Here is a 54,693-nt window from a genome sequence, read left to right on the forward strand (position 1 = left end):
CGGGGCCTCGCCGTTGCGGCCGTGCAGCGCCTGCAGCAGGTCGGCCTGCTCGGTCTTGGTGGGCAGGCCGGTGGAGGGCCCGCCGCGCTGCACGTCGACGACGAGCAGCGGCAGCTCGAGGGCGACCGCGAGGCCGATCGTCTCGGACTTCAGCGAGATGCCCGGGCCCGACGTGGTGGTGACGCCCAGCGCGCCGCCGAACGCGGCGCCCAGCGCCGCGCCGACGCCCGCGATCTCGTCCTCGGCCTGGAACGTGGTGACGCCGAAGGCCTTGTGCTTCGACAGCTCGTGCAGGATGTCCGACGCCGGGGTGATCGGGTACGAGCCCAGGAAGACCGGCAGCCCCGACAGCTGCCCCGCCGCGACGATCCCGTAGGCGAGCGCGGTGTTGCCGGTGATCTGGCGGTAGGTGCCGACCTCCAGCTTCGCCGGCGCCACCTGGTAGGTCACCGCGAAGGCCTCGGTGGTCTCGCCGTAGGCGTGGCCCGCGCGGAAGGCGAGGATGTTGGCCTCGGCGAGCTCGGGGCGGCGGGCGAACTTCTCGCGCAGGAACCGCTCGGTGCCCTCGTGCGGCCGGTTGTACATCCAGGACAGCAGGCCGAGGGCGAACATGTTCTTCGCCCGCTCCGCGTCCTTCTTGGACAGACCGGTGCCCTCCAGCGCGCCGCGGGTGAGCGTGGCCATCGCCACCGGGTACACCGTGTACTGGTCGAGCGACCCGTCCTCGAGCGGGTTGGACTCGTAGCCGACCTTGGTGAGGTTGCGCTTGGTGAACTCGTCGGTGTTGGCGATGAGGATGCCGCCCGGGGGCAGGTCGCCGATGTTGGCCTTCAGCGCGGCCGGGTTCATCGCGACGAGCACGTCCGGCCGGTCGCCCGGCGTCAGGATGTCGTAGTTCGCGAAGTGCAGCTGGAACGACGACACGCCCGGCAGGGTGCCGGCGGGCGCCCGGATCTCGGCGGGGAAGTTCGGCAGGGTGGACAGATCGTTGCCGAACGCCGCGGTCTCGGAGGTGAAGCGGTCGCCCGTGAGCTGCATGCCGTCACCGGAGTCGCCGGCGAAGCGGATGACGACGCGATCGCGCTCCACCACCTCACGTCCGCCGCCGGACGCTGCTGGAAGGTGGTCGACGGCGGTGTCAGAAGTCATTCGAGGTCGGTCCTCGGGTCGACGGGGCGTGATGAGTCTTGTCTTCCCACGTTAGCTCGACCTGACTCGGGGTGTCGTCGGCCCCCGGTCGATGTCACACCGGGTCGTTCGCCCCGTTCCGGGCATCTGTTACCGGCCCGACCTGCTGATCGACGCCTGGAGCTTCGCGAGCCGGTCGCGGAACTCCGGCGAGCGCACCGACTCGGCCTGCGCGCGCACCTCGACCTCGACCGCCTCGGCCTGGGTGGCCATGGCGGAGGTGAGCCGCAGCGTGGACTTCGTGGTGCGCACCAGGTCGCGCGGGGCGGCGGCGGCGCGGGCGGCCAGCTCGACCGCGGCGCCCACCACGTCGTCGGCAACGCGGTGCACCAGCCCGATCCGCTCGGCCTCCGCGGCGTCGACGACCTCGCCGAAGAGCGTGAGCGCCGCGGCGCCCTGCGGGCCGAGCACCCGCTGCACCATCCACGTGTACCCGCCGCCGGGGTGCAGCCCCAGCTGCAGGAAGCGGGACTCGAACCGCGCCCGGGGACCGGCGAGCCGCAGGTCGCAGGCCAGTGCGAGGTTCAGGCCCGCGCCCACGGCCGCGCCGTTGACGGCCGCGATCGTGGGCAGCGGGCACTCGGCGACGGCGATGAAGCCCGCGTAGACGGTGTGCAGCGTCTCGGGGTCGGCGGTGGCGAGCTCGCTCAGGTCGCCGCCCGCGCAGAACGCCGGGTCCTCGCCGGTCACCACGATCGCGCCGACCGCGTCGTCGGCCGTCGCGGCGCGGACGGCGTCGGCGAGCTTGCGGGACAGCTCGATGTTGAGGGCGTTGCGCCGCTCGGGGTTGGACAGCGTGAGGACGGCGACGCCGTCGGTGGTCTTCGTGCGGACGTCGGTGGCCATTCCCGCATCCTGCCTCGGACGGCCCGGCCGCGCGCGGAGGCGTCGGTCACGGCCGCCGCGGAACACGTCCCGGTGGTTGCTCGTTGAATGAGCCGGGGGAGGAAGGGACCCGGAAGTGCACAAGTCGATGAACGGGCTGAAGACAGCCGTCCTGCTGGGCGGTCTCTCGGCGCTCGTGCTCCTCGTCGGCTCCCTCCTCGGGGGCCGCTCGGGGCTGATGATCGCCCTGCTCGTCGCGCTGGGCATCAACGGCTACGCGTACTTCAACTCCGACAAGCTCGCGCTGCGCGCCATGCACGCCCGGCCGATCACCGAGCCGGAGCACCCCGTGATGTACCGGATCGTGCGGGAGCTGTCGCAGGCCGCGCGCCAGCCGATGCCGCGGCTCTACGTGAGCCCCACGGCGGCGCCCAACGCCTTCGCCACCGGGCGCAGCCCGCGGCACGCCGCGGTGTGCGCCACCACCGGCCTGCTGCAGCTGCTCGACGAGCGCGAGCTGCGCGCCGTGCTCGGCCACGAGCTCTCGCACGTCTACAACCGCGACATCCTCATCTCGTCGGTGGCGGGTGCGCTCGCCTCGATGGTCAGCTTCCTGGCCAACATGGCGATGTTCGCCGGGCTGTTCGGCGGCAACGACGAGGACCGGCCCAACCCGATCGCCCTGCTGCTGATCTCGCTGCTGGGCCCGATCGCGGCCGCCATCGTGCAGATGGCGGTGAGCCGGTCGCGGGAGTTCCAGGCCGACGCGAGCGGCGCCGAGCTCACCGGCGACCCCCTCGCGCTGGCGTCGGCGCTGCGCAAGCTCGAGCGCGGCACCCAGCTCGCGCCGCTGCCGCCCGAACCGCAGCTGGTCTCGCAGTCCCACCTGATGATCGCGAGCCCGTTCCGCGCGGGTGAGCAGATGACCCGGCTGTTCTCCACCCACCCGCCGCTGCGCGAGCGGATCCGGCGGCTGGAGGAGATGCACCTGCAGCGGCGCTGACCGTCGGGCCCGCGGGGCATCCTGGTCGGGTGCCCGATCCGAACGTCGCCACCACCAGCGAGCACGGCATCCTCGGGGTGCGTGCCGGGGCCGAGCCGCACCCCGGGGACGTCGGCCACTGCCTCGACCGCTTCCCGCCCGCCGCCGACCTGGCCGGCCTCGTCGAGCGCCACTGGCTGGTGTCCTGGGAGCTGCCGCCGGGGCGCGAGGGGTCGGTCACGCTCCTGCCGCACCCCTGCGTCAACCTCGTGCTCGACCGGGGAAGGCTCGCGGTGGCCGGCGTCGGGGAGGAGCGCTTCACCTACGTCTACCGCGGCACCGGCCGCGTCTCCGGCGTCAAGTTCCGCCCCGGCGGGTTCCTGCCGTTCCTGCGCAGGCCGCTGGTCGAGATCACCGGCAAGACGTTCCCGGCCGAGCAGCTGTGGGGGCCCGCCGCCACCGCGCTCGCCGAACGCATGGCGGCCGCCCGCGGCGTCGACGAGCTCGTCGCCCTCGTCGAGGGCTTCCTGCGGGAGCGGTGGCCGCCGCCGGACCCCCAGGTGGAACTCGTCCAGCGGATCGTCGCGACGCTGCTGCACGACCGCACGATCACCCGCGTCGACGACGTCACCGAGATGTTCAACCTGAGCCCGCGCACGCTGCAGCGGCTGTTCCAGCGCTACGTCGGGGTGAGCCCGAAGTGGGTGCTGCGCCGCTACCGCCTGCACGAGGCCGCCGCCGCGCTCGCGCGGGAGCGGCACCGGCCGTGGGCGGAGGTGGCCGCCGAGCTCGGCTACTTCGACCAGAGCCACTTCATCCGCGACTTCGCCGCGGCGATCGGGATGACGCCGGTCGCCTACGCGCAGGCGTGCCGGCGCCTGCAGGCCCCGGTGAGCACCTGACACCGTGCCCGGCGCCGTCGGGTGCGCCATGCCGGCGGCGTGGAGCTTCGGGTGCGACCTGGAGCCCGGGAGTTCAGGAAAGCCACATTCACGAAGCTGCGCTTCGTGAAGGTGGCTTTCCTGCAACGGCGCCCGCGCCGCGCGCTTCCGTCGGGGGCGGGTCAGCGGTAGTTGGTGAACTGGAGCGCGATCCCGAAGTCCTTGCTCTTGAGCAGTCGGATCACGGCCTGCAGGTCGTCCTTCTTCTTGCCCGACACCCGCAGCTGGTCGCCCTGGATCTGGGCCTGCACGCCCTTGAGCTTCTCGTCCCGGATGGCCTTGCTGATCTCCTTGGCCTTCTCCGTCGAGATCCCCTGAAGGATCTTGGCCCCGATCTTGTAGGTCTTCCCGGACGCCGTCGGCTGGCCCACGTCCAGCGCCTTGAGCGAGACGCCCCGCTTGACCAGCTTCTCCTTGAACACCTCGACCGCGGCCTTGGCGCGCTCCTCGGTCTCGGACTCGATGGTCACGGCCTCCTCACCCGCCCACGCGATCGAGGTCCCCGTGCCGCGGAAGTCGAACCGCTGCGAGAGCTCCTTGGCGGCCTGGTTGAGGGCGTTGTCGACCTCCTGCCGGTCGACCTTGCTCACCACGTCGAACGACGGGTCTGCCACCGGGTTCCTCCTCCCGACCGGGCCCCTGCAGAACCCGGTTGGTCGCTGTCGTATCCTCGTGTCCGCGCCACGGCGCGCCCGGGCGGGTTGCCCGAGTGGCCAAAGGGAGCGGACTGTAAATCCGTCGGCTCAGCCTACGAAGGTTCGAATCCTTCACCCGCCACACCCGGGCGAGCGGCCCCGGGCCAGCGGAAACGCCGGCCCGGGGCCGCTCTTGTCTCGTCGGCTGTGTCCGAGCGTGTCCGGCCCGTCACGGGTGTCCACGGACTGTTCACGGACCGATCTTCATCCGCCGGCGCGGAGCGCGGCTCCACCCGACGGCGCACGGCGTCGTCCTGCCCGGCGATGCCCTGACGCCCTCGCTCGGGCGGAGCGCGGCGTCGTACCCGACCGCGAAGAACGCCTCCAGGTGCGGCGGAAGCCCGCGGACGGCTGCGAGCGCGTCAGCTCGGCGAAGTCGTGTAGTTGCGGCGAGCGTGTTCGTCGGAGCTGAATCCGGTCAGGGGGCACCGGGTCGCCGGCTCATGCCCAGGTGGTGCCCGACGTGGTAGCCGAGACGGCCGGAGACGCGGAGGAACTGGTCGTGGACGTCGGCGTGCTCGGCTGGCCGAGGGGCGGGTCAGGGCGTCTCCGGTGGGACGGTAGGAGACCCGCAGGATCTGCCCGGCGCTGTTCGCACCGAAGCGGTCACGACGGTCGGGCGGTGGACGCGATCGTCGTGTGACGTCGATGCACGTGGAGGGTGACCCCATGACCGATCCCCGCACCCTCCCGAACGACCGCTTCGGATACGGCGTCTACTCGCTGGTCGCCCACGCCTCCCCGGAACAGGTGCGGTTGGTCGCCGAGGTGCGGGAGGCGGTCGGTCAGGCACGCGCGGTCATCCCGGCGCACGTCACGATCCGGGGCACCTTCTACGGGATCGACGGCCTCGACCGGATGCGCGGGCTGCTGAGACGGACGGCGGCCTCGCTGGAACCGGCCCGGGTCGAGTTCGGCCCCGGCGGCTGGGAGCTCCTCAGCGAGGGCGGAGGCCGCCACGCGTGTGCGCTGCCGTGCGTGACGTCACCGGAGCTGCGGTCGCTCCACGAGGCCTTCGACGCGGTCATCCGGCCCAACTCCCACGACGCCTACGGAGGCGCCTACCGGGCCCACCTGACGCTGTGCCAGGACTGCACCCGCGATCAGGCCCGGCAGGCCCTGGAGCTGATCGCCCGCCAGGACTTCGGCGCCGGGTTCGCCTTCGACTCCGTGGAGCTCGTGGGACGGGTCGGGCCGGCCTTCGGGGGTGGGTGGACGGTGATCGAGTCGTTCCCCCTCGCCCCTAGCTGAGCCAGCGGTCCCGGTGCTGCGCGACGAACTCCTCGTCCAACCAGGCGGGGAAGCGCTCGCGCACCTCCCGGATGCGCTCCCGCTGGCCCGGTGAGAGGCGCTCGGCCGCGGAGAGGCAGCGGGCGGAGCGCAAAAGGCCCTGCTGGCGCAGCACCTCGTTGACGCCGGCCACGCAGCCGGCGAAGGCGTGGTCGACGTCGAAGACGGCGGCGTTGACCTCGACGAGGTCCGCGGCGCCTGCGAGCAGCGCGGCCGGCACGGCGCCTGCGTCGCGGGCGGCGCGCACCCGGGCGACGAGCTCCACCGCTGCCGCGGTGCCGACCGCCCACTGGCCGAGCAGCCCGCCCTCGGTGCGGATCTCGCGGGTCTGCCCGCCGACGGTGCGGCGCACGGGCGTGACCAGGTCGTGCACGATCGCGTCGTCGTTGCCGGTGAGCACCGCGACGTCGGCCCACCGGTCGTGCTCCAGCAGCGCCTGCACGACGTCGTTGTGGCGGTACCGGTCGAACGGGGCCGACTTGACGGCCACGACCGTCTCGATGTCGAACAGGTCCTGCCAGAAGGCGCGGTCGAGCCGGCGGCCGCCCACGCTCTCCTGCAGGTAGAAGCCGATCGTCGGGAGGACCTCGCCCACCGCGCGGGCGCGTTCCAGGAGCACCTTCTCGGTCGGCTCCCGCACCCCCCACGGGCACAGCAGCGCGGCCTCGTAGCCGAGCGCGGCCGCGGCCTCGGCCTCGCGGACCGCGTCGGCGACGTCCCCGCACACGCCCGCGACGAGCAGCCGGCCGCGGGCGGCTTCGGCGGCGAGCCCCAGCACCTCGGTGAAGAGCCCCTGGTCGGCGTGCAGCTCGAACTGCGTGGTGTGCACGCCGACGGCGACGCCGTGCGCGCCCGCCTCGACGTAGTACCGGGTGAGCGCCCGCTGCGCGACGAGGTCGACGGCGCCGTCCTCGGTGAGCGCGAGCGGGTGGGCCGGGATGACGACCCCGCCCCGGAACCGGTCGGACGCCGGCATCAGAACCGCCCTTCCCGCTGCTGGAACTTCGTCGGCTTGCCCAGCTGGCGCCCGCCCGCGCCGACCCAGTCGGCCACCCAGTCGACGAGCCGTCGCAGCGGCACCGTCGGGTAGCCGAAGCGCTCGTGGCACTCGCCCGCGTCGCTCAGCAGCGCGTCCGGCGCCTCGGTGCCGGAGAAGGTGGGTTCGACGCCCATCCGCTCGGCGAGCAGCGTCGCCAGCCGCCGCACCGGGACGGTCTCCGGGCCGGTCGCGTTGAGCACGTGCGGCGGCACGCCGGCCAGGGTCACGCTGCGCAGCGCCCACGCGTTCACGTCGCCCTGCCACACGACGTTGACCGCGGGCATGGTGAGGTCCACCGGCTCGCCCGCCGCGAGCTTGACCGCGATGTCGGCGATCACGCCGTAGCGCAGCTCGCAGGCGTAGTTCAGCCGGAAGACCGTGGTGGGGGTGCCCCACTCGTGCGCGGCGTGCGTGAAGATCCGCTCGCGGGCGAGGCAGGACTGCGCGTACTCCCCGACCGGGTCGGCCGGGTCGTCCTCCACCGCCCCGCCCGCGGCGAGCGGGCGCAGCGGGTAGACGTTGCCGGTGGAGTAGACCACCGTCGGCACCCCGCGGTAGCGCGCCGCGACGAGCGTGGGGATGGCCGCGTTGGACCACCACGTCCTGTGCTCCTGGCCGCTGGTGCCGAACTTCATCGCCGCGAGGAAGTACACCGCCGCCGCGTCGGGCAGGTCGGCGTAGGAGGCCGGGTCGGCGAGGTCCACCGCGAGCGTGCGCACGCCGTCGGCCTCCAGGCCCTTCCGCACATCGGCGTCGGAGAACCGGGACACGGCGAGGACCTGCGCGTCCGAGCCCGCGTCGTCGAGCGCCCTGCGGGCCATCCGGGCCATCGACGGGCCGATCTTGCCGCCCGCGCCGAGCAGGACGATGTCGCCCCCGACGCCGGCCAGCGCCTCGGCCACGCCGGGGACGGGACGGGAGAGGCGTTCCTCGAGCGCGGCCTCGTCGACGGGCCGCTTCTCCGGTTCGGTCACAGCAGGTTCCCCAGGTAGGTCAGGGCGAGCGCGAGCAGGAAGGCGATGCCGGCGCAGGCCAGCGCCGTCTGGGCGACGCCGAGCCGCAGCCGGCCGCGGTCGGCGTGGCGGGCGAGCGCCACCAGCACGATCCCGATGAGCGGCACCGCGAAGATCGTCACGGCCTGCGCGGTGACGATGAGCTGGACCGGGATCCCGCCGAAAACGATCGCGACGACGCCGCCGATGACCATCACGGCCGTGATGCAGGCCTTGACGCGGGCCGAGGACAGCCCGCCGGACTCGATGCCGAGCGCACCGGCGATCATGTGGCCGCCGATCGTGCTGTTGCCGACCAGCGACGAGAACGCGGCGGCCCACAGGCCGACCGCGAACAGCGCCGACGCCCAGCCCCCGACGGTGGGTTCGAGGATCGACGCGATGGTCGCCGGGGACGTCACCGCGACACCCTCGGGGTGCAGGACGGCCGCGGCCGCCAGCATGATCATGAGCGAGAGGGCGCCGAGCACGACGGTGCCGGTGACGGCGTCGCGGCGCGCCTCCCGGTAGTCCTCGGCGCTCCAGCCCTTCTCGCGCACGAGCTGGATCTGGTAGAGCGCCCCGACCACCGAGAACGTGGTCGCGGCCAGGCCGACCACGATCGCGACCGATCCCGTGGGCAGGCTCGGCACCAGCCCGGCGAGCACCGCCCCGACGTCCGGCCGGCTCGCCACCGCCGTCACGACGAAGACGACCAGCATCACGCCGACGATCGCGACCATCAGGGTCTCGAGCTTGCGGTAGAACGACGGCAGCCACAGGAACCCGATCGCGAGCAGCGTGAACAGCGCGGCGAACAGCGCGACGTCGCCGCCGAAGAGCACGTTCGCCGCCGCGCCGGTCCCCACCGAGTTGCCCGCCTGGAACGACGCCGTCACGAGGAACGACCCGATCCCGACCAGTACACCGACCGCACGGGTGTAGCGCCGGGACACCGTGGCGACCGGCCCGCGGTCGGTGGTGAGGCCGATGCGCACCGACAGGTCCACGAAGCAGAGCATCAGGACCGTGGCGATCACCGGTACCCAGACGAACTGGTAGGCGTGCTGCGCGCCGATCGAGCTCGCGGTCGTGATGCTGCCGGGCCCGAACACGAGCGCCGCCGTGACGAACGCGGGGCCGAGCCGACCCCGGGAACGCGCGGTCGTCTTTCCGCCAGCTGTCATGAGAAAACCTTTTCTACGAGGTGCGGAGACCGTAGAGCCTCGTGCGGGGCGGCGTCAACTACGGCCGGGCCAGCCCGGCCCCCAGTCGTTCGACCAGGTGCACCGGCGCGAGCAGGTCCTCGTCCGGCTGGGCGGACGACGGCTCGGCGCACGCCGCGAGGAAGGCCTCGGCGGCGGGGAGCAGGTAGTCGCGCCCCAGGTCGATCACCTCGGTCCGGGCGCCGTCCGCGGTGACGGCGCCGAGGTGGAACGGGACGGGCGCGCCGGCGCCCGGGGGTACGAACGTGCACGTCACCGGCGTGCCCGCCAGGACGGTGGTGGCCACGACCGCCCGCGGGGTGCGCTGCACCGCCATCGGGGCGCGCTCGTAGCCGGCCGGGCCGAGCACCTCGACCGCCGCCTCGAGGAGGTGGATCCCGTAGAACGCGATGCCGGAATAGGGGCTCGCCGGGTCCGCGGGCCCGACCAGGTGCAGGTGCCGCAGCTCGCCCCGGGCCGCCAGCCCGGCCGCGCGCCGCACGGCCGCGGGGAAGCGCAGCGCCGAGCGCGACCAGACGAGGGCGCCCGCCCTGCGGGCGGTGTCGATCAGCGCCCGCGCGTCCGCGACGGTGGTGGCGAACGGCTTGTCCACCCACACCGGCAGCCCCGCGGCGAGCAGCGGCCCGGCCAGCGCGCGGTGCGTCGCGCCGTCGCGGGTCAGCACCAGCGCGGCGTCGACGGCCCCGACCAGCGCGTCCGGCGAGCCCACCACCAGTGCCGGGTCGATCCCGGCCGTGCGCGCGTCGACGTCGACCGGGGCCACCGCGACCACCCGGGCCCCCGGCGGCCGCCCCTCTCCGTTGACCAACCGCAGCAGCTCGGCGGTGTGGCTGCTCTCCGCCCCGACGATCCCGATCCGCAGCACGTCCCGCGCACCTCCCACGTCCCTATCCTTCTCGACGTGGCGGTCAACCTGCGCGACGTCGCACGCCGGGCCGGTGTGTCGGTGCCCACGGCGTCGCGCGTCCTGTCCGGGAGCGACTACGCGGTTCGACCGGAGCTGCGCGCCCGGGTGGAGCAGGCCGCCCGCGAGCTGCACTACGTACCGAACGCGCACGCCCGCGCCCTGCTGGGCGGCAACCTCGCCACCGTCGGCGTGCTCGCGGGCGACGTCGGCGACCCCTACTTCTCCCAGATCATCGACGGGGTCCAGGAGCTGGCCTCCCGGCACCGGTTGCTGGTGACCATCTGCAACACCGGCCGGGACGTCGACCGGGAGCTCGAGTACCTCACGCTCCTGCACACCCACCGCACCGGCGTGATCATCATCGCCGGGAGCGAGCTGGTGGACGAGCGCTACCGGACCGGCCTGCGGGAGCGGGTGCGGGCGTACCTCACGACGGGTGGTCGGGTCGTGGCCATCGGGCACCCCGACCTCGACGTCGACGGGGTGCTCGTCGACAACGCCCGCGGCGCCCGCGAGCTCGGCGAGCACCTGGCCGCGCTCGGGCACCGCGAGGTGGGGGTGCTGGCCGGCATCGCGAACCTGACCTCGACGATCGACCGGATCGACGGCCTGCGCACCGCGCTCGAGGCGCGCGGCGGCACCGTGCACGTGCGCCACGTCCCCGCCACCCGGGACGGCGGCCGCGACGGCGCGGCGCAGCTGCTCGCCGAACACCCGGGGATCACCGCGCTCGTCGGCACCGCGGACCAGATGGCGGTCGGGGCCATGGCGCACCTGCGCGCGAACGACGTCGACGTCCCGGGCCGGGTGTCGGTGGCGGGGTTCAACGACATCCTGATCGCGCAGGACGTCACCCCTCCGCTCACCACGGTGCGGCTGCCGCTGGAGGACATGGGCGCCACCGCGCTGCGGCTGGCGATGGACACAGCCGGGTCGGACGTCCCGCGCACCCGCCGGCTCACCCCGCAGCTCGTGGTCAGGTGCTCGACCGGGCCGGCGGCGACGAGCGACGCCACCCGGCGCACGTCGTAGTCGCGCGAGGCGGACCCTAAATCCGCCTTGTCGCTCCCCGAATTCCCGCTACCACGATTGCTGTCTCCTCGGAGCGTGCTTACGTTCGAACCACCGGCGTCGTGATGGGTGTCACACGCCGGGAACTCGATTTCCGATCGAGATCACGGGGGTGGAATCGTGCACGCAGGGAACCGGGGGCAGATTCGGATCAAGGTGAAGCTGGACGGGTGGGGGATGCGCTCGTTCCCGACGCACAAACCCGGCCCCTTCTATTCGGTGCGCGAAGCGCGGCCGGACGACCACGACGACCGCTGCGTCCGGGGCACAGCTGACGAGCTGAGCGCGTGGCGGGATGCCGAACTCGCCTTCAGGGAAGCCGTGGACGCGGCGGCGCGCGCGTACTCCGACGCGGTGTCCAGGTGGCGGTGGCTGCCGGGTCAAAATTGGCGGGTCCGGCGGGCGTGCCAGGCATTTCAGCAGGCGCTGGACGCCGCGGAAGCGGCGTACCGGCCCGTCCGCGACGAGATCCGCGGGCGGGAGGCGGCGCGCGAGGAGGAGAAGCGACGCGCCCGGGAGGAGCTGGCCGAACTGCGGAAGGCCTGTGCGGAGCGGGCGATCTGGGGTTGGTCCACGGTCGATTCGCGTACCGTGCGCGTTTTCGAATCGAAGGAACAAGGGCTGACCGCTGCGGAACTGGCCGAGGCGCTTCGCGGCATGTACGAATCCGGGATCAGGGACGTTCAATGGGATCGAGCGGCCACGGCGGCGGTCGCCCGCGCCTGCACGCGACCGGGAACACAACCGAACGGCCGGGAGTTCGAGGAATGGTGGCGATCGGTCGCCGGGTGGGGTGACCCGTGGACGATTCCGGCGCCGCCCCGTGCCTGCACCGGCCGACTCACCGGTGTCACCGGCCACCTCAGCAGCTTCGGGGGCGGGTACGACGGCGGTGGCGGTTATTCCGGAGGCGCCTGCTTCGGGGTCACCCTCTGAGTCGCTCGATGCGGTCCGCCGACCGTCGCCGCGAGCGCCGCGACGAGAACGGCGGCCGGGTTGCCGGGCTCCCACCCGGGCAGGGGGTCGATGGTGTCCACGTGGACGAAGCCGCGTGCCGTCCAGAACCGGTACGTGGCGTCGTACGGCGCGTACCCGGCGGCCGGGGCGAGCGTCTTGACCTCGACGAGCAGCGTGCCGGCCCGGCGCAGGTCGTCGAGGACGTGCTCGACCAGCGCGGTGCCGATGCCGCGGCCTCGCCGGGATGCCTCGGTCGCGGCCGAGAGGATCTCGGCCGCGCGGCGCCCGCGGCGCTCGACGAGGGCGAACGCGACGACCCGGCCACCCTCGGTGACGACCCACGGGCGGTGCGCGGTGGCGTCGGCGCGGATCTTCTCGACGGCGGCCGGCGTGAAGAAGTCGAGGAGACCGGTGGCGATGTCGGCGCAGGCCGCTGCGTCGCCGGCGGTTCCCGCCCGCACCCGCCTCGCCGAGGACCCGGTCACGACGACGATCGTCGGCCATGTGAGCGCCTCGACGCCGGCCGGGTCCTCACGCGGCCGGGGTGATGCGCAGCGTCACGTCGTCGCCGTCCAGCTCGACGAGCCGCACCCGCACGTCCCCGACCACGGTGTCCCGCCCGGCCGGCACCGCGTCCACCTCGCCACCCGAGGCCACGACGACGGCGCCGGCGCTGATCACCTCGACGTCCACGGCGCGCTCGAACGACCCGAGGTCCACCTCGACGGTCTGCTTCCCGGAGAGCTCGACGGTGCACCCGCCCGAGTCGCAGGCGGTCCGCGACGTGGTGCAGCCCACGAGCGCGGCGATGGCGACCAGCGCGACGACGCCGCTGCGGACGGCCGGGCGGGGAAGGGGTCGCATCGGAACCTCCGGTGACGTGTGACGGTCGATGCCTTTCCCGACCCGGCCGGCCACCGGCGGGTTGGGGTCCGCGGCCCCGACCCGGGTACGCCGACGTCACGCCTGGGGGACGGCGACCGGCTCGGGCAGCTCCGCCCAGAAGTCGGTCAGCGCCCGGGCGACCGGCGCAGGCGTCTCCTCCGGCCACCAGTGGCCCACGCCTTCCAGGTGCGCGATCCTCGCGCCCGCCTGGCGCGCCGCCCACTCGTGCTGCGCCACCGTCCCGCTGGCCCGCCCGACGTCGTCGAGGGCGATGAGCGCGAGCCCCGGACGCTGCGCGGCGCGGGGGAGGTGTCGTCCCGCCTCGGCCATCGCCGGCTGGCGCGCCGACCGCAACAGTGCGAGAACGGCCTGCCCCATCCCGGGGTCCATGCCCGCCGCGACCCGCTCGGCCATGCGCCCGGTCATGCCGAGGGACGACGCCACGGCGATCCGCTGCTGCAGGTCGCCGCCCCAGATCTGGTGCACCGACGCTTCCCCCGCGCCCTCCTGCTGCCACACCTGCGCCCGCGGGTGCCAGACGTAGTCGGGCGCGAACACGCCGAGGGCGTCGGAGGCCCAGCTGCGGATCAGGTCGGGACGGCTCATGGCCAGCGCTGCGACGTGGATCCCGCCCCAGTCGTGGCCGACCAGGTCGACCGGGGCGCGGAACAGCTCGAGCTGGGACGCGAGCCATTCGCGGTAGGTCGTGGCCGACGGGGCGAAGCCGCGGGGAGCGGGGACGCCGAACCCGGGCGGGGACAGGGTGACCGCATCCGGCCGGCCGAGCTCCCCGATGAGCGGGCCCCAGATGACCGCGGACTCGGGGTTGCCGTGGACGAGGACGAGGGGAGTGCGCGACACGGGGGCACCTCTCAAAAACTTGTTAGCTGACACGCAAGTTACCGTAGCCGATCGGTCCGACAGGTGGGCGCGCGTTGTGGATATGCTTCGCCGACCCGATGTGTGAGCAGCCCTGATGCCCGACCAGCCGCCCGCTCGCCGCACGCAGCGAGAGCGCCGCGAGGAGGCCGAACGCAAGGTCCTCGCCGCCGCGACGGCGTTGATCGCCCAGCACGGGTCGCGCGCGCTCACCCTGGCCGAGGTCGGCCAGGCCGCCGGCTACAGCCGCGGGATCGTGTCCCACCACTTCGGCAGCCGCGAGAACCTGCTCCGCGCGGTGGTGCGCGATGCCCGGACCTTCCCGCTGCCCGACCCGGACAACAGCGCCGCGGACTGGCTCGCGGGGCTGGTCCGCGCCTACCTCGAGAACGTCGCGGGCCGGCGCCCGTCCGCCCGCGCGTTCCTGCAGATGTGGGGCGAGGCGATCGCCGCCGACCCCGTCCTGATGCCGCTCTACGCGGAGGAGGACGCCGGCTTCCGGCGGCTCGTCGCCGACAAGGTCCGGGAGGGGCACGGCGACGGCTCGGTGCGCGCGGACGCCGACCCGGAGGCGATGGCCGTGTTCCTGGTCGGCCTCCTCCGCGGGATCGCGCTGCAGCTGATCTCGACCCCGCCCCCGGAGCCGGTCGAGGCGATCATCGAGGAAGCCGAGCGGTCCACCCGGCGCGCGCTCGAACCGTGACGGCCCCCGGCCGCGGGCTCAAGCCTCGGTGGGCGCCGGGCGCGAGGTGAGCGTGAGCGTGGTGCCCGAGTCGTCGCCGTCGATGGAGACGTCGTCCGCGCAGGCGCGGATGATGTTGAGCCCGTGGCCCCGGAAGTGGGCCGGCGCGACCGGTGCGCGCCAGCGCCCCCGGTCGCGCACCGTGAAGACCACCCGCCGCTCGCCGCCGGCCCCGGCCACCACCCTGCCCTCGACCTGGACCGTCGCCGAGTCGGTGGAGGACGGCGTGGTGCGGGTGTTCACCCCGTAGCCGTGCTCGACGCTGTTGCTCACCGCCTCGCTGAGCGCCAGCACCAGGTCCTCGAGCTGCTCGGCCGGCCAGCGCAGGTCGTGCAGCCAGCGCTCGACCCGCTCGCGCGCGATCGACGGCGCGACGAGCTCGGCCGGCAGGTCGAAGCGGAGGTCGGCGGCGGCGGGCGGGCCTGGGCGCGGACGGGGGATGCCACCAGGCCGCCCGTCCTGGTCGGATGGTGGCATCACGTCGCTGAAGTCCTTCGTCCGGGCCCGGGAAGCGTGCCACCTACTACCCGTTGGGCGGGCGTGTCACTCGTCGCCCCGGTGGCGAAGCTCCCGGAGTTGCTGCTTGACCTTCTCGACGTCCCAGCGGGCGTGCCCGCCGGGTGACTCCAGCTCGGGCACGAGGACGCCGAGCGACCGGTAGCGCTGGATGGTCCGCTGCGACAAGCCCAGGGCGCGCGCGAGCTCACTCGTGGTGACCAGGCGCGGTTGGGTCATGCCGACACCATATGCGCTGGTAGGCGCTGTTTGATGACGTCTGGCGCTCGTGGCGGTGATTACGGATTGTCGGCGATATCTGGCGTTGTTTGGCGGAGTTGGCGGAGTTGGAGTACTTTGACGCTATGGCGGGAGACGAGGGCGGCGCCTACTTCGAGGCGCGGCTGCCTGACGGGTCGTCCGTGGTGGGCACCGCGCGGGACGAGGCCCACGCGCGACGGGTGATCGAGTCGATGCAGGACGGCCGGGGCTACCCGTGCGACCACTGCGCAGGCGTCGTGGCCTACGACGGCGAGGCGCACCGGTGGGTGCACCGCTACGGCGGCGGCGACGTCCGCTGCTACCCGCCGAAGCCGCGGCCGACCGCGTGGCCCGCACCCCCGGCCACCCGCGACCGCCCGTACCGGCGAGGGCTGTGGGGGGCGAGCGGGTCAGCCGACGAACAGCACGCTGGCGAGCACGACGTGCACCGCGGTGCCGCCCGCGATGCTGAGCACGACGTTGCGCCGCCAGAGGTGCAGCGCCGCGGTGGCGGCGAGCGCGATCGCGACGCCGACCCCCCGGGCCGGCACGGTGAGGGGCGTGTGCCGCAGCGTGTAGCTCACCAGGATGACCATCACGCCGACCGGCATGCCCGCGGCGAGGTGGGGCAGCAGGGAGCCGGTGCGCAGCGGCGCGAGCAGGGCGAAGGGCAGCGCGCGCAGCGCCCACGTCACGGCGGCGGCCACCGCGACGACGGAGGTCAGGTAGGCCGCGTCAGGCACGGCGCACCACCGCGTACCTCGCGAGCAGGAACAGGGTGAACAGCGCCATCGCCGCCACCAGCATCTGGTCGCCGAAGACGACGTGGCCGACCAGCGCGCACCCGACCGCCGCCACGACGGCCGGGACGTCGCGGCGGGCGCGGAAGGCGTCGATCCCGAGCACGACGAACAGGGCCGTGACGGCGAAGTCGAGCCCCCGCACCTCCGGCGGGATCAGGGTGCCGCCGAGCGCGCCGACCGTCACGCTGCCCGCCCAGAACAGGTGCACGAAGCCCTGCAGCCACAGGATCCGCGCCCTGCTCCAGGTCTGCGCCTCCGGGCGGGCGGTGACGGCGTAGGCCTCGTCGGTCAGCGCGAACGTGCTGTAGGCCTTCGCGACGGCGCCCGGCACGCGGTGCAGCGGGAACGACAGCGCGTAGAACACGTGCCGGAAGTTGACCAGGAACGCCGCGACCGCGACCTGGCCGAGCGGGGCGAGCGTCGTGACGAGCCCGAGGAGCAGGAACTCCAGCGATCCCGCGAAGATCACCGTCGCGAAGATCGTGGCCCACCACCAGTCGAGGCCGGAGCGGGTGACCAGCACCCCGAACGCCAGCCCCATCGCGGCGGCGGCGATCCCGACCGACAAGGCGTCCTTGAAGGCGTGCCGGACATCCACGCTGGAACGATATGACGATTGCTCGGCACGATGATGTCAATTTGTGGCGCTATGCTGCGCAAATGCGCAATCAGTACCGCCTCGATGCCATAGATCGTGAAATATTGTTCCACCTTCAGCGGGACGGCCGGTTGAGCAACGTCGAGCTGGCCCGCCGGGTGGGGCTGACGCCGCCGCCGTGCCTGCGCCGGGTCAAGCGGCTGGAGGAGGCGGGGGTCATCACCGGCTACCGCGCCACGGTCGACCCGGCGGCCACCGGCCAGGGCTTCGAGGTCATCGTCTCCGTGGAGATCACGGTCACCGACCTCGGCACGCTGCAGGACTTCGAGGCGGCGGTGGCCGGGTTCGACGAGGTCGTCGAGTTCCGTCGGATGTTCGGCCGGCCCGACTACTTCCTGCGCGTCCTCGTGGCCGACCAGGCCGCCTACGAGGAGCACCACATGAAGCTGTTGGGGTTGCCCGCGGTGTCGCGGGTGGTGTCGCACCAGACGATGAAGCGGATCAAGACCCGCGACTGAGGGAGGATCGCGGCGTGGACGATCTCGCGACCCTCGACGGCGGCGTCACGCTCCGGCGCGCCGGGCCCGACGACCTCCCCCAGATCGTCGCCCTGCTCGCCGCCGACCAGCTGGGCGTGCACCGCGAGGCGGCCGACGACCTCGCGCCCTACCGCGCGGCGTTCGACGCGATCGCGGCCGACCCCGCGCACCTGCTCGTCGTCGGCGTCACCGCCGGCCGGGTGGTCGCCACGATGCAGCTGACCTTCCTCCCCGGGCTCGCCCGGCGCGGCGCGTGGCGGGCGCAGATCGAGGCCGTGCGGGTGCACGCGGACGTCCGCAGCCGCGGCCTGGGCGGGCAGATGATCGGCTGGGCGGTCGAGGAGGCGCGGCGCCGCGGCTGCTCGCTCGTGCAGCTCACCACCGACAAGCGGCGCACCGACGCCCACCGCTACGAGCGGCTCGGGTTCGTCGCCTCGCACGAGGGGATGAAGCTCGCGCTCGAGCCCGCCGGGAGGTGATCTCCCTGTCCGCGGGCCCGCGGCTGTGCCACCCTCGGCACATGGCAGCGGTGCAGACGGAGCGGGCCGCCCCGGGCTCTCCCGTGGCCACGCTGCTGCCCGGACGCGCGTACGGGGTGCAGGCCCCGCTGCTCTACTACACGAGCATGCTGCTGCGCAGCCGCGGCTGGGCCGTGCGGACGGTCGAGTGGGAGAAGGTGGCCGGGCTCGACCTCACCGACCACGCGGCGGTCAGCGCGTTCGCGGCGGAGGTCGTCGCCACCGCCGACCCGGCGCGGGACGTCGTGGTCGGCAAGTCGCTCGGCTCGCTGGCGCTGCCCGCCGCCGCCGAGCGCGGGGTGGCGGGCATCTGGCTCACCCCGCTGCTGGGCGTGGAGGACGTGCGCCGCGCCGCGGCCCGCGCGCCCGCGTCCACGCTGCTGATCGGGGGCACCTCCGACCCGTTCTGGGACGGCGCGGCGGCGGTCGCCACCGGAGCGGAGGTCTTCGAGGTGTCGGGCGCCGACCACTCCCTCGAACGCCCCGGAGACCTCCAGGCCACCCTCGACATCCTCGCCCGCGTCCTGTCCCGGATCGACGCCCGGTTGTCCGAGCTGGCCGATCGCCGGTGATCACCGCGGCCGTCGGTCACCCGACCGGGCCGGGCCCGGGCGCCGAGCGCCGCCCGGTAGGGTCACCGCCGATGATCACGTGCTCGCCCCGCTCGCATCCGGTCGGCGAACTGACGGGGAGCAAGGTGCGGCTGCGAGAGGTCGATCCCGCAGACCACCACCGGTTGATCAGGTTCGACCGCGAGGCGACCCGCCTGCCGCGAGGCGGCCGCTACCAGCACTGGGCGGCGCACCGCGCGAGCGTCGCCGAGGTCGGCGACGAGGCCCAGTTCGCGATCGAGACGCTGCGCAGCGGGCTGCTGGTCGGCTCGATGTGGACCGTGCCGACCGACCCGCAGGCGCGGCGGTTCAGCTACGGCATCGGGATCGGGCCCCAGCACCGCCGGTGCGGCTACGCCAGCGACGCGATCACCACGCTGCTCGCGCACATGTTCACCGAGCGCCGCTACGCGACGTGCGAGGTCGGCATCCACGGCCGCAACGTCGCCTCCCGCGTCCTGCACGCCCGGCTCGGCTTCCACGAGGAGGACCGCCAGGGCGACATCGTGCGCATGTGCCTCGGTGCGGACCGGTTCGCCGAGCTGCACCGGAACCGGTCTCACCCCGACCGGGGCCGCCACTGGCGCCCCCGCGGCCAGCACCGCCACCCCCGCCGCCTGCGCTGACCCCGCCCCCCTTCCGACGAGCGGCGCTCAGATGGTGAGGGAGACCGCGCGGCCCGCCTGGCGGCCGGAGAACAGGCAGCCGCCCAGGAAGGTGCCCTCCAGCGAGGCGTAGCCGTGCACGCCCCCGCCGCCGAAGCCGGCGACCTCGCCCGCCGCGTACAGGCCGGGGAACGGCGTCGTGTCCGGCCGCAGGACCCGCCCCGACAGGTCGGTCTGCAGGCCGCCGAGCGTCTTGCGTGTGAGCACGTGCAGCTTCACCGCGATCAGCGGCCCGTTCGCCGGGTCGAGGATCTTGTGCGGGGCCGCGGTGCGCACGAGCCGGTCCCCGCGGTAGCGCCGGGCCCCGTGGAGGGCGGTGACCTGGAGGTCCTTGGTGAACGGGTTGTCGATCTCGCGGTCGCGCGCGCGGATCTGCCGCTCCAGCTCGGCGAGGTCGATCAGCGGCTCGTCGGTCAGCGCGTTCATCCCGGCGACGAGCTCGGGGAGGGTGTCGGCGACGACGAAGTCCGCGCCGTGCCGCTTGAACGCCTCCACCGGCTCGGGCGCGCCCGGCCGGACGCGCTGCAGCACCTTGCGGAGGTCCCTGCCGGTGAGGTCCGGGTTCTGCTCGGAACCGGAGAGCGCGAACTCCTTCTCGATGATCTTCTGCGTGAGCACGAACCAGGAGTGGTCGTAGCCGCTCGCGGTGATCGCCTTCAGCGTGGCGAGCGTGTCGAACCCCGGGAAGCACGGCGCCGGGAACCGGCGGCCCCGCGCGTCGAACCACAGCGACGAGGGCCCCGCCAGGATCCGGATGCCGTGGCGCGCCCAGATCGGGTTCCAGTTGCGGATGCCCTCGGTGTAGTGCCACATGCGGTCGCGGTTGACCACGCGCGCCCCCGCGGCCTCGGCGATGCCCAGCATCCGCCCGTCGACGTGCTCGGGAACGCCCGAGATCATCGACTTCGGCGCGGGCCCCAGCCGGGCCGGCCAGTTGGCGCGCACGAGGTCGTGGTCGCCGCCGATCCCGCCGGACGTGACGATCACGGCCTGGGCGTGCAGCTCGAACTCGCCCACCTCGGTGCGCGAGCTCGCCGTGCCGCGCGCCGCCGAGCTCGGTTCGAGCACCGCGCCCCGCACGCCGTCCACCACGCCGTCGGTGACCGTGAGCCCGTCGACGCGGTGCCGGAACCGCAGCTCGACGAGCCCGCGCGCCTCGGCGTCGCGCACCTGGCGCACGAACGGCTCCAGCAGCCCCGGCCCGGTGCCCCACACGATGTGGAAGCGCGGCACCGAGTTGCCGTGGCCGTCGGCGAGCCCGCCGCCCCGCTCCGCCCAGCCGACCACGGGGAACCAACGCACGCCGAGCCCGTGCAGCCACGCCCGCTTCTCGGAGTGGGCGAAGTCGACGTAGGCGGTGGCCCACTGGCGGGCCCAGAAGTCCTCGCCCTTCGGGTCGTCGACGCCGCGGTCGAAGGCGGCGGTGCCCAGCCAGTCCTGCAGCGCGAGGTCGACGGAGTCGCGGATGCCCATCCGCCGCTGCTCGGGGCTGTCGATCAGGAACAGCCCGCCGAACGACCAGAACGCCTGCCCGCCGAGCCCGGTCTCGGGCTCCTGGTCCAGCAGCAGAACCCGCTTCCCGGCCGCGGCGAGCTCGGCCGTGGCGACCAGGCCGGCGAGGCCGGCTCCCACCACGATGACGTCGGCATCCACCCGGAACACCCTAAGCAGCGTCGCGGACCCGGGCGAGCGCGGCGATCACCGCGTCGTAGCCGGTCCGGGCGGCGCGTTCGACGCGCGCGGCGTCGGTGGTGAGGCCCCGGACGCCCTCGTCGCGCTCCGGGAGCAGCGCCAGCAGGTGGGCGCCGTCGCGGGCCGGGTGCGCGGCGTCGTCGAGCACGGCGAGCACCGGGGCGTGCCGCCGGGTCTCCTGCGCCATCCGGCCCAGGCCGGGCGCGACCCGGTCGAGCACGCGCGCCCACCCCGCGGGCCCGCCCACCTCGCGGCGCCGCAGCTCGCTCCCCGCGCGGGTGAACAGCGCGAGCACGTGCGTCGCGCCGTCGGCGAGCGCCCGCAGCACCGGCAGCGGCTCGCCGACCGACCCGTCGATCCAGCGCCGCCCGTGCAGCTCGACCGCGGGGCCGGCGAGCAGCGGGATCGAGGCGGTGGCGCGCAGGGCGAGCTTCCACTCCTGCGCCGTGGTCGGCTCCAGCACGTGCGGCGCCAGGTCGTCCAGTGACGTGGCGATCACGCGCAGCGGGACGCGGGAGTCGCGCAGCCGCTCCCAGTCGAGCGGCTTCGAGCGGACCAGGACGTCGTCGAGCAGGTGGTCCAGCGACACCAGCGGCCGGCGCGGGAAGCGGCGCGGGTCGATGAACTCCCGGCACGCCATGTCCTCGTAGAAGATCGCCGCCGACCCCCGGCCGCTGCCCAAGAGCAGCCCGGCGCCCACGAACGCGCCCGCCGAGCTGCCGTAGACGACGTCGAAGAACGGGGCGAGCCCGGCGTCGGTGAGCGCGTGCACCATCCCGCCCGCGTACGCGCCACGCATCCCGCCGCCGCTCACCGCGAGCGCGATGCGGTTGCCGTCGGCCCGGCTGCCCGCGTCCCGGCGGCGCAGCAGGGCCCGGATCACCTCGTCGTCGCCGGCCCGGACCGCCACGCCCGGATCATCCCCCGCGCCGCGGGAGCTCGGCCACGTCCGAGCGCGGTGGCAGCGAGGTGGCCGTGCCGCGACGACGGCCGCGGCCTCCCCGATCGGGTCGATCTTCGCGAAACGGGCGGCGCCGCGGCCCGGACCGAAGCAGGATCTCGAGGATGCGAGGTGCCGGGATGACCTTGGTGTCCGCGCTGCTCGCCGCCGTGCTCGGCGGCCCGGCAGGGCCCCAGCAGCAACCGCCCCAACCGGCACCCCAACTCCCGCCGCTGCGGGTGAGCGACAACGGGCGCTACCTCGTCCACGACGACGGCACGCCGTTCTTCTGGCTCGCCGACACGGCGTGGAGCATCTTCGTCAACCTCGACCGCGCCGAGGTCGAGCGCTACCTCGACGCGCGGGCGGAGCAGGGCTTCACCGTGATCCAGGCCGTCGCGGTGTTCCCGCAGGCCGGCGGGCCGGGACCCAACCGCTACGGCCACCACCCCCTGTCCGACGGGCTCACGCCCGCGGTTGCCCCCGGGCCGGACGACGACTACTGGGACCACGTCGACTTCGTCGTCGCGGCCGCGGCCGCGCGCGGGCTGCGGATCGGGCTGCTGCCGGTCTGGGCGGACAATCAGGTGGGCAAGCTCGTCACCACCTCGAACGCGCGGGCGTACGGCGAGTTCCTCGGCGCCCGGTACGGCCGGAACGTCGTGTGGATCATGGGTGGGGACCACGGCGCCGACGGGGCGGAGGACGTGTGGCGCCGGCTCGCCGAGGGCGTCGCGGTCGGAGCGAACGGCGCGGTCGACCACACCGGGCTGCTCATGACCTACCACCCCCGCGGGGACCAGACCTCCGCCGAGTGGTTCCACGACGACGAGTGGCTGTCGTTCAACATGTTGCAGGGCGGGCACTGCCGCCGTTGGGACAAGCTGCTCGGCCTCATCGAGGGCAACTGGGCGCGGCGGCCGCCGAAGCCGTTCCTCGACGGCGAGTCGATCTACGAGGACCACCCGATCTGCTGGAAGCCCGAGGACGGCTTCTCCACCGAGGAGGACGTGCGCCGCAACGCGTACTGGAGCGTGTTCGGCGGCGCGGCCGGCCACACCTACGGCCACCACGCGGTCTGGCAGTTCCTCACCGAGGACCGCGAGCCCTCGCTGGGCGCCCGGGGTACCTGGACCGCGGCGCTCGACTTCCCGGCGGGCAAGCAGATGCGCCACGTGCGGGCCTTGGTGGAGTCCCGCCCGTACCTCACCCGCGTGCCGGACCAGTCGATCGTCGCCTCCGGCGGGGTGCGCGCCACCCGGGACGCCGACGGATCGTTCCTCATGGCCTACACGGTCGACGGGAAACCGTTCGCGCTCGACACCACCGTGCTGTCGGGCACGGGTCTGCGGGCGTGGTGGTTCGACCCGCGCACCGGCACCGCCACCGACGCCGGGCCCGCGCCGCGTGGGCGGTCGGTCGAGTTCACGCCGCCGGAGCGCGGCGACCGGGTGCTCGTGGTCGACGACGCCTCCCGCGGGTTCCCCCCTCCGGGCGATCACCGCCGGTAGGGTCGGCTGCGTGGCGCAGCTCAAGGTGGACGCGGAACCGGAAGAGGTCGGCTTCGACGCACAGCGGCTCCAGCGGGTCGAGGCGCACTTCCGCCGCTACGTCGACGACGGCAAGCTCCCGGGCTTCACGGTCGTGGTGGCGCGGCGCGGCCGGGTCGTGCTGCACGCCCACCACGGGCTCGCCGACGTCGAGGCGCAGCGGCCGGTCGCCGACGACACGATCTGGCGCATCTACTCGATGACCAAGCCGATCACCTCGGTGGCCGTGCTGATGCTCTACGAGCGCGGCCTGCTCGAGCTCACCGACCCGGTGGCCCGCTACATCCCGTCCTTCGGCGACCTGCGGGTCTACCGGAGCGGGTCGGCGGCCAACCCCGGCACCGTCCCCGCCTCCGAGCCGATGCGCATCTGGCACCTGCTGACCCACACGGCGGGGCTCACCTACGGCTGGCACCACGCCCACGCCGTCGACGAGATGTACCGGGCGAAGGGCTTCGAGTTCGGCGTCCCCCCGGGCATGGACCTCGCGGCGGCCTGCGACGCGTGGGCGGCGCTCCCGCTGCTGTTCGAGCCGGGCACGGAGTGGAACTACTCGGTGGCCACCGACGTGCTCGGCCGGGTCGTCGAGGTGGTGTCCGGGCGCCCGCTCGACGCGTTCCTCGCCGAGGAGGTGTTCACCCCGCTCGGCATGGAGGACACCGCGTTCCACGTCGCGCCGGACGAGGTCGGCCGCCTCGCCGGGCTCTACATGCCCAACCCCCAGGGCGGGCTGCTGCGCAACTCGGTCATGGGCGACAAGGTCACTCAGGAACCGACGTTCCTGTCCGGCGGCGGCGGGCTCGTGTCCACCGCGGCCGACTACCACCGCTTCACCCAGATGCTGGCCCGCGGCGGCGAGCTCGACGGGGCCCGGCTGCTCGGCCCGCACACGGTCGCCTACATGACCCGCAACCACCTGCCCGGCGGTGCCGACCTCGAGCGGTTCGGCCGGCCGATCTCGTCCGAGTCCTACAACCAGGGGGTCGGGTTCGGCCTCGGCGTGTCGGTGGTCGTGGACGCCGCCGCCGGCAAGACACTCACGCACGAGGGCGAGTACGCGTGGGGCGGGCTCGCCAGCACCGCGTTCTACGTCGACCCGGCCGCGGAGGTCACCGCGATGTTCTTCACCCAGCTGGTCCCGTCGAGCACCTACCCGATCCGCTCGCAGCTGCGGGCGCTCGTCAACCAGGCGCTGGTGGGCTGATCGCGATGTCCAACCCGCTCGCGCTCGTCATCCGGGTGGTCGTGGTGGCGGTCAGCCTGTGGGTGGCCACCCTGGTCGTCCCCGGGATCGACAACACCGCCGGCACCACGAGCAGCCGCATCGGCACGTTGGTCGCGGTCGCGCTGATCTTCGGCCTCGTGAACGCCGTGCTGAAGCCGGTGATCAAGGTGGTCGGCTGCCCGTTCTACATCCTGACGCTCGGCCTCATCGGGCTCGTCGTCAACGCGCTGCTGTTCATGCTCGTCGGCTGGATCGCGAGCGGTCTCGGGCTGCCGTTCGTCGTGGGTGGGTTCGGCGCCGCGTTCGTCGGGGCGATCGTGGTCGCCGTGGTGAGCTTCCTGCTCCACGTGCTGATCCCCGACCGCCTCGACCAGCGGTAGCGGCCGCTGGTCGAGGCGGTCGGGGCCGTCGCTACAGGGGCCACGTCTCCTTGCGGTAACCGGCGTCCCAGAACATCCACTCGTAGGTCGACGTGCGGCGGAAGTGCTGGCGCATCAGCGCCCGCTCGTGGTCCGACAGCGTCTCGCCCACGCGGTCGGTCAGGTCGAGCACCGAGTCGACCACCGCCTGGAACTCGTCCCCGCCGTACATGGCGATCCAGCGGGCGTAGAGGGGGTCGGGCGAGCCACGGGAGACCAGCTCCTCCCCGACCCGCGCGTAGATCCAGTAGCACGGCAGCACCGCCCCGATCGCCTCCGCGAACGACCCGCCGTAGGCCGTGGCGAGCAGGTAGCTGACGTAGGCCTGCGTCGTGGGCGCCACCGGCTCCAGCGCCGCCTCCTCGGGCGAGGAGCCCAGCTCGGCCATCAGCGCCGCGTGCAGGTCGCGTTCGGCCGCGATGGCCTGCGCGGCGTGCTCGCAGAACATGACGGTGCCCGCCTCGTCCGGCGCCTTCGCCCCGCAGAGCGCCAGCGCCCGCGCGTACCCGCGCAGGTAGTGCGCGTCCTGGACGATGTAGTGCCGGAAGGCGTCCCGGGGCAGCGAACCGTCGGCGAGGCCGGTGAGGAACGGGTGGGCCAGGATCGCCGCGTAGATGTCCTCGACGTCGGTCCACAGGACGTCGCGGGTGCGCAGGGTGGAGTGGGCCGGAGTCGCCATGGCTCGACGCTACGACGGCGGCGGCTCCGGTGGAACCACCCCGCTCCCGGGCAATTGCCGTGCGAGGTTTGCTCAGGCAATTGCAGGGAAAGCCCTGGTCAGACGGTGCGACGCCGGAGGTGGCCGGAAAATGAGATCTCGCTCACTCTTCGCTGGACTTCCCTCTCGCGTCCCGACTCCGGTGCTTCACCATGAACACCCACGGGCGGCGACTCAACGCCGAGCGCGTCGGACCGCATTCCCTGCGGAGGTGAGTCGAATGGATCCCGCTCCGATGGACCATCACGAGAAGATGCGACTGCGCGCCGCGGCGTTCCGCGCCACCCGGCTGTACCCCGGACCGGTCGGTGAGCTCGTGTCCCGGGAGCTGCTCACGTGGGAGGAGTTCGGCTACCGGCTGGGTGGCGAGCAGCTCGTGATGCGGTTGGTCGACCACGTGCTCAAGTCGCCGATCCCGCAGCCGGCCACCGAGGCCGAAGCCGCCGCCTGAGCGGCTACCGGCCGTACGTGGCGGTGACCGTCGCCCCGTTCGACGGCACACCGTCGACGAGGGCCCCCGCCGTGGCGGCGAGCACGAGCATCGCGGCCAGCGTGATGAAGCTGCCCGCGTAGCCCACGAGCTCGAGACCGGCGCGCACCCGCCTCGCCCGTCGACGACGCGGGGGGCGGGGGGTGGGGTACGCGGCAGGAGCGGCCATGCTCCTGCTATCGCGGTCCGCCCCCCGGTCGTTAACCCGCCTGCACGAGGCGGTCCCGCAGCGCCCGCTTGAGCACCTTTCCCGCGGCCGACACCGGGATCTCGTCCACCAGGTGCACCTCGCGCAACCGCTTGTACGGCAGCACCCGGGCGTTCACCGCCTCCATCAGCGCATCGGCCTGCGGCCTGTCGAAACCGGGGGCCACGACGAACGCCACCGGCAGCTCCCCCGCCACCGGGTCCGGCCGGCCCACGACCGCGGCGCCGACCACGCCCGGCTGCGCGTACAGCAGCTCCTCCAGCTCCCGCGGGTACACGTTGTAGCCCTTGTAGAGGAGCATGTCCTTCTTGCGGTCGACGATCGTGAGGTAGCCGTCCTCGTCGAGGGCGCCGATGTCGCCGGTGCGCAGCCAGCCGTCCACGAGCGCGGCGGCCGTCTCCTCCGGGCGGTCCTTGTACCCGACCATCACCTGCGGGCCGCGGATGCACACCTCGCCCGGTTCGCCGTCGGGCAGCGACACCAGCTCGGGCACCGCCGGGTCGACGATCCTGATCTCGGTGTCGAACACCGGCGGCCCCACCGTGCCGGGTTTGCGGACCGCCGAGCGGGCGAGCGGGCCCTGCGTGGCCACCATCGTGACCTCGGTGAGGCCGTACCCCTCCGAGATCACGACCTCCGGTCCGAGCCGCTTGCGCAGCCCGTCGATCATCTCCACCGGCATCGGCGCGGCCCCGGACGTGATCGAGCGGACCGAGGACAGATCCCGGGTGGCGAAGTCCGGGTGCCGCAGCAGGGCGGCGAACAGCGGCGGCGCTCCGCCCAGCGAGGTGACCCGGAACCGTTCGGCGTCGGCCAGGTAGGCGCCGGGGTCGAACCGGTCGTGCAGCACGAGCGTGTCGCCGCGCAGCACCGGCACGTTCATCCCGCCGATGGTGCCCATGGCGTGGAACCAGGGGGTGACCGTGACCGCGCAGCCGGTGCCGAGCCGGACCGGCCGCTCCTCCGGCGGCTCCACCTGGTCGAGCACCAACCCGCCCGCGCCGTCCAGCTCCGGCACCGCCCCGCTCGCCCAGCAGGCCGACTGGAGGGTGTTCACCACGACGTTGCGGTGCGGCAGCAGCACGCCCTTCGACCGGCCCGTGGTGCCGCCGGTGTAGGCGATGTGCGCGAGATCGGCGTGCACGTCGATCTCGACGTCCGGCGGGGTCTGCGGGGCGTCGGCGTGGAAGGCCTCGAAGTCCTGCGCACCGGCCACCGCGACCGGGTGGGTCGGGTCGAGCGCCTGCTCCCGGTCGGTGGCGAGCACCAGCCGGATCCGCGTGTCCTCGAGCACCGCCGCGAGCGCCGGGGCGGCTCGCGCCCACGTGACGGCGGCGACAGCGCCGCAGTCGGCCAGCTGGGCGCCCAGGTCGGCGGGCGGCAGCAGCGGGTTGGCAGGGGAGAAGGTGGCGCCCGCCATGAGCGTGCCGTAGTAGGCGATCGCGTACTGCGGGCAGTTCGGCAGGTGCAGCGCGACGACGTCCCCGCGGCCGATCCCGGCCGCGCGCAGGGCCTGCGCGAACGCCGACGCCCGCGCGTGCAGCTGGGCGAACGTGAGGTCGCGGCCGTAGTAGTGCACGGCCGTGCGGTCGGCGAAGCGGCGCGCCGAGCCCGCGAGGATCGCGCCGACCGGAACCGGCGGGTAGTCCATCAGCCCACCCCACCGGGTGTGAAGGCCACCGGCAGGTGCTTGATCCCGTTGATGAACATCGACTTCAGCCGCTGCGGCTCCCCGGTGGCGGCGATGTCCGGCACGCGGGTGAGCAGCTCGCGGAACATCACCGTCATCTCCCGGCGCGCCAGGTGCGCGCCGAGGCAGAAGTGCGGGCCCGCGCCCCCGAAGCCGACGTGCGGGTTGGGCGAGCGGCGGACGTCGAACGCGTCGGGGTCGGGGAACCGCTCCGGGTCGCGGTTGGCCGCCCAGTAGAACAGCGCGACCTTGTCGCCCTCGTGCAGCTGCGTGCCACCCACCACGGCGTCGGTGGACAGCGTGCGCCGCATGTAGATCACCGGGGACGCCCAGCGGACGATCTCCTCGATCGCGGTGGGCGTGACACCGTCGATGTCGTCCAGCCAGATCCGCCGCTGGTCGGGGTGCTCGGTGAGCAGGTGCAGGCCCCAGCTGATCGCGTTGCGCGTGGTCTCGTTGCCCGCCACCACGAGCAGGATGAAGAAGCTCGCGAGCTCGTCGGAGGTGAGCCGCTCGCCGTCGACCTCCGCGTTGACCAGGGCCGACGTGACGTCGTCGGTGGGGTGCTCGACGCGGTGCCTGCCGAGGTCGCGCATCAGCTCGGCCAGGTCGTGGCCCGCCTGCAGGAGCGCCCCGATGATGTCGTCGGTCTCCGCGACGTACTCGGGGTCGCCGACCCCGAGGATGGTGTTGGTGCGGTCGAACACGAACCCGTACTGGCTCTCGGGCACGCCCATCATGTCGCACACGATCTTCAGCGGCAGGCGGGCCGAGATCGCGCCGACCGCGTCGCACTCGCCCTGGTCGATCACGTCGTCGACGATCGCGCTCGCGGTGCGCTGCACCTCGTCGGTGAGGTCGGCGAGCCGCCGCGGCGTGAACCCGCGGGAGACGATGCGGCGCAGCCGCGCGTGCCGCGGGTCGTCCATGTTGATCATCGAGCCGTAGAACTCGCGGAACTCCGGCGGCTGGTCCACGACGTTGGTCGCGCCCTTGCCCGAGGTGAACACCGCGGGGTTGCGGCTGGCCGCGACGACGTCGTCGTAGCGGGTGAGGGCGTAGAAGCCGGGGCCGCGGGGCAGCCCGATGTCCGGCTCGGGGAAGAACGGCACCGGGTCGCGCTCGCGGAGGGCGGCGAAGGCGGCGGCCCGCTCCGCGATCGGCAGCGTCCAGAACCCGATGTCGGAAAGGTCCGGGCGCTCGGCCCAGGTGTCGGTCGCGGTGCTGGTGGTCATGGTCCGCCTCCCCCGATTGTGGACCGGATCACATCCACCGTAGTTGGCGAGGGGTGATCCTCAAGGGGCCGGCCGCGCCAGCTCGCGGCCCGCGGGGGCCAGCAGCCCGCGTGCGTACGCGACGCTGACCGCCTCGGTGCGGCTGCTCACGCCCAGCTTCGCCATCACCCGCGACAGGTGCACGCTCACCGTCTTCTCGCTGATGAACAGCTCAGCGCCGATCTGCCGGTTGGTGCGGCCCTCGGCGACCAGCGCGAGCACGGACCGCTCGCGGGGCGTGAGCGGGTCGGCCCCCGCGGGCTGCGCATCGGCCGCCTCCAGCTGCACGCCCGCACGCCGGGCCAGCCGGCGCACGGCGTCCGCGAGCGGCGCCGCCCCGAGCGCGGTGGCGGCCTCGTACGCCGCGTGCAGGTCGGGCTCGACGAGCGCGGCGGTGCCGCCGTCCTCCAGCACGGCCTCGGCGTGGCGCACCAGCGCGTACGCCTGCCGGTAGCCGACGCCGTCCGCGCGGTCGCCGGTCTCGTAGCCGAAGGCGTCGACCACCTCGCGCCACGCGGCCGGGTCGGCGCCGGTGAGCCGGGTGAGCTCGGCCCGCGCGCGCCGCAGCCAGGCGACGCCCTCCGGGCCCAGGGCGCCGGCGCGGGGGAGCCCGCGCTCGGCGGCCTGCTCGGCGATGCGCACCATCTCCCGCGCCGCGTCCGCGGCCTCGGCAGCCGGCTGCAGCCCGGCCGCCGCCATCTCGGCGTGGGCGGCCGCCCCCAGCGCGGCGAGCTGGATGCGGCCCAGGTGGGGGTTGTGCTCGTCGTAGGAGCCGATCTCGAGGCCGGCGATGGCCTCCCGCGCGCGCCGGGCCGCCTCCTCCGGCCTGCCCTGCCAGAGCGCGGTCTCGACCGCCGCCTCGCCGACCAGCAGGACCACCTGCTCGTCGAGGATGACCGACTCGCGCAGCTCCGCGAGCCGCCGCTCGACGGAGGCGAACCGCCCCCGGGCCACGGCGGTGAGCAGGCCCGCGGCGGCGAGCCGGGTGGCGACGACGGGCGAGACGGACTCCCCGGCGATCTCGGCGGCCGCCTCCGCGGCGTCCCACTCGCCGCGCAGGAACCGCGCGATCACGTGGGCCACCCGCAGGTTCAGCCCGTAGGCGCTCCACGTGGTGCCGGTGGCGGCGGCGCGCTCCTCGCCCGCGGCGAACTCCGCGCCCGCCTCCGCGAGCCGCCCCTCGTCCAGCAGGGACATCCCGAGCGAGTAGTAGGTGCGCAGCTCGACGGCGAGGTTGCCGGAGCGGCGCGCCAGCGGCTTGGCCTCGGCGAGCAGCGTGCGGGCGCGGGCGGGGTCGCCGCCGAACTCGGCGCACACGGCCAGCGAGACCAGCGCGTCGGCCTTCGCCGCGTCGAGGTCGCCGTCGGGGTCGGGGGACAGCAGCCCCGCCACCTCCAGCGCGGTCTCGGCCTCGACGACGGCCTCGCCGAAGCGGTCGAACCGGGTCAGCACGCGCGAGAGCGTGGTGTGCGCCCACGCGAGCTCGGCGGACGGGGGTTCGCGTTCGAGCAGCTCGAGCGCGCGGCGGGCCGCGGCGAGGGCCTCGTGCTCGCGGCCGGCCAGGTCCAGCAGCCGCAGCGCGTACCGCTGCCCGATCCGCGCGGTGAGCGCCGGGTCGCCGCGCTCCTCGGCGAGCTCGAGGGCTCGCCTGCCGAGCGCGATGCCGCGGTCCGGGTCGCCGGTGCTGCTCGCGCCCCAGGCGGCCCACCGGGTGACGGAGCACTCGTCGACCCCGGCCACCGCCTCCGCGTCGGGCACCGCGCTCCACAGCTCGATGGCCCGCTCGGCGTGCAGCAGCACCTCCGCGGGTGCCTCGCGGTCGTCGGCCTCCAGCGCGGCCTGCACGGACGCGGCCAGCGCCAGCCGCAGGTCGTGGCCCGCCATCGCGTGGTGGGCCAGCTCCGCGGCCCGCCCCGGCTCGGCCACCCCGCGCGGGCCCGTGCCGCCCGGAACCGCCAGCAGCTCCGCGTACCGGGCGTGCACCCGGCTGCGCTCGCCGGGCAGCAGCTCGTGGTAGATCGCCTCGCGCAGCAGGGCGTGCCGGAACTGGTAGCCCTCGTCGGCGCCGAGCGGGCCGGCCTCGGCGTCGGCCGGCACCAGCACGTGGTGGGCGACCGCCTCGTGCAGCGCCTGCTCCAGGTCGTCGTCGGAGAGGCCCGACACCGCCGCGAGGCGGCGGTGGCCCACCTTGCGCCCGGCGACCGATGCGATCCGCAGCACCCGCTGGGTGGTGGGGGAGAGCCCTTCGACGCGGGCCACCAGCACCTCGACGAGCCCGTGCGGGAGCCCGTCGGACGAGGCCGACACGAGCTCCTCGGCGAAGAACGCGTTGCCCTCGCTGCGCCGGGCGATCCGCCGCAGCATCGGCTCGGGGAGGCTGCCGTCAGCGAGCCTGCGCACCAGCTCGAGCGACTCGTCGGGGTCGAGCGGCGCGAGGTCGAGGCGCTCGACCTGGGGCAGCCGCACCAGCTCCGACAGCAGCGGCCGCAGCGGGTGGCGGCGGTGCAGGTCGTCGCTGCGGTAGTTGGCGAGCACGACCAGCCGCTGCCCCGTGAGCCGCGACAGCAGGAAGAACAGCAGGTCGCGGCTGGAGCGGTCGGACCAGTGGAGGTCCTCGACCACCACCAGCACCGGCGTGGTGGCGGCGAGGTCGTCGAGGACCGACAGGACCGCGTCGAAGACCTGCAGCTGCCCGAGGTCGCGCTGCTCGCCGCTGCTCGCCGGGCGGGCGAACCCGCCGGGCAGCAGGTGGCGCAGCGCGGCGTGCTCGGCGACCAGGTCGGGGTGGGTGGCCGCCAGCGCCCCGACGATCTCGGTGAACGGCAGGTACGGCAGCGCCGACTCGGCGGTGTCGAGGCAGCGGCCGACGAGCACGGTGAAGCCCGCGGCGGCCGCGCGTTCGGTGGCCTCGGCGACGAGCCGGGACTTGCCCACCCCGGCGTCGCCCGACATCAGCAGCCCGGTGGGCTTGCCGGCCACCGCCCGCTCGAGGGCCGCGGTGAGCACCGACACCTCGTGCCGGCGCCCCACCAGCTCGATGCCGACCCCCAGGCGCGCCACGCCGGTCATCGTGTCACGGCGTACCGACGATCTGCCTCGTGTTTCGGCTGCCGGTGAACGGGCGGTGGCGGTCCGCTCGGGGGCTCCTCGCGGCGTCTGCGGGTGGCCCGGCGGGCCAGCCGGGCGAGGCGGAAGTGCTCCGCGTCGGCGAGCAGGCAGGCGCGGTGGTCCTCGGAGCGGGTGGACAGGGTGCTGAGATCGGTGAACACGAGACCCAGGCTCGGCCTGAGGGCCCCGGCCCCGCATCGGGCGATCACGTCGTCGTCGCCGGTGCGCGGGCGCCGCCGGGGTAAGGGCGGTGCGGCCGGACCCCTTACCCGGCCCCGACCTGCGGGGCGCGCGGCCCGCCGCCGGCGCGGGCGAAGGGGGGTGGGACCCGTTGCCGGGCCCTCGGGAGGGTTGTGTAGCATCGAAAGCGGCCGGGCGGGAGAGACCGCCTGCCTGGTCTGCCGCCCCTTTAGCTCAGTCGGCAGAGCGTCTCCATGGTAAGGAGAAGGTCTACGGTTCGATTCCGTAAAGGGGCTCTGCGGAGCGGCCCGACCCGGCTCCGCGAAGCGGCGTAGCTCAGTCGGTAGAGCAAGCGGCTCATAATCGCTGTGTCGCCGGTTCAAGTCCGGCCGCCGCTACCAGCTCTCGATCCACCACAGGCAGCAGGAGGCACGCGATGGCGAAGGCCACGGACGTCCGGCCGAAGATCACGCTGGCGTGCGAGCAGTGCAAGCACCGCAACTACATCACCAAGAAGAACCGGCGGAACGACCCCGACCGGCTCACCATCAAGAAGTTCTGCCCGAACTGCGGAACCCACCGCGAGCACCGCGAGACCCGCTGAGCGTGCCGGACGCCTCCTTCGTCGGGAAGGCGCTGCCCCCGACCGCTCCCTACCGGGTCGGCCGCGAGAAGATCCGGGAGTTCGCCCTCGCCATCGGCGAGGGCGCTTCCGTGTGTCTGGACGTCGACGCCGCCCGCGCGGCCGGCCACCCCGACGTCGTCGCACCGCCCACGTTCCCGGTCGTGTTCACGATGCCGGCGATCGAGCGGTTCCTGCGCGACCCGGCGTTCGGCTGGGACTACCTGCGGATGGTCCACGGCGACCAGTCGATCACGCTGCACCGCCCGATCCACGGCGGCGACGACCTGGTCACCACGATCCACGTCGACGACCTGAAGACCCGCGGCGGCAGCCACTTCCTCACCCTGCGCTGCGAGGTCGCCGACACCTCCGGTGAGCCCGTGGCCACCACGAAGCTGCTGCTCGTCACCGCGGCGGAGGAGGGCGCATGACCGCGGCCGAGGTCGGCACCGAGCTGCCGCCGCTGTCGGTGCGCGTCACCCGCGCCGACCTCGTCCGCTACGCGGGCGCGTCCGGCGACTTCAACCCGATCCACTGGAGCGACCGCGTCGCCGCCGCGGCGGGCCTGCCCGGCGTCATCGCCCACGGCATGCTCACGATGGCCATCGCGGGCCGCCTCGTCACCGACTGGGCGGGCAGCCCGGCCGCCATGCGCAGCTACGGCGTGCGCTTCACCCGCCCCGTCGTCGTGCCCGACGATGACGAGGGCGCGCTCGTCGAGATCAGCGGCAAGGTCACCGACATCCGGGAGTCCGAGCGCGGCGAGCGCATCGCCAAGGTCGCCATCACCGCCACGTTCGAGGGCAAGTCCGTGCTCGGCCGCGCGGTGGCCGAGGTGGCGCTCCCGACCGGCTGACCCGGGCCGGGAGCGCCTGCTCCCGGCTAGCGCGCCTCGGCGAGCAGCGCGCCCATGCGCTCCACGCCGGTACGCAGGTCGTCGTCGCCGAGGGCGTAGGACAGCCGGAAGAAGCCGGGCGTGCCGAACGCCTCGCCCGGCACCACCGCGACCTCGGCGTGCTCCAGCACGGCCGCGGCCAGCTCCACGCTCGTCCGCGGGCGCGAGCCGCGCAGCTCCTTGCCCAGCAGCCCCTGCACCGAGGCGTAGGCGTAGAACGCGCCGCGCGGGGTGGGGCACTCCACGCCCGGGATCGCCCGCAGCAGCTCCACGATCGTGCGGCGCCTGCGGTCGAACGCCTCCCGCATCTCGTGCACCGCGTCGAGCGGGCCCGTGATCGCCGCCAGCGCCGCCCGCTGCGAGATGTTGCAGACGTTCGACGACACGTGCGACTGCAGGTTGGTGGCCGCCTTGACGACGTCGGCGGGCCCGGCGAGCCAACCCACCCGCCAGCCGGTCATCGCGTAGGTCTTCGCGACGCCGTTGACGATCACGCAGGTGTCGGCGAGCTCGGGCACGACGACCGGCATCGACACCGCCTCCGCGCCGTCGTAGACGAGGTGCTCGTAGATCTCGTCGGTGATCACCCAGATGCCGTGCTCGACGGCCCAGCGCCCGACCGCCTCGGTGAGCTCGCGGGAGGCCACCGCGCCCGTCGGGTTCGACGGCGAGCACCACAGCAGCACCTTCGTGCGCTCGGTGCGGGCCTCCTCGAGCTGCTCCACCGACGGCAGGTAGCCCGCCTCCGGGCCGCAGACGACCGGCACGGTGACGCCGCCGGCCAGCGCGATCGCCTCCGGGTACGTCGTCCAGTACGGCGTGGGCAGCAGCACCTCGTCGCCCGGGTCGACGAGCGTGGCGAACGCCTGGTAGACGGCCTGCTTCCCGCCGTTGGTGACGAGCACCTGCGACGGCGAGATCTCCAGGCCGGAGTCGCGCAGCGTCTTCTGGGCGATCGCCTCCCGCAGCTCGGGCAGGCCCGCGGCGGGCGTGTAGCGGTGGTTGCGCTGGTCGGCGCACGCCGCCTCGGCCGCCGCGACCACCGCGGCCGGCGTGGGGAAGTCCGGCTCCCCGGCGCCGAAGCCGATCACGGGGCGCCCGGCGGCCTTCAGCGCCTTCGCCTTCGCGTCCACCGCCATCGTCGCCGACTCGGCGATGCCGCCGATGCGGGCGGAGATGCGGCGGGTGGCGGGGGCCGAGGTGGTCGAGGTGCTGGCAGCCATGGCAGCATCCTCCCTCAGCGGGTCGCGCACCGCCCCGGTGGGCCACGGGGGGTGTGCGGTGGAAGGCGCCCGAATGCGGTGCCGTACACTCGACCTGCTGGGTGTGTCGCATCAGCGGCGCTCCCCTCCGGCCGTGGGCCGGAGCTGGTCTAGGGGCGTAGCTCAATTGGCAGAGCAGCGGTCTCCAAAACCGCAGGTTGCAGGTTCAAGTCCTGTCGCCCCTGCCACTGCAGGATGTGCTGGATCGGAGCAAGTTGCGAACAGCGGCTCGGGCCGCGGGTGAGCTGGAGGATGCGAGCGTGACTGAGGAACGCGAGGCGCGCGGGGACGGGCGGGAACGCCCGCGCACCGCCGCCGACCGTCGGGGTCGGCGCTCCGGGCCTGCGCCCACCGGCGACTCCCGGGGCGGGCGGGCCGCGGTCCGCGAGGCTCGCCCGGCGCGCGCGTCGCTGTTCGGCAGGATCGCCCGGTTCCTGCGCGAGGTGGTGGCCGAGCTGCGGAAGGTCATCTGGCCGACCCGCAACCAGCTCGTCACCTACACGATCGTCGTGCTGGTCTTCGTGTCGTTCATGGTCGCGCTGGTCTGGCTGCTGGACTTCGTGTTCGCGCAGGGTGTCTTGTACCTGTTCGGCACGTGACGCCGGCCGCCACAACGCACGACACGGACGAAGGAAGCGAGAGGCACGTGACCGAGCGCGAGGCTGACCAGCTCGATGGCGCGGCGGAGGCCGCGGACGCCGTCGAGGAGCCGGCCGAGGCCGCCGACGCCGGGCTCACGGACGCGGACGACACCACCGACGCCGGCGACGACGCCGCCGAGGCTGCTGACACCGAGGCCGACGACACCGGGGCCGACGACGCCGAGGCCGAGGACACCGCAGGCGACGCCGAGGACGGCGACGAAGAGGTCGACCCGGTGGAGGAGATGCGGGCCGCGCTGCGGCGCGCCCCCGGCGAGTGGTACGTCGTGCACTCCTACGCGGGCTACGAGAACAAGGTCAAGCAGAACCTCGAGACCCGCATCCAGACGCTGGACGCCGAGGACTACATCTACCAGGTCGAGGTCCCGACCGAAGAGGTCACCGAGATCAAGAACGGGCAGCGCAAGCAGGTGCAGCGCAAGGTGCTGCCCGGCTACATCCTCGTGCGGATGGAGCTCAACGACCAGTCGTGGGCCGTCGTCCGCAACACGCCCGGCGTCACCGGCTTCGTCGGCGCCACGTCGCGCCCGTCGCCGCTGTCGATCGACGACGTCATCAAGTTCCTGCTCCCGAAGACCGAGCCCAAGCAGCAGGCCGCGGCGGGCGCAGGCGCCAAGGCCGACGTCGACACCGGCGCCCCGGGCAAGCCGGCCGTCGAGGTCGACTTCGAGGTGGGCGAGTCGGTCACCGTCATGGACGGCCCGTTCGCCACGCTCCCGGCCACGATCAGCGAGGTCAACGTCGACGCGCAGAAGCTCAAGGTCCTCGTGTCGATCTTCGGCCGCGAGACCCCCGTCGAGCTGGCGTTCAGCCAGGTCTCGAAGATCTGACCCCCGCCGCGGTAGGCAGGTCCGCGGCGCGTAGGACAACCACGACAGGGAAACGACATGCCTCCCAAGAAGCGGAAGCTCTCCGCGATCATCAAGCTCCAGATCAAGGCGGGTGCCGCCACGCCCGCCCCGCCCGTCGGCCCCGCGCTCGGCCAGCACGGCGTCAACATCATGGAGTTCTGCAAGGCGTACAACGCCGCCACCGAGTCGCAGCGCGGCGACGTGGTGCCCGTCGAGATCTCGGTGTACGAGGACCGCTCGTTCACCTTCGAGCTCAAGACGCCGCCCGCCGCCAAGCTGCTGCTCAAGGCCGCCGGTGTGGAGAAGGGCAGCGGCGAGCCGCACAAGACCAAGGTCGGTTCGGTCACCATGGAGCAGGTGCGGCAGATCGCGCAGACCAAGATGCGCGACCTCAACGCCAACGACGTCGACCAGGCCGCCAAGATCATCGCCGGCACCGCCCGGTCGATGGGCATCACCGTCAACGGCTGACCGGCCGACGAAGCACGCGTGGGAGAGCTGGCTCGGCTCGCACCACCACTCGACCGAGGAGTACAGAGCAATGGCAAAGCGCAGCAAGGCCTACCGCCAGGCCGTGGAGAAGATCGAGCCGGGGCGCCTCTACACCCCGCTCGAGGCCGCCCGGCTGGCGAAGGAGACGTCGACCACCAAGATGGACGCCACCGTCGAGGTGGCCATGCGGCTCGGCGTCGACCCCCGCAAGGCCGACCAGATGGTCCGCGGCACCGTGAACCTGCCTCACGGCACCGGCAAGACGGCGCGCGTCATCGTGTTCGCCACCGGTGAGAAGGCCGCGGAGGCCGAGGCCGCCGGCGCCGACGTCGTCGGCTCGGACGACCTCATCGAGCGCATCCAGGGCGGCTGGCTGGAGTTCGACGCGGCGATCGCCACGCCCGACCAGATGGCGAAGGTCGGCCGGATCGCCCGCATCCTCGGCCCGCGCGGCCTCATGCCGAACCCGAAGACCGGCACCGTCACCCCGGACGTGGCCAAGGCCGTCCAGGACATCAAGGGCGGGAAGATCAACTTCCGGGTGGACAAGCAGGCCAACCTGCACATCGTCATCGGCAAGACGTCGTTCGACACCGAGAAGCTGGTGGAGAACTACGCCGCCGCCCTCGAGGAGATCCTGCGGGCCAAGCCGTCCGCGGCCAAGGGCCGGTACCTGAAGAAGGTCACGTTCACCACGACGATGGGCCCCGGCATCCCGGTCGACCCGAACCGCACCCGCAACCTGCTGGTGGACGAGGCGGCCGCCTGACGCAGGCCCCACCCGCTCGCGAAGCCCCCGGCGCACCTCCCGCGCGCCGGGGGCTTCGTCGCGTCCAGCCCCCGACTCGCGCGCACCCACACCGCGACTCGCCGACACCTCGGCGAGTCGCGCCCTGGTGTGCGCGAGTCGCGGGCTGGGTGCGGGTGAGTCGGGGCCGGACGCGTCAGCGGGACCAGTCGGCCAGGACCTGCTCCACCGGCTCCGGGTCGGCGAGCGGCCCCGGCACCGCGGGCGCGGTTCGGGAGAACCGCGGCGCGGGCGCGGCCTGGGGCACCCCGTCCCGCTCGACGATGGTGCCGCGGGCGGCCAGGTGCGGGTGCTCCCGCGCCTCGGCGAACGACAGCACCGGGGTGACGCACGCGTCGGTACCGGCGAACACCTCCGCCCACTCGTCGCGGGTGCGGGTGGCGAACACCTCGGTGAAGCGGGCGCGCAGCGCCGGCCAGCCGGACTGGTCGTACTGGGCGGGCAGGTCCTCGCCGTCGAGGCCGAGCCCGGCGAGCAGCGCGGCGTAGAACTGCGGCTCGAGCGCGCCGACGGCGACGTGCCTGCCGTCCGCGCACGTGTAGGTGTCGTAGAAGGGCGCGTGCCCGTCGAGCAGGTTGGACCCGCGCTCGTCGCGCCACATTCCCTGCGCGAGCATCCCCCACACCATCTGGACGAGCAGCGAGGAGCCGTCGACCATCGCGGCGTCGACGACCTGGCCCCGACCGGACCGCTGCGCCTCCCAGAGCGCGGCGAGCACACCCACGAGCAGCAGCATCGACCCGCCGCCGAAGTCGCCGACGAGGTTCAGCGGCGGGACGGGCCGGTCCCCGGCCCGGCCGATCGCGTGCAGGGCGCCGGTCAGCGCGATGTAGTTGATGTCGTGGCCGGCGCGCGGCGCGAGCGGCCCGTCCTGGCCCCATCCGGTCATCCGGCCGTAGACCAGCCGCGGGTTGCGCGCGTGGCAGTCGGCAGGGCCGACGCCCAGCCGTTCCGTGACGCCCGGCCGGTACCCCTCGAGCAGCACGTCGGCGTGCTCGACGAGGCGCAGCACCGTCTCCCGGCCCGCCGGGTCCTTGAGGTCGGCCGAGACCCGCCGCCTGCCGCGCAGCGTCGGGTCGACCGCCGGGTCGCCGAGCTGCAGCCCGCCGGACGGCCGGTCGACGCGCACGACGTCGGCGCCGAGGTCGGCGAGCACCATCGCGGCGTGCGGGCCCGGACCGATCCCGGCGAGCTCGACGACCTTCAACCCGGCCAGCGGTCCCGTCGCAGTGCTCATCCGCCTCCGTCCGACCCCGGATCCGACCACGGGGACCCTACCTCCGCGAGAGCGCGGAGATCAGGCGACGGCGACGGGTTCGCCCTCGAAGGCGGGGCCCGCGCGGTCGAGCGCGGCCCAGGCGGCGGCGAGCCGGTCGACGGCTTCGTCCAGCCGGTCCGGCCGCAGCGTGTAGGGCAGCCGCAGGTACCGCTCGAACGCCCCGTCGAGGCCGAACCGCGGTCCGGCCGCGAGCAGGACGTCGTGGCGCCGCGCGGCGGCGGTGAGGCGGCTCGACTCGGGCCTGCCGAGATCGACCCACAGGGCGAGCCCCCCGGTGGGGCGCGACGGCCGCCAGCCCGGGAAGGTGCGGGCGAGCCGGCCGAGGAGGTGGTCGCGGGCGGCCGCGAGCTCGCGGCGCCGTTCGGCGAGGACCTGCTCGTCGTGCTCGGCGAGCAGCCGCGCGACGGTGAGCTGCTCCAGCGCGGGCCCACCGAGGTCGACCCCGGCCCGCGCGGCCGCGAGCCGGCGCACCATCGCGGCGGAGGTGCGGATCCAGCCGATCCGCAGTCCGCCCCAGAACGACTTGCTCGCCGAGCCGATGGAGAGCACGAGCGGGGAGTCGGCGGCGCCGTGCGCGGCCACCGGCACCACCTCCTGGCCGTCCAGCGCCAGGTCGGTGAGGGTCTCGTCGACCAGCAGCGGGGTGCCGGTGCGCCGGGCGAGCTCCACGAGCCGGGCCCGGTCGGCGTCGTCGAGCAGGGCGCCGGTGGGGTTCTGGAAGTCGGGGATGAGGTAGGCGAGCCGGGGCGCGGCGTCGCGGACGGCCGAGGTGAGGAGGTCCAGGTCCCACCGGCTGCGCCCGTCCGCGTCGGGTGCCATCGGCACCGGCACGGGCCGGGCGCCGCGGGTGGTGATCGCGCCGAGCGCGTTGGGGTAGGTGGGGTGCTCGACGAGCACGCGGTCACCCGGCCCGGCCAGCACGGTGAGCGCGAGGTGGATGCCGTGCACGGCGCCGGCCGTGACCAGCACCTGGTCGGGCGAGGTCGGCAGCCCGCGGGCGGTGTAGCGGGCGGCGATCGCGGCGCGCAGGGCGGGCTGGCCGCTGAGGTCGTAGCCGTGCCCCGCGAGCAGGACGTCGAGGTCGCGCACCGCGGCCGCGGCGGCCGCCCGCAGCGCGGCGGACGGGGCGGACGGGGCGGCGTGCGCGAGGTCGTAGAGCGCGTCGTCGCCGAGCGGGGAGAACGGGGCCGGGCCCGCGTCGTCCGGCGGGCCGGCCGGGAGCTGGGTCCAGCTGCCCGCCCCGCGCCTGCTGCGCAGCACGCCCTCGCCGCGCAGCGCGTCGTACGAGGTGGCCACCGTCGTGCGGCTGACCCCGATGGCCGCGGCGAGCTCGCGTTCGGCGGGCAGCCGCGTGTGCAGCGGCAGCCGTCCGTCGAGCACGAGCAGCCGGATCCGCTCGGCGAGCGCGTCGGCGAGGCCCCGCCCGTCCGGCGGGCGCCAGTCGCCGAGCAGCCGGGCGAAGCTGCGGGCGCCGATCCGGCGCTCGGCGGTGCGGTCCACCCGGCCACCTCCAGGATTGGCTTTGCTTGAGCAGGCCAATCCTAGGCGGCGGCATCAGCCCGGGGCAGCGGTCGGTGTCCACTCCCACTGGCCCCGGGTCAGCACGGCGACCGCGTGCCCGCCCACGTCGCGGCGTTCGGCCTGGTAGGCGTAGCGGCCCGGTTGCCACCCCTCCCCCCGCGCGACGGCCTCCAGGTAGGCCACGGCCCACCGTTGCCACTCACCCTCGTCGGCCGGTGGTGGGTCGGGCGCCTCGCAGGCGACGTCCATGTACGGGTGGAAGGTGCCGCGCAGGCCGGTCCACATGCTGACGTCGAGCCACACGGTGTCCACAGGGGAGTATCGGCGTAGGCCCGGCGGCCCAACCGCGGGTCACCCGTTCGGGCTCACGCGCTGAGGAGATCGGTGCGGCCCGCGGCCTCCAGCTGCTCCCGGTACGGCCCGAACATGCCCTTCGCCAGCGGCAGCACGGTGAGCAGCTTGGCGACCGGCCCCTTCGCCCGCACCTGCCCCTTCGCGAGCGCGACCGGCAGGACGACCTTGCCGAGCCAGAACCGGTTGCCGGTGTCGGCGGTCATGAACAGCTCGACGTTCGGCTCCGGCCCGTTGCCCGCCCCTTCGTGGAGCTCGGCGTTCGGCATGTCCACCGTGAGCACCGCGTCCGGCTCGGTGTAGGTGATGCGCAGCACGATCCCGGTGGGGCGCAGCTTCTCCACGAGCACCGGGTCCTGCATGCCGCGTCGGAAGATCCCGCCGAGGTACTCGTAGACCTCCGCCTCGTCGCGAAACGCCGCCACCGCGAGCCTCCTCATCCGTCGGGGACGCCGAGGAGTCTCGCCGAGCCCGCGGTGCGGCGGCGACCCCACGATCGGGCCACTCTCGGCCCGCACGGGCCAACGGGTCGGTGCCAACGCCGGTCAGGGCGAGCGCAGCGGCGCGTCGTCCAGCAGGCCGTACCGGCCGGCCAGCGCGGCCGCCTCGATCCGGTTGGCCGCGCCGACCTTGTGCAGCAGGCTCGCGATCATGCGTTTCGCCGTGCGCTCGCTCACGAGCATCGCCTTGGCGATCTCGCTGGTCTCCAGGCCCCGCGCGAGCAGGACCCACAGCCGCAGCTCCCGCTCCTCCAGCCGGTCGACGACCTCGTGGCCCGCGCGGCACCCCGCCGCGAGCAGTGCGTCGAGCAGGTCGGCCGGCACGACCCGGACGCCCGCTGCGATCGTGAGCAGCGGCGCCACCAGCACCTCGGGGTCGGCCGACTTCGCCAGGAACCCCGCGGCCCCGGCCCGCAGGGCGGCGATCGCGAGGCCCGGGTCCTCGGTGCCGGACAGGGCGAGGGTCCGGGTGCGCGGGTACGCGGCGGTGATCCGCCGGATCGCCTCCACGCCGCCCAGCGGTGGGAGCGCGAGGTCGACGATCGCGATGTCGGCGGCCTCGCGCCCCACGAGCGCGACGGCCTCCTCGCCTGCCGTCGTCGAGCCCGCGACGGTGAACGCGTCCCCCGCCCGCGACTCGAGCAGGAGCGCGAGGCCCTGGGAGAACAGGGCGTGGTCGTCCACGATGACCACGACGTACCGGCCGTCCCGCACGCGAGGACCGTAGCCGCCGCGCGGTGGGGAATGCTGGCGCGGTGCACACCGACGGTCCCACCGGCCCGCTGCGGTCGGTCGAGGAGCGCACCGCCGTCGTCATCCGGCTGCTGGCGGTCGGCTCGGTCGGACTGGCGCTCGCCGTGGACCCCGGCCTCGCCCGCGGCCGGGCGTCGTTGCTCGGGGCGCTCGTGCTGGCCACCCTGGGCTACGCGCTGGTGCTCGCGGTCGCGCAGTGGCGCGGGCGGCGCCTCGTGCCGCCGCGCCTCGCCACGTCGATCGACGCGGTGCTCGCGGTGGTGGGCTGCGGCCTCACCGGCGGCGCCGACAGCGTGCTCGTCGCGATCCTGCCGCTGGTCGTGATCGCGGGCGCGCTGCGCGGCGGCGTCGTGGTGGGCAGGCTCGGGGCGCTCGCGGTGGGGGCGGGGTTCACGGTCGCGGCGCTGGCCGGCTCCGACCCGGACGTCCCGGTCTCCGACCGGTGGTGGACCGGCGTGTGGTGGACCGGCTACCTCGTCGCGGCCGCCGTGCTCGTCGGGGTGCTGCTGCGGATGCTGGAGCACCAGTACGAGGCGGCCGCCGAGTCGCGGGCGCAGGCGCGCGCCGAGCACGAGGCGTTCCTCGAGGAGCGCGACCTGCGGGCCCGGCTGCTCGCCGCCCAGCAGGCGCGGATGGACGGCGTGCGCGTCGTGCTGCACGAGTTCCGCACGCCGGTCGCCTCGCTGACGGCGCTCTCGGCGGACCTCGCCGCGGGCAGGCTCTCCGGCTCCGCGCGGGAGACGGCCACCCGCCTGCTCGCCGAGCACGCCGTCCACCTGCGCGACATGCTGGACGGCCTCGCCGACGTCGCCGTGCAGGAGGGCAGCCCGCTGGGCCGGGTCCGCGAGCGGACCGTGCGGCTCGCCGAGCTCGCCACCGCCGTCCTCGACGCCGCGGCGGTCGCCCCGCAGCGGCGGGTGGCGCGCGTGGAGCCACCGGACGCGGCCGTGCGCTGCGACCCGCAACGCCTGCGGCGCGTGCTCACCAACCTCGTCGAGAACGCCGCCCGGCACAGCGGCGACGCCCCGGTCGAGCTCGACCTGCACCACGCCGACGGGCGGCTCGTCGCCGAGGTGCGCGACCGCGGCCCCGGCCTGCCGCCCGGCCAGGAGGGCGTGGTGACGGCCAAGGGGGTCGCGCTCGGGGAGCGGCGCGGCACCGCGGGGCTGGGGCTGTGGATCGTCGAGGCCATCGTCGCGGCGATGGACGGCGAGCTGCGCCTCCTCCCGCGCGACGGGGGCGGCCTGGTGGCCCACCTGGAGCTCCCGCTCCCCGCCGCGTGACGGCCCGTGACGGCCGGTGGCACCCGCGGGCCACGACAGGACCCCGTGGCCCCCTGCGGGACGGCGTGATCGCCGTCATGCTCGTCGCATGAAGACCACGGCGGCGGTGCTCTGGGAACTCGGCGGCAAGTGGGAGGTCGAGGAGGTCGAGCTCGACGGCCCGCGGGCCGGCGAGGTGCTCGTGGAGCTCGCGGCGAGCGGCCTGTGCCACTCCGACGAGCACCTGGTCACCGGGGACCTGCCGGTCGCGTACCCGATGGTCGGTGGCCACGAGGGCGCGGGCCGCATCGTCGAGGTCGGCCCCGGGGTCACCGAGGTCGAGGTCGGCGACCCGGTCGTCATGACCTTCCTGCCCAGCTGCGGGCGTTGCAGCTGGTGCGTGCGCGGCTTCACCGCGCTCTGCGACGACGGCGCGGGCGCGACCCTCGGCCCGCAGCTGGACGGCACCTACCGCTTCCACGCCCGCGGCCAGGACGTCGGCCAGATGTGCCTGCTCGGCACGTTCGCCCGCCACACGGTCGTGCCGGTCAAGTCCGTCGTCAAGATCGACGAGGGGTTCCCGCTGCACCTCGCGGCGCTCGTCGGCTGCGGCGTCACCACCGGGTTCGGCTCGGCGGTCCGCTCCGCCGACCTGCGCGCGGGCGACACCGCCGTCGTGATCGGGGTCGGCGGGATCGGCGCGAACGCCGTGCAGGGGGCGCGGATCGCGGGCTGCCGCTACGTGGTCGCGGTCGACCCGGTGGGGTTCAAGCGGGAGAAGGCGCTGGAGCTGGGCGCCACGCACGTCGCGGCGAGCATGGACGAGGCGTGGAACACCGTCTCGTCGATCACCCGCGGCCAGCTGGCCGACGCCGCGATCCTCACCACCGGCGTCGCCGAGGGCGACCAGCTGCAGCCCGCGCTCCAGCTCGTCGGCAAGCGCGGCCGGGTGGTCGTCACGGCGCTGGGCCACCCCGGCGAGGACACCGTGTCGATGTCGCTGCTCGAGCTCACCCTCTACGAGAAGCAGGTGCGCGGGGCGCTCTTCGGCAGCTCCAACGGCCAGCACGACGTGCCCCGGCTGCTGGAGATGCACAACCTCGGCCGGCTCAAGCTCGCCGAGCTGATCACGCGCGAGTACCGGCTCGAAGAGATCAACACCGGCTACCAGGACATGCGCGAAGGCCGCAACATCCGCGGCCTCATCCGGTTCTAGGGAGGACGACGATGTCCGAGCGCACCGGCTTCACCAGCCTGCGGAAGGGCGGCATCAACTTCGACTCGTTCCCGATGCGGCTGTTCGCCAAGGGCAACGCCCGCCAGTGGAACCCGGCCGACATCGACCTCGGCCAGGACGCGGCCGACTTCGCCGCGATGACCGACGCCGAGCGGTACTGGACGTGCTCGCTCGCCGCGCAGTTCATGGCGGGCGAGGAGTCGGTCACCCAGGACCTGCAGCCGTTCCTCGCGGCGATGGCCGCCGAGGGCAGGCTCGCCGACGAGATGTACCTGACCCAGTTCGTCTACGAGGAGGCCAAGCACACCGAGGCCTTCCGCCGCTGGTTCGACGCCGTCGGCATCACCGACGACCTGCACTCCTACATCGCCGACAACGAGCCGTACCAGCAGATCTTCGCCAAGGAGCTGCCGGAGAGCCTGCACGCGCTCGCCGACGACCCGTCGCCGCGCAACCAGATCAGGGCGTCGGTCACCTACAACCACATCGTCGAGGGCACGCTCGCGCTCACCGGCTACTTCTCCTGGCAGAAGATCTGCGCGAGCCGCGGGATCCTGCCCGGGATGCAGCGGATCATCAAGCACATCGGCGACGACGAGCGCCGCCACATGGCGTGGGGGACGTTCACCTGCCGCCGCCACGTCGCCGCCGACGACGCACTGTGGGACGCGGTCGACGAGCGGATGCAGGAGCTGCTCGTGCCCGCCATGGGGGTGGTCACCGCGACGTTCGAGCGCTGGGACGGCCCGCCGCCGTTCGGCGTCGACATGAACGAGATGGCCGAGTACGCGATGGACAAGGTGGGCCGCCGCCTCGGGGCCATCGAGACGGCCCGCGGTGCCGACCTGCGCACCATCGACCTGGACGCGAGCCCCGAGGCGCTCGAGGAGCGCTTCCACGAAGAGGACGCCGTGCAGCTCGCGGCCGCGGATCAGGCGTGGCGCAGCTCGCCCGCCACCACCGGCGACCACACGTCGGAGCCCGGCGCCCGGAACTCCTTGCTCCACCGGTAGCCGTCCGGGGTCGGGGTGAACCTCGTGCGGGCCGACCCGCGCTCCGTGGTGCGCTCGAGCACCTGCTCCTCGCCGTGCCACGTGCCACGGGCGGCCGGCTCGGGCGGGTAGCCGACGCTGTCGAACGCGTAGAGCAGGACGTCGCCGGTCGCCGGGTCGGTGGTGAAGACGTTGAGGGTGCCGAACACGGCCGCGCCGTCGCGCTCCTGCACGTGGTGCTGGACGAGCAGGCCGCCGTCGAGGGCCCACTCGCCGGTCGCCCGCGCGGTGGCGGGCCCGCCCTCGGCCCACGGCGTGGCGCTGACCTCCTCCCGCCCGGTGAGCTCGCCGACGAGGAACCCCAGTCCGTCGAGGGACACGCCGAAACTCCTTGGCGGATGGACCCGGCCCCGCTGCTCGATCTCACGGTCTACCTGCTGTCCCGGGTGGGTCGGCTGGGCAAGCACGCGCTCGACGACCGGCTGGCCGAGCGCGGGCTGCCCCTGCGCCACATGGCGGTGCTCGCCGCCCTCGCCGACTCCGGCGCCGCGAGCCAGCTCGCGCTCGCGCGCGCGGTGCGCCTGGACCCCAGCGACACCACGACCACCCTCGACGAGCTGCAGCGGCGCGGCCTCGTCGAGCGGTCGGTGGACCCCGCGGACCGGCGCCGCCGCGTCGTCTCGCTCACCGACCGGGGGCGGGAGCAGCTGGACGAGATGTGCGCGCTCGCCGACGAGGTGGCCGCCGAGCTGCTCGCCCCCCTCGAGCCGACCGAGCGGGCGGCACTGCACGACGCGCTGGGCCGGGTGCTCCGGGCGCGCGCCTGACGGCGGTGTTCCCCCGCCGCTCCACCGGGCGAATAGGCCGTTCGCACGAGCCGAATCGAAGATCGAAATGAGGGCTCAGGGTAAGCGCGTACTGCTCCCGGTGGACCTGCTACGGTCCGATCGGAGCAACTTCCGGCTCGGTACCTAACTGGCGAGTAACCCGCCTCGGCGGGTGTCGTTGAGCCGTTACGGGCAGCCGGCCGCCCCGCACTTCGCCAGCGTCGGCCCTGCCCGGAACGGAGAGGTTTCAGGAGGCGTCGGTGGCGGGTGTCGAGGTGAGGGTGGAAGGGCTGACGAAGTCCTTCGGCCGCGCCAACATCTGGTCCGATGTCACGCTCACGCTGCCGCCGGGCGAGGTGTCGGTGCTGCTCGGCCCGTCGGGCACGGGCAAGTCGGTGTTCCTGAAGACCCTGATCGGGCTCCTGAAACCGGACCGGGGCTCGATCTTCATCCACGACACCGATCTCGTGCGCTGCTCGGAGTCGCGCCTCTACGAGCTGCGCAAGCTGTTCGGCGTGCTGTTCCAGGACGGCGCGCTGTTCGGCTCGATGAACCTCTACGACAACATCGCGTTCCCGCTGCGCGAGCACACCCGCAAGTCCGAGGCCGAAATCCGCGACATCGTCGAGGAGAAGATGGCGATGGTCGGCCTCACCGGCGACGAGGACAAGCTGCCGGGTGAGATCTCCGGCGGGATGCGCAAGCGCGCCGGGCTCGCGCGGGCGCTGGTGCTCGACCCCGAGATCATCCTGTTCGACGAGCCGGACTCGGGCCTCGACCCGGTGCGCACCGCCTACCTCAACCAGCTGATCATCGATCTGAACGCGCAGACCGACGCGACGTTCCTGATCGTCACCCACGACATCAACACCGCCCAGACGGTGCCGGACAACATCGGGATGCTCTACCGCAAGCACCTGGCCATGTTCGGCCCGCGGGAGGTGTTGCTGACCTCGGAGGAACCGGTGGTCGCGCAATTCCTCAACGGCCGCCGCGAGGGCCCGATCGGCATGTCGGAGGAGAAGGACAGCGCGCAGATCGCCCGGGAGATGGAGCAGGCGGGCGAGCTGGAGGGCCTTCCCCCGCTCAAACCGCAGCTGCAGCCGAGCCCGGGGCTGGGGGAGCGCAAGGCCGTCGCGCGCAGGCGCGAGCGCGTGCTGCAGATGCTGCCGACGCTGCCGCCCGCCGCGCAGCAGGCCATCCGCGAGGCCTACGCCCACGACGACGTGCCCGGCGAGCCGGCGACCGGCCCGATCTCCCGGCCGCTGCCCCGGCCGCGGTTCGCCTCCCGGGAGCTCACGCGGGACGAGCCCACCGAGGTGATCGGCGGCTTCGACCCCGGGTACGACGACCCGACGGCCCGCGACCAGGGCCGGCAGTAGGGGCACGATGACCGCTCCGGCCCCGATCACCCGTGCCCTCACCCCGGTCGGCAGGATGTTCGGCCTCGGGGTGGCGGTGGTGCGCAACACCTTCCGCCCGCCGTTCCAGCTGGCCGAGTACATCGAGCAGACCTGGTTCGTCACCAAGGTCTCCGCGCTGCCGACGGCGCTGTTCACGATCCCCTTCGGCGCCACGATCGCGCTGCTGCTCGCCGAGCTCACCCGCCAGTTCGGCGCGCAGAGCCAGACCGGAGCGGGCAGCGTGCTCGCGATCGTGCAGCAGGCGGCCCCGATCGTCACGGCCCTGCTGATCTCCGGCGCGGGCGGGAGCGCGGTCTGCGCCGACCTGGGGGCGCGCACGATCCGCGAGGAGATCGCGGCGATGGAGGTGCTGGGAATCTCGCCGATCCAGCGCCTCGTGGTGCCGCGGGTGCTCGCGATGGCCACCACCGCGGTGGTGCTCAACGGCCTCGCCAGCGTGGTCGGCGTGGCGGGCGGCTACTTCTTCAACGTGATCGTCCAGGGCGGCACGCCCGGGGCGTACATCGCGAGCTTCTCCGCGGTCGCCCAGGTCTCCGACATCGTGGTGAGCGAGATCAAGGCGTTCCTGTTCGGGTTCACGGCGGGGATCGTCGCGGCGTACCGGGGGCTGAACCCCCCGCCCGGCCCCAAGGGCGTCGGGGACGCGGTGAACCAGTCCGTCGTCATCTCGTTCGTCCTGGTGTTCCTGATCAACCTCGTGGTCACGGGCCTGTACCTCGAGCTCGTCCCGCCGAAGGGGTCGTGAGGTGGCGCTGCTCAACGGCCGGGCGCGGCGTGCGGTGAACGCCCCCCTGAACGTCCTCGACCAGCTGGGCGACCAGCTCTCGCTCTACGTCCGCGCGATCGCGTGGACCCCGCGCACGCTCCGCCGTTACCGCGGTGAGATCGGCCGCCTGCTCGCCGAGGTCAGCTTCGGGTCCGGCGCGCTCATCGTCATCCTCGGCACCGCGGGCGTCATGCTGTCGCTGTCGCTGTTCGTCGGCAGCCTCGTGGGCCTGCAGGGCTTCCGGGCGCTCGACTCCCTCGGCGTCGAGGCGCTCACCGGCTTCATCACGGCCTACTTCAACACCCGCGACATCGCGCCGCTGGTGGCCGCCGCCGCGCTCACCGCGACGCTCGGCGCGGGCTTCACCGCGCAGCTGGGCGCGATGCGGATCTCGGAGGAGGTCGACGCGCTCGAGGTGATGGCGGTGCCCAGCGTGCCGTTCCTCATCACCACGCGCATGATCGCCGGCGTCATCGCGATCATCCCGATGTACACGATCGGCCTGCTCGCGAGCTTCGCCGCGTCCCGGCTGAACGTCACGTTGATCAACGGGCTCGCCGGCGGCACGTACGACCACTACTTCGACCTGTTCCTGCCGGTCAGCGACGTCCTGTACTCGTACCTCAAGGTGATCGTCTTCGCGATCGTGATCATCTTGATCCACTGCCACTACGGGTACACGGCCAAGGGCGGCCCGGCGGGTGTGGGCACCGCGGTGGGCCGCTCGGTGCGGCTGTCGATCGTGAGCACCGCGATCCTCGACTTCTTCCTCACGCTGGTGCTGTTCGGCACCGAGACCTCGGTGCGGGTGGCGGGATGAAACGCAGGCTGCAGGGGCTGCTGTTCGTCGTCGTGCTGCTGGCGCTCGTCGGGCTGTCGGTCGGCAGTTACGCCGGGGCGTTCGACCGCGGCGTGCCGGTGACGCTCCAGGTCGACCGGGTCGGCAACCAGCTCGCCGAGAAGGCCGACGTGAAGGTGCGCGGCCTGGACGTCGGGAAGGTCACCTCCGTCTCCACCGACGGGCAGAAGGCCACGGTCGAGATGCTCATCGACCGGGACAAGGCGGAGCTGATCCCGTCCAACGTCTCGGCGCGGCTGATCCCCAAGACGCTCTTCGGCGAGCGGTACGTCTCGCTCGTGCTCCCCGACGGGCCCCGGGCGCAGCCGCTGTCGGCGGGCGACGTGATCCCGATGGACCGCAGCGAGTCGGCCCGCGAGCTCGAGCGCGTGCTCGACGGCCTGCTGCCGCTGCTCACCGCCGTCGAGCCGCAGGAGCTCGCCACCACGCTCGGCGCGCTGTCGCAGGCCCTCGAGGGCCGCGGCGAGCAGCTCGGGGAGACGCTCGTGCGGCTGCAGGAGCTGACCTCCGGCCTGCGCCCGTCCATCCCGGACCTGCAGGCCGACATCACCGAGCTCGCCGACTTCGCCCGCAACGTCGACGCGGCCGCGCCCGACCTGCTCGACGCGCTCGAGGACTTCACCGTCACCAGCCGCACGGTCGTCGAGCAGCGCGACGACCTGCGCACGCTGTTCACCAGCGTCACCGCGGCCTCGGACGACCTGCGCGCGTTCCTGGACGCCAACGGCGAGAACATCATCGCGCTCGCCGACTCGGCCCGCCCGACGCTCGCCACGCTCGCCCGGTACGCGCCGGAGTTCCCGTGCCTGTTCAACCAGCTCGCGGGCCTCGTGCCCCGGCTGGACGAGGCGTTCGGCGCGGGCACCGAGAACCCCGGCCTGCGCGCCACGATCGAGATCCCGGCGAGCCAGGGCAAGTACATCCCGAACCAGGACGAGCCGCGCTACCTCGACGACCGCGGCCCGCGCTGCTACCCGATCGTGATCCCGGGGCCGGACCAGCCGCCGGACGGGCCGTTCGAGGACGGCACCGAGCCGCACGCCAACCCGCCGACCACCACCCAGTTCGGCGACGCGGAGGACTTCGGGGCCGTCCCGACCTCCTACTCGGGCGCCGACATGGGCGTGCCGAACTCGCCGGGTGAGCGGCAGGTCGTGAGCGAGCTGCTCGCGCTGCAGCAGGGCACCTCGCCCGATGCGGTGCCCGCCTGGAGCACGATGCTCGTCGGTCCGCTCTACCGCGGGACCGAGGTGAAGCTGACATGAGGCGGATCCCGGTCGCGCCGCTGGTCAAGTTCGTGGTGTTCGCGGTCGTGGTGGCGATGTGCACCACGGTGCTCGCCCTGACCATCGCCAACGCCGCGGGCGGCGACCGCCTCACCTACACCGCGCGCTTCACCGACGCGAGCGGCCTGCTGCCCGGCGACGACGTGCGGATCGCGGGCGTGGTCGTCGGCTCGGTCGAGGACGTGCGGATCGCCGACCGCCGGTTCGCCGAGGTCGAGTTCAGCGTGGCCGCCGACCAGCCGCTCCCGGCGTCGGTGCAGGCGTCGATCCTGTACCGCAACCTCATCGGGCAGCGCTACCTCGCGCTGGAGCAGGGGGCGGGCCCCACGGGGGAGACGCTGCCGCCGGGCGGCACGATCCCCGTCGAGCGCACCCGCCCGCCGCTCAACCTCACCGTGCTGTTCAACGGGTTCAAGCCGCTGCTCACCGCGCTCGACCCGGAGCAGGTCAACCAGCTCGCCTTCGAGATCATCCAGGTGCTGCAGGGCCAGGGCGGCACCGTGAAGAGCCTGCTCGCCCACACCGCATCGCTCACCAACACCCTCGCCGACCGCGACGAGGTGATCGGCCAGGTGATCGACAACCTGAACGCGGTGCTCGACACCGTCAACGCGCGCGACGAGCAGCTGTCGGAGCTGATCAGCTCCCTGCAGGCGCTGGTCTCCGGGCTGGCCGAGGACCGCGAGCCGATCGGCGAGGCGATCGTGTCGATCGGCGAGCTCACGCACGTCACCGCGGACCTGCTCGAGGACGCCCGGCCGCCGCTGAAGGACGACATCCGTCTCCTCGGCGAGCTGGCCGAGAACCTCAACGCCCAGGACGAGCACCTCGAGCGGACGATCCGGAACCTGCCGCCGAAGCTCAAGAAGGTCATCCGCGCGGGCAGCTACGGCAGCTGGTTCAACTTCTACCTGTGCGGGGCGAGCGGGAGCATCGGGCTCGAGCCCTACATCCCGGCGTTCGAGATCCCGGTGTTCCGCAGCGGCGTCGAGCGCTGCGGCTCCGACCCCGACGGCGGCGACAGCGGGAACACCGACGAGCTCGTCGGGATCCCGCTGCCCGAACTGCCGCTCCCGGGCGGCGACGGGGGCGTGCCGGAGCTGCCCGTGCCCGACCTGCCGCTGCCGGGCGGTGAGGAGGGCGCGCCGCAGCTCTCCGCGCCCGACCTGCCGCTGCTGTCGAACCTGTTGCCGGGGGGCAGCTGATGCCGCAGACGCGCAACCCCGTCGCGACCGCGATCATCGGCCTGCTGGTGATCGTGCTCGTCGTGGTGCTGGCGTTCAACGGCCCCGCGATCTTCGGAGGTGGCACCACCTACAAGGCCGAGTTCCGCGAGGCCGCCGGGCTCGCCGAGGGCGACATGGTCACGGTGGCGGGCGTCGAGGCGGGCCGCGTGCAGGACGTCGAGCTCGCGGGCGACCGCGTGCTGGTCACGTTCCGGGTCACCGACGCCTGGGTCGGGGACCGCACGTCGGCGTCGATCGAGATCCGCACGCTGCTCGGCGCGAAGACGCTCGCCCTCGACCCGCAGGGCGACGCGGAGCTCGAACCGGGTGCCACGATCCCGCTCTCGCGCACCGCGTCGCCGTTCGACGTGGTGGAGGCGTTCGACGGGCTGTCCGGCACGCTGGACCAGGTCGACACCGCGCAGCTGGCGGAGAGCCTGGACACCCTCTCGGAGACGTTCCGGGACACCCCGCCGGAGATCCGCGGCGCGCTCGACGGGCTGTCGCGGCTGTCGACCACGATCGCGAGCCGCGACGAGGAGATCCGCAGGCTGCTCGCGGGCACCCACGAGCTCGCCGGCGTGCTCGCCGACCGCAACGCCGAGGTCGAGAAGCTGTTGGAGGACGGCAACCTGTTGCTGGCCGAGCTGCAGCGGCGCCGCGAGGCGATCAGCAGGCTCCTCGACGGCACCATCGCGCTGTCGGAGCAGCTGCGCGGCCTCGTCGCCGACAACTCCGAGCAGCTTCGCCCCACGCTGGAGCAGCTCGACCGGGTGGCGGCGCTGCTGCAGCGCAACCGCGACTCCCTCGGCGCGGGCATCCGCGACCTCGCGGTGTTCGTGCGGTACTTCGCCAACGCCACGGGCAACGGCGAGTGGTTCGACAACTACGTCTGCGCGCTGCTGCCGCCCTCGGCGGGCCCGATCAACCCGGAGGGATGCTGACATGCCCCCCGCCGGATGCACGCTCCCCGTTCCCGCGCCCAGCACCTCCCACGGGGAGCTCTGATGCCGCTCACCGACACCGACCGCAGGCACCTGCAGTTCACCGGCCTCGCCGCGGTGATCGCCGTGCTGCTGGCGAGCGGCGTCTACCTCGTGATGAACCAGCCGGCGCGGATGATCACCGCCTACTTCACCTCGGCCACCGGGGTGTTCGAGGACAACTCGGTGCGGGTGCTCGGGGTTCCGGTCGGCGACATCGTCTCCATCACCCCCGAGGGCACCCGGGTCCGCGTCGAGATGCGCATCGACGACCCCGACCTGAAGCTGCCCGCCGACGCCAAGGCGGTCGTCGTCTCGCCGAGCCTGGTGACCGGCCGCTTCATCCAGCTGACCCCCACCTATTCGGGCGGCCCCGAGCTGCGCGACGGGGACGTGATCCCGCTGGAGCGCACGGCGGTGCCGCTCGGGGTCGACGACCTCGCCCGCACCGCCGACGAGCTCGCCAAGGCCCTCGGACCGGACGGGGTGAACTCCGACGGCGCGCTGGCCGACGCCCTCGACGTCGCGGCGGCCAACCTCGACGGCAACGGCCAGGCCGTCAACGACACGATCCGCAACCTCGGCGAGCTGTCGGGCACGCTCGCCGACTCCCGCGAGGACCTCTTCGGCACGGTGCGCGAGCTGCAGTCGTTCACGTCCATGCTCGCCGCCAACGACGCCGAGGTGCGCGAGTTCAACGAGCGGCTCGCCGACGTCGCCGGGTTCCTCGCCGACGAGCGGGGCGAACTCGCCACCGCGGTGCGGGAGCTGTCCATCGCCCTCGGCGAGGTGGCGGCCTTCGTCAAGGACAACCGCGAGCTCGTGAAGTCGAACGTCGACCGGCTCACCGACGTCACCGAGGTGCTCGTCGACCAGCGCAAGGCGCTCGCCGACGTCCTCGACGTCGCGCCGCTCGCGCTCGGGAACCTCTCGCTCGCCTACAACGGCGCCTCGGGCACCCTCGACACCCGGGCGAACATCAACGAGCTGACGATGCCGATCCCGGCGCTGGTGTGCGAGCTGCTGCGCCGCGGCGCCGGCGGCATCCCGATCGACCTGCAGCCGGCCTGCGACAAGCTCGCGCCGGTCCTCGACGGTCTCGTGCCCCTGCCCAGCGCCGCCGACGTCATCACGGCGCTGCAGAGCGGCCAGCCGCCGCCCGTCCCCGGGCTCGCGCTGCCCACCGAGGGGGAGCCGCCCGCGAACCTGCCCGAGCTCCCGCTGCCCGA

Annotated in this window: 60 protein-coding genes and 4 tRNA genes (2 of these 64 only partly in view); 36 read left to right on the forward strand and 28 right to left on the reverse strand. The window is 73.7% G+C overall.

Annotation, left to right across the window (positions count from 1 at the left end):
• Positions 1-1,149 carry the 5' portion of a 2-oxoacid:acceptor oxidoreductase subunit alpha gene (locus VKZ81_RS13215; RefSeq protein ID WP_324241815.1) on the reverse strand. 753 nt of this gene lie to the left of the window's left edge, so the window shows 1,149 of its 1,902 coding nt (coding positions 1-1,149); the start codon lies at positions 1,147-1,149; its stop codon lies off the left edge, out of view.
• A 129-nt stretch (positions 1,150-1,278) separates the two neighbouring features.
• Positions 1,279-2,034 (reverse strand): enoyl-CoA hydratase, encoded by a 756-nt coding sequence (locus VKZ81_RS13220; protein WP_324241816.1) that lies wholly within the window; start codon positions 2,032-2,034, stop codon positions 1,279-1,281.
• Between the two features lie 115 nt (positions 2,035-2,149).
• Here VKZ81_RS13220 and htpX point away from each other — a divergent pair, with 115 nt between their 5' ends.
• Both htpX and VKZ81_RS13230 read left to right on the forward strand, forming a co-directional pair.
• Positions 2,150-3,016, forward strand: coding sequence for a zinc metalloprotease HtpX (gene htpX, locus VKZ81_RS13225; protein WP_324241817.1), 867 nt, complete (start codon positions 2,150-2,152; stop codon positions 3,014-3,016).
• Between the two features lie 29 nt (positions 3,017-3,045).
• Entirely contained in the window at positions 3,046-3,897 is an 852-nt protein-coding gene (locus tag VKZ81_RS13230) for an AraC family transcriptional regulator (RefSeq protein ID WP_324241818.1), read from the forward strand.
• A gap of 161 nt (positions 3,898-4,058) precedes the next feature.
• On the opposite strand, the gene VKZ81_RS13235 is transcribed toward VKZ81_RS13230, so the two are convergent.
• Positions 4,059-4,550: a YajQ family cyclic di-GMP-binding protein gene (locus tag VKZ81_RS13235; protein WP_324241819.1), complete on the reverse strand. Its 492-nt coding sequence runs from the start codon at positions 4,548-4,550 to the stop codon at positions 4,059-4,061.
• Between the two features lie 81 nt (positions 4,551-4,631).
• On the opposite strand from VKZ81_RS13235, the gene VKZ81_RS13240 reads away from it, so the two are divergent.
• Positions 4,632-4,713: transfer RNA gene (locus tag VKZ81_RS13240), tRNA-Tyr, on the forward strand.
• Positions 4,714-5,300: 587 nt separating this feature from the next.
• On the forward strand, positions 5,301-5,882 hold the full coding sequence (locus tag VKZ81_RS13245; RefSeq protein WP_324241820.1) for a 2'-5' RNA ligase family protein: 582 nt from the start codon (positions 5,301-5,303) through the stop codon (positions 5,880-5,882).
• Here the strand turns inward: VKZ81_RS13245 and VKZ81_RS13250 are convergent.
• The 4 genes from VKZ81_RS13250 to VKZ81_RS13265 are packed head-to-tail and all read right to left on the reverse strand — an operon-like array spanning position 5,875 to position 10,061.
• Entirely contained in the window at positions 5,875-6,897 is a 1,023-nt protein-coding gene (locus VKZ81_RS13250; protein ID WP_324241821.1) for a dihydrodipicolinate synthase family protein, read from the reverse strand. The genes VKZ81_RS13245 and VKZ81_RS13250 overlap by 8 nt on opposite strands.
• Positions 6,897-7,934: an NAD-dependent epimerase/dehydratase family protein gene (locus VKZ81_RS13255; RefSeq protein ID WP_324241822.1), complete on the reverse strand. Its 1,038-nt coding sequence runs from the start codon at positions 7,932-7,934 to the stop codon at positions 6,897-6,899. The genes VKZ81_RS13250 and VKZ81_RS13255 overlap by 1 nt, the downstream gene beginning before the upstream one ends.
• Positions 7,931-9,139 carry an Nramp family divalent metal transporter gene (locus VKZ81_RS13260; RefSeq protein WP_324241823.1) on the reverse strand — a complete coding sequence of 403 codons (1,209 nt, stop codon included), beginning with the start codon at positions 9,137-9,139 and terminating at the stop codon, positions 7,931-7,933. Before VKZ81_RS13260 ends, VKZ81_RS13255 begins: the two co-directional genes overlap by 4 nt.
• A 58-nt stretch (positions 9,140-9,197) precedes the next feature.
• Positions 9,198-10,061 carry a Gfo/Idh/MocA family oxidoreductase gene (locus VKZ81_RS13265; protein WP_324241824.1) on the reverse strand — a complete coding sequence of 288 codons (864 nt, stop codon included), beginning with the start codon at positions 10,059-10,061 and terminating at the stop codon, positions 9,198-9,200.
• 18 nt (positions 10,062-10,079) lie between these two features.
• Here VKZ81_RS13265 and VKZ81_RS13270 point away from each other — a divergent pair, with 18 nt between their 5' ends.
• Complete coding sequence (locus VKZ81_RS13270; protein ID WP_324241825.1) at positions 10,080-11,117, forward strand: LacI family DNA-binding transcriptional regulator; 1,038 nt, start codon at positions 10,080-10,082, stop codon at positions 11,115-11,117.
• 159 nt (positions 11,118-11,276) lie between these two features.
• A complete protein-coding gene (locus tag VKZ81_RS13275; RefSeq protein WP_324241826.1) occupies positions 11,277-12,092 on the forward strand; it encodes a hypothetical protein in 816 nt (271 codons plus the stop codon).
• On the opposite strand, the gene VKZ81_RS13280 is transcribed toward VKZ81_RS13275, so the two are convergent.
• From VKZ81_RS13280 to VKZ81_RS13290, 3 genes are all read right to left on the reverse strand, one after another.
• Positions 12,056-12,598, reverse strand: coding sequence for a GNAT family N-acetyltransferase (locus VKZ81_RS13280; protein ID WP_324241827.1), 543 nt, complete (start codon positions 12,596-12,598; stop codon positions 12,056-12,058). The two genes, VKZ81_RS13275 and VKZ81_RS13280, sit on opposite strands and share 37 nt — an antisense overlap.
• 46 nt (positions 12,599-12,644) lie before the next feature.
• Entirely contained in the window at positions 12,645-12,977 is a 333-nt protein-coding gene (locus tag VKZ81_RS13285) for a hypothetical protein (protein WP_324241828.1), read from the reverse strand.
• A gap of 96 nt (positions 12,978-13,073) precedes the next feature.
• On the reverse strand, positions 13,074-13,859 hold the full coding sequence (locus VKZ81_RS13290; RefSeq protein ID WP_324241829.1) for an alpha/beta fold hydrolase: 786 nt from the start codon (positions 13,857-13,859) through the stop codon (positions 13,074-13,076).
• 115 nt (positions 13,860-13,974) lie between these two features.
• Here VKZ81_RS13290 and VKZ81_RS13295 point away from each other — a divergent pair, with 115 nt between their 5' ends.
• Positions 13,975-14,580 carry a TetR/AcrR family transcriptional regulator gene (locus tag VKZ81_RS13295; protein WP_324241830.1) on the forward strand — a complete coding sequence of 202 codons (606 nt, stop codon included), beginning with the start codon at positions 13,975-13,977 and terminating at the stop codon, positions 14,578-14,580.
• 18 nt (positions 14,581-14,598) lie between these two features.
• Here the strand turns inward: VKZ81_RS13295 and VKZ81_RS13300 are convergent, their stop codons facing one another.
• The 4 genes from VKZ81_RS13300 to VKZ81_RS13315 all read right to left on the reverse strand — a co-directional run bounded on the left by VKZ81_RS13300 (position 14,599) and on the right by VKZ81_RS13315 (position 16,776).
• Entirely contained in the window at positions 14,599-15,096 is a 498-nt protein-coding gene (locus tag VKZ81_RS13300) for an ATP-binding protein (protein WP_324241884.1), read from the reverse strand.
• A 66-nt stretch (positions 15,097-15,162) separates the two neighbouring features.
• Positions 15,163-15,354, reverse strand: coding sequence for a MerR family transcriptional regulator (locus tag VKZ81_RS13305; protein WP_324241831.1), 192 nt, complete (start codon positions 15,352-15,354; stop codon positions 15,163-15,165).
• A gap of 431 nt (positions 15,355-15,785) precedes the next feature.
• Positions 15,786-16,118, reverse strand: a complete 333-nt coding sequence (locus VKZ81_RS13310; RefSeq protein ID WP_324241832.1) for an AzlD domain-containing protein — start codon at positions 16,116-16,118, stop codon at positions 15,786-15,788.
• On the reverse strand, positions 16,111-16,776 hold the full coding sequence (locus tag VKZ81_RS13315; protein ID WP_324241833.1) for an AzlC family ABC transporter permease: 666 nt from the start codon (positions 16,774-16,776) through the stop codon (positions 16,111-16,113). Before VKZ81_RS13315 ends, VKZ81_RS13310 begins: the two co-directional genes overlap by 8 nt.
• Before the next feature lie 62 nt (positions 16,777-16,838).
• Here VKZ81_RS13315 and VKZ81_RS13320 point away from each other — a divergent pair, with 62 nt between their 5' ends.
• From VKZ81_RS13320 to VKZ81_RS13335, 4 genes are all read left to right on the forward strand, one after another.
• Positions 16,839-17,294, forward strand: coding sequence for an Lrp/AsnC family transcriptional regulator (locus tag VKZ81_RS13320; protein ID WP_324241834.1), 456 nt, complete (start codon positions 16,839-16,841; stop codon positions 17,292-17,294).
• Between the two features lie 14 nt (positions 17,295-17,308).
• Entirely contained in the window at positions 17,309-17,794 is a 486-nt protein-coding gene (locus VKZ81_RS13325) for a GNAT family N-acetyltransferase (RefSeq protein ID WP_324241835.1), read from the forward strand.
• Positions 17,795-17,835: 41 nt separating this feature from the next.
• Complete coding sequence (locus tag VKZ81_RS13330) at positions 17,836-18,405, forward strand: hypothetical protein (RefSeq protein WP_324241836.1); 570 nt, start codon at positions 17,836-17,838, stop codon at positions 18,403-18,405.
• 71 nt (positions 18,406-18,476) lie between these two features.
• Positions 18,477-19,070, forward strand: a complete 594-nt coding sequence (locus VKZ81_RS13335) for a GNAT family N-acetyltransferase (protein WP_324241837.1) — start codon at positions 18,477-18,479, stop codon at positions 19,068-19,070.
• Positions 19,071-19,097: 27 nt separating this feature from the next.
• Here VKZ81_RS13335 and VKZ81_RS13340 read toward each other — a convergent pair whose 3' ends face one another.
• Together VKZ81_RS13340 and VKZ81_RS13345 are read right to left on the reverse strand one after the other, a co-directional pair.
• A complete protein-coding gene (locus VKZ81_RS13340; protein WP_324241838.1) occupies positions 19,098-20,762 on the reverse strand; it encodes an FAD-binding dehydrogenase in 1,665 nt (554 codons plus the stop codon).
• A 10-nt stretch (positions 20,763-20,772) separates the two neighbouring features.
• Entirely contained in the window at positions 20,773-21,711 is a 939-nt protein-coding gene (locus VKZ81_RS13345) for a patatin-like phospholipase family protein (RefSeq protein WP_324241839.1), read from the reverse strand.
• Between the two features lie 170 nt (positions 21,712-21,881).
• On the opposite strand from VKZ81_RS13345, the gene VKZ81_RS13350 reads away from it, so the two are divergent.
• Genes VKZ81_RS13350 through VKZ81_RS13360 form a run of 3 tightly spaced genes read left to right on the forward strand, consistent with a single transcriptional unit; the run spans position 21,882 to position 24,896 of the window.
• Positions 21,882-23,252, forward strand: a complete 1,371-nt coding sequence (locus VKZ81_RS13350) for a glycoside hydrolase family 140 protein (protein WP_324241840.1) — start codon at positions 21,882-21,884, stop codon at positions 23,250-23,252.
• A gap of 10 nt (positions 23,253-23,262) precedes the next feature.
• Positions 23,263-24,495: a serine hydrolase domain-containing protein gene (locus VKZ81_RS13355; RefSeq protein WP_324241841.1), complete on the forward strand. Its 1,233-nt coding sequence runs from the start codon at positions 23,263-23,265 to the stop codon at positions 24,493-24,495.
• Positions 24,496-24,500: 5 nt separating this feature from the next.
• On the forward strand, positions 24,501-24,896 hold the full coding sequence (locus VKZ81_RS13360; protein ID WP_324241842.1) for a phage holin family protein: 396 nt from the start codon (positions 24,501-24,503) through the stop codon (positions 24,894-24,896).
• Between the two features lie 31 nt (positions 24,897-24,927).
• Here the strand turns inward: VKZ81_RS13360 and tenA are convergent, their stop codons facing one another.
• Entirely contained in the window at positions 24,928-25,614 is a 687-nt protein-coding gene (tenA, locus tag VKZ81_RS13365; RefSeq protein ID WP_324241843.1) for a thiaminase II, read from the reverse strand.
• 274 nt (positions 25,615-25,888) lie between these two features.
• Here tenA and VKZ81_RS13370 point away from each other — a divergent pair, with 274 nt between their 5' ends.
• A complete protein-coding gene (locus tag VKZ81_RS13370) occupies positions 25,889-26,104 on the forward strand; it encodes a hypothetical protein (RefSeq protein WP_324241844.1) in 216 nt (71 codons plus the stop codon).
• 4 nt (positions 26,105-26,108) lie between these two features.
• Here VKZ81_RS13370 and VKZ81_RS13375 read toward each other — a convergent pair whose 3' ends face one another.
• The 4 genes from VKZ81_RS13375 to VKZ81_RS13390 form a co-directional block, all read right to left on the reverse strand.
• Positions 26,109-26,252: a hypothetical protein gene (locus VKZ81_RS13375; RefSeq protein WP_324241845.1), complete on the reverse strand. Its 144-nt coding sequence runs from the start codon at positions 26,250-26,252 to the stop codon at positions 26,109-26,111.
• A 91-nt stretch (positions 26,253-26,343) separates the two neighbouring features.
• Positions 26,344-28,002 carry a class I adenylate-forming enzyme family protein gene (locus VKZ81_RS13380; protein ID WP_324241846.1) on the reverse strand — a complete coding sequence of 553 codons (1,659 nt, stop codon included), beginning with the start codon at positions 28,000-28,002 and terminating at the stop codon, positions 26,344-26,346.
• Positions 28,002-29,276 carry a cytochrome P450 gene (locus tag VKZ81_RS13385; protein ID WP_324241847.1) on the reverse strand — a complete coding sequence of 425 codons (1,275 nt, stop codon included), beginning with the start codon at positions 29,274-29,276 and terminating at the stop codon, positions 28,002-28,004. The genes VKZ81_RS13380 and VKZ81_RS13385 overlap by 1 nt, the downstream gene beginning before the upstream one ends.
• 60 nt (positions 29,277-29,336) lie before the next feature.
• The gene (locus VKZ81_RS13390) at positions 29,337-32,375 is read right to left on the reverse strand and encodes a helix-turn-helix transcriptional regulator (RefSeq protein ID WP_414709370.1); all 3,039 of its coding nucleotides are present in this window, start codon (positions 32,373-32,375) and stop codon (positions 29,337-29,339) included.
• Between the two features lie 451 nt (positions 32,376-32,826).
• Here VKZ81_RS13390 and VKZ81_RS13395 point away from each other — a divergent pair.
• The 5 genes from VKZ81_RS13395 (at position 32,827) to VKZ81_RS13415 (ending at position 34,084) form a co-directional block, all read left to right on the forward strand.
• Positions 32,827-32,899: transfer RNA gene (locus VKZ81_RS13395), tRNA-Thr, on the forward strand.
• 29 nt (positions 32,900-32,928) lie between these two features.
• Positions 32,929-33,004: transfer RNA gene (locus VKZ81_RS13400), tRNA-Met, on the forward strand.
• 35 nt (positions 33,005-33,039) lie between these two features.
• Complete coding sequence (gene rpmG / locus VKZ81_RS13405; protein ID WP_028929141.1) at positions 33,040-33,207, forward strand: 50S ribosomal protein L33; 168 nt, start codon at positions 33,040-33,042, stop codon at positions 33,205-33,207.
• A 2-nt stretch (positions 33,208-33,209) separates the two neighbouring features.
• Positions 33,210-33,659: an FAS1-like dehydratase domain-containing protein gene (locus tag VKZ81_RS13410; protein WP_324241849.1), complete on the forward strand. Its 450-nt coding sequence runs from the start codon at positions 33,210-33,212 to the stop codon at positions 33,657-33,659.
• Complete coding sequence (locus VKZ81_RS13415; RefSeq protein WP_324241850.1) at positions 33,656-34,084, forward strand: MaoC family dehydratase; 429 nt, start codon at positions 33,656-33,658, stop codon at positions 34,082-34,084. Before VKZ81_RS13410 ends, VKZ81_RS13415 begins: the two co-directional genes overlap by 4 nt.
• 26 nt (positions 34,085-34,110) lie before the next feature.
• Here the strand turns inward: VKZ81_RS13415 and VKZ81_RS13420 are convergent, their stop codons facing one another.
• Positions 34,111-35,346 carry a pyridoxal phosphate-dependent aminotransferase gene (locus VKZ81_RS13420; RefSeq protein ID WP_324241851.1) on the reverse strand — a complete coding sequence of 412 codons (1,236 nt, stop codon included), beginning with the start codon at positions 35,344-35,346 and terminating at the stop codon, positions 34,111-34,113.
• A 151-nt stretch (positions 35,347-35,497) separates the two neighbouring features.
• Here VKZ81_RS13420 and VKZ81_RS13425 point away from each other — a divergent pair.
• From VKZ81_RS13425 to rplA, 5 genes are all read left to right on the forward strand, one after another.
• Positions 35,498-35,573: transfer RNA gene (locus tag VKZ81_RS13425), tRNA-Trp, on the forward strand.
• Positions 35,574-35,645: 72 nt separating this feature from the next.
• Positions 35,646-35,984, forward strand: a complete 339-nt coding sequence (gene secE, locus VKZ81_RS13430; RefSeq protein WP_324241852.1) for a preprotein translocase subunit SecE — start codon at positions 35,646-35,648, stop codon at positions 35,982-35,984.
• Between the two features lie 47 nt (positions 35,985-36,031).
• Positions 36,032-36,877: a transcription termination/antitermination protein NusG gene (gene nusG / locus VKZ81_RS13435; RefSeq protein WP_324241853.1), complete on the forward strand. Its 846-nt coding sequence runs from the start codon at positions 36,032-36,034 to the stop codon at positions 36,875-36,877.
• A 57-nt stretch (positions 36,878-36,934) separates the two neighbouring features.
• Positions 36,935-37,369, forward strand: a complete 435-nt coding sequence (gene rplK / locus VKZ81_RS13440) for a 50S ribosomal protein L11 (RefSeq protein WP_324241854.1) — start codon at positions 36,935-36,937, stop codon at positions 37,367-37,369.
• A gap of 70 nt (positions 37,370-37,439) precedes the next feature.
• A complete protein-coding gene (rplA, locus tag VKZ81_RS13445) occupies positions 37,440-38,159 on the forward strand; it encodes a 50S ribosomal protein L1 (RefSeq protein WP_324241855.1) in 720 nt (239 codons plus the stop codon).
• Between the two features lie 175 nt (positions 38,160-38,334).
• On the opposite strand, the gene VKZ81_RS13450 is transcribed toward rplA, so the two are convergent.
• The 5 genes from VKZ81_RS13450 to VKZ81_RS13470 form a co-directional block, all read right to left on the reverse strand.
• Complete coding sequence (locus tag VKZ81_RS13450) at positions 38,335-39,435, reverse strand: CaiB/BaiF CoA transferase family protein (RefSeq protein WP_324241856.1); 1,101 nt, start codon at positions 39,433-39,435, stop codon at positions 38,335-38,337.
• A gap of 60 nt (positions 39,436-39,495) precedes the next feature.
• Positions 39,496-40,977 carry a MocR-like transcription factor YczR gene (gene yczR, locus VKZ81_RS13455; protein WP_324241857.1) on the reverse strand — a complete coding sequence of 494 codons (1,482 nt, stop codon included), beginning with the start codon at positions 40,975-40,977 and terminating at the stop codon, positions 39,496-39,498.
• 54 nt (positions 40,978-41,031) lie between these two features.
• Positions 41,032-41,310, reverse strand: a complete 279-nt coding sequence (locus tag VKZ81_RS13460) for a hypothetical protein (RefSeq protein ID WP_324241858.1) — start codon at positions 41,308-41,310, stop codon at positions 41,032-41,034.
• A 53-nt stretch (positions 41,311-41,363) separates the two neighbouring features.
• Positions 41,364-41,774 carry a sterol carrier protein gene (locus VKZ81_RS13465; RefSeq protein ID WP_324241859.1) on the reverse strand — a complete coding sequence of 137 codons (411 nt, stop codon included), beginning with the start codon at positions 41,772-41,774 and terminating at the stop codon, positions 41,364-41,366.
• 120 nt (positions 41,775-41,894) lie between these two features.
• Positions 41,895-42,563, reverse strand: a complete 669-nt coding sequence (locus tag VKZ81_RS13470) for a response regulator transcription factor (protein ID WP_324241860.1) — start codon at positions 42,561-42,563, stop codon at positions 41,895-41,897.
• 41 nt (positions 42,564-42,604) lie between these two features.
• Between VKZ81_RS13470 and VKZ81_RS13475 the strand changes: the two genes are divergently transcribed.
• The 3 genes from VKZ81_RS13475 to VKZ81_RS13485 all read left to right on the forward strand — a co-directional run bounded on the left by VKZ81_RS13475 (position 42,605) and on the right by VKZ81_RS13485 (position 46,114).
• Complete coding sequence (locus VKZ81_RS13475) at positions 42,605-43,885, forward strand: HAMP domain-containing sensor histidine kinase (protein WP_324241861.1); 1,281 nt, start codon at positions 42,605-42,607, stop codon at positions 43,883-43,885.
• Positions 43,886-43,973: 88 nt separating this feature from the next.
• Complete coding sequence (locus VKZ81_RS13480; RefSeq protein ID WP_324241862.1) at positions 43,974-45,080, forward strand: NDMA-dependent alcohol dehydrogenase; 1,107 nt, start codon at positions 43,974-43,976, stop codon at positions 45,078-45,080.
• Positions 45,081-45,091: 11 nt separating this feature from the next.
• Positions 45,092-46,114 (forward strand): R2-like ligand-binding oxidase, encoded by a 1,023-nt coding sequence (locus tag VKZ81_RS13485; RefSeq protein ID WP_324241863.1) that lies wholly within the window; start codon positions 45,092-45,094, stop codon positions 46,112-46,114.
• Here the strand turns inward: VKZ81_RS13485 and VKZ81_RS13490 are convergent.
• Positions 46,033-46,473, reverse strand: coding sequence for a DUF1579 domain-containing protein (locus tag VKZ81_RS13490; protein WP_324241864.1), 441 nt, complete (start codon positions 46,471-46,473; stop codon positions 46,033-46,035). The two genes, VKZ81_RS13485 and VKZ81_RS13490, sit on opposite strands and share 82 nt — an antisense overlap.
• A gap of 18 nt (positions 46,474-46,491) precedes the next feature.
• On the opposite strand from VKZ81_RS13490, the gene VKZ81_RS13495 reads away from it, so the two are divergent.
• The 8 genes from VKZ81_RS13495 to VKZ81_RS13530 form a co-directional block, all read left to right on the forward strand.
• A complete protein-coding gene (locus tag VKZ81_RS13495) occupies positions 46,492-46,920 on the forward strand; it encodes a MarR family winged helix-turn-helix transcriptional regulator (RefSeq protein ID WP_324241865.1) in 429 nt (142 codons plus the stop codon).
• Between the two features lie 260 nt (positions 46,921-47,180).
• Positions 47,181-48,302, forward strand: a complete 1,122-nt coding sequence (locus VKZ81_RS13500; RefSeq protein ID WP_324241866.1) for an ABC transporter ATP-binding protein — start codon at positions 47,181-47,183, stop codon at positions 48,300-48,302.
• Positions 48,303-48,309: 7 nt separating this feature from the next.
• Entirely contained in the window at positions 48,310-49,089 is a 780-nt protein-coding gene (locus VKZ81_RS13505; protein WP_324241867.1) for an MlaE family ABC transporter permease, read from the forward strand.
• Position 49,090: 1 nt separating this feature from the next.
• Positions 49,091-49,930 carry an MlaE family ABC transporter permease gene (locus tag VKZ81_RS13510; RefSeq protein ID WP_324241868.1) on the forward strand — a complete coding sequence of 280 codons (840 nt, stop codon included), beginning with the start codon at positions 49,091-49,093 and terminating at the stop codon, positions 49,928-49,930.
• Positions 49,927-51,234 carry an MCE family protein gene (locus tag VKZ81_RS13515; protein WP_324241869.1) on the forward strand — a complete coding sequence of 436 codons (1,308 nt, stop codon included), beginning with the start codon at positions 49,927-49,929 and terminating at the stop codon, positions 51,232-51,234. The genes VKZ81_RS13510 and VKZ81_RS13515 overlap by 4 nt, the downstream gene beginning before the upstream one ends.
• The gene (locus VKZ81_RS13520) at positions 51,231-52,460 is read left to right on the forward strand and encodes an MCE family protein (RefSeq protein ID WP_414709371.1); all 1,230 of its coding nucleotides are present in this window, start codon (positions 51,231-51,233) and stop codon (positions 52,458-52,460) included. The genes VKZ81_RS13515 and VKZ81_RS13520 overlap by 4 nt, the downstream gene beginning before the upstream one ends.
• A complete protein-coding gene (locus VKZ81_RS13525) occupies positions 52,460-53,425 on the forward strand; it encodes an MCE family protein (protein ID WP_324241870.1) in 966 nt (321 codons plus the stop codon). Before VKZ81_RS13520 ends, VKZ81_RS13525 begins: the two co-directional genes overlap by 1 nt.
• A 63-nt stretch (positions 53,426-53,488) precedes the next feature.
• Positions 53,489-54,693, forward strand: partial view of an MCE family protein gene (locus VKZ81_RS13530; RefSeq protein WP_324241871.1) — the 5' portion only. 238 nt of this gene lie beyond the right edge of the window; only the first 1,205 of its 1,443 coding nucleotides appear in the window; the start codon lies at positions 53,489-53,491; its stop codon lies off the right edge, out of view.

Origin of the sequence: Pseudonocardia sp. (genome assembly GCF_035305885.1) — a bacterium.
In the GTDB taxonomy this organism is placed as follows: domain Bacteria; phylum Actinomycetota; class Actinomycetes; order Mycobacteriales; family Pseudonocardiaceae; genus Pseudonocardia.

Bases quoted from the DNA above. Each gene is read 5' to 3' on its own strand.
- rplA (WP_324241855.1), top strand. From the start codon at position 37,440: ATGGCAAAGCGCAGCAAGGCCTACCGCCAGGCCGTGGAGAAGATCGAG.
- VKZ81_RS13380 (WP_324241846.1), bottom strand. From the start codon at position 28,002: ATGGACTACCCGCCGGTTCCGGTCGGCGCGATCCTCGCGGGCTCGGCG.
- VKZ81_RS13450 (WP_324241856.1), bottom strand. From the start codon at position 39,435: ATGAGCACTGCGACGGGACCGCTGGCCGGGTTGAAGGTCGTCGAGCTC.
- VKZ81_RS13515 (WP_324241869.1), top strand. From the start codon at position 49,927: ATGAAACGCAGGCTGCAGGGGCTGCTGTTCGTCGTCGTGCTGCTGGCG.
- VKZ81_RS13360 (WP_324241842.1), top strand. From the start codon at position 24,501: ATGTCCAACCCGCTCGCGCTCGTCATCCGGGTGGTCGTGGTGGCGGTC.
- VKZ81_RS13520 (WP_414709371.1), top strand. From the start codon at position 51,231: ATGAGGCGGATCCCGGTCGCGCCGCTGGTCAAGTTCGTGGTGTTCGCG.
- VKZ81_RS13525 (WP_324241870.1), top strand. From the start codon at position 52,460: ATGCCGCAGACGCGCAACCCCGTCGCGACCGCGATCATCGGCCTGCTG.
- VKZ81_RS13245 (WP_324241820.1), top strand. From the start codon at position 5,301: ATGACCGATCCCCGCACCCTCCCGAACGACCGCTTCGGATACGGCGTC.
- VKZ81_RS13250 (WP_324241821.1), bottom strand. From the start codon at position 6,897: ATGCCGGCGTCCGACCGGTTCCGGGGCGGGGTCGTCATCCCGGCCCAC.
- VKZ81_RS13285 (WP_324241828.1), bottom strand. From the start codon at position 12,977: ATGCGACCCCTTCCCCGCCCGGCCGTCCGCAGCGGCGTCGTCGCGCTG.
- VKZ81_RS13495 (WP_324241865.1), top strand. From the start codon at position 46,492: ATGGACCCGGCCCCGCTGCTCGATCTCACGGTCTACCTGCTGTCCCGG.
- VKZ81_RS13305 (WP_324241831.1), bottom strand. From the start codon at position 15,354: ATGACCCAACCGCGCCTGGTCACCACGAGTGAGCTCGCGCGCGCCCTG.
- VKZ81_RS13415 (WP_324241850.1), top strand. From the start codon at position 33,656: ATGACCGCGGCCGAGGTCGGCACCGAGCTGCCGCCGCTGTCGGTGCGC.
- VKZ81_RS13385 (WP_324241847.1), bottom strand. From the start codon at position 29,276: ATGACCACCAGCACCGCGACCGACACCTGGGCCGAGCGCCCGGACCTT.
- rpmG (WP_028929141.1), top strand. From the start codon at position 33,040: ATGGCGAAGGCCACGGACGTCCGGCCGAAGATCACGCTGGCGTGCGAG.
- VKZ81_RS13480 (WP_324241862.1), top strand. From the start codon at position 43,974: ATGAAGACCACGGCGGCGGTGCTCTGGGAACTCGGCGGCAAGTGGGAG.
- VKZ81_RS13420 (WP_324241851.1), bottom strand. From the start codon at position 35,346: ATGGCTGCCAGCACCTCGACCACCTCGGCCCCCGCCACCCGCCGCATC.
- VKZ81_RS13370 (WP_324241844.1), top strand. From the start codon at position 25,889: ATGGACCATCACGAGAAGATGCGACTGCGCGCCGCGGCGTTCCGCGCC.
- VKZ81_RS13300 (WP_324241884.1), bottom strand. From the start codon at position 15,096: ATGCCACCATCCGACCAGGACGGGCGGCCTGGTGGCATCCCCCGTCCG.
- VKZ81_RS13335 (WP_324241837.1), top strand. From the start codon at position 18,477: ATGATCACGTGCTCGCCCCGCTCGCATCCGGTCGGCGAACTGACGGGG.
- VKZ81_RS13260 (WP_324241823.1), bottom strand. From the start codon at position 9,139: ATGACAGCTGGCGGAAAGACGACCGCGCGTTCCCGGGGTCGGCTCGGC.
- tenA (WP_324241843.1), bottom strand. From the start codon at position 25,614: ATGGCGACTCCGGCCCACTCCACCCTGCGCACCCGCGACGTCCTGTGG.
- VKZ81_RS13295 (WP_324241830.1), top strand. From the start codon at position 13,975: ATGCCCGACCAGCCGCCCGCTCGCCGCACGCAGCGAGAGCGCCGCGAG.
- VKZ81_RS13505 (WP_324241867.1), top strand. From the start codon at position 48,310: ATGACCGCTCCGGCCCCGATCACCCGTGCCCTCACCCCGGTCGGCAGG.
- rplK (WP_324241854.1), top strand. From the start codon at position 36,935: ATGCCTCCCAAGAAGCGGAAGCTCTCCGCGATCATCAAGCTCCAGATC.
- VKZ81_RS13220 (WP_324241816.1), bottom strand. From the start codon at position 2,034: ATGGCCACCGACGTCCGCACGAAGACCACCGACGGCGTCGCCGTCCTC.
- VKZ81_RS13485 (WP_324241863.1), top strand. From the start codon at position 45,092: ATGTCCGAGCGCACCGGCTTCACCAGCCTGCGGAAGGGCGGCATCAAC.
- VKZ81_RS13350 (WP_324241840.1), top strand. From the start codon at position 21,882: ATGACCTTGGTGTCCGCGCTGCTCGCCGCCGTGCTCGGCGGCCCGGCA.
- VKZ81_RS13330 (WP_324241836.1), top strand. From the start codon at position 17,836: ATGGCAGCGGTGCAGACGGAGCGGGCCGCCCCGGGCTCTCCCGTGGCC.
- VKZ81_RS13320 (WP_324241834.1), top strand. From the start codon at position 16,839: ATGCGCAATCAGTACCGCCTCGATGCCATAGATCGTGAAATATTGTTC.